The organism is Xanthomonas sp. CFBP 8151, from assembly GCF_011761885.1.
GTDB classification, from domain to species: domain Bacteria; phylum Pseudomonadota; class Gammaproteobacteria; order Xanthomonadales; family Xanthomonadaceae; genus Xanthomonas; species Xanthomonas arboricola_B.
In genome coordinates, this window is sequence record NZ_JAASQZ010000002.1 from 230,687 (window position 1) to 288,357 (window position 57,671).

The following is a 57,671-nucleotide window of genomic DNA, read 5'->3' on the forward strand; positions in this document are numbered from 1 at the left end:
TGACCCTCAACGGCACCGTCAACAAGACCGGACTGCTGTTGCTGATGGCGGTGGTCACCGCCGCTTTTGCCTGGTCGCAGTCGATCGGGGCCGACGGCGTTCCCTTGCCTGCCGCGCGCCTCTACATGATTGCCGGCGCGATCGGTGGGCTGGTGTTTGCGCTGGCGACCAGCTTCAAGCCGACCTGGGCTCCGGTCACCGCGCCGCTGTACGCGCTGGTGGAAGGCTTTTTCCTGGGCTCGATCTCGGCGGTCTACGAAGCGCGCTTCAATGGCATCGTGTTCCAGGCGGTACTGCTGACCTTCGGCACCATGTTCGCTTTGCTGTTCGCCTATCGCAGCGGCATGATCAAGGCCACCGAGAACTTCAAGCTGGGCGTGGTGGCGGCCACCGGCGGCATCGCGCTGGTATATCTGGCGACCATCGTGCTGGGCTTGTTCGGCGTGCGCATTCCCTTCATCCACGACTCGGGCCTGATCGGGATCGGCTTCAGTCTGTTCGTGGTGGTGGTGGCGGCACTGAACCTGGTGCTGGACTTCGACTTCATCGAAAGCGGTGTGGAACAGGGCGCTCCCAAGCACATGGAGTGGTACGGCGCGTTCGGCCTGATGGTGACGCTGGTGTGGCTGTACATCGAATTCCTGCGCTTGCTGTCGAAGCTGCAGTCGCGTAATTGAGCCGGGAATCGAGAGTCGGGATTGGGGAGTCGTAAAAGCGGTTCCCTCCAGCATCCGGATTGCGAGCAAAAGAACGGGCGCCTGGGCGCCCTTTCTTTTTGCTGTCGCCGTGTCGCTCAGAGGCGGCTGGCGATCGCCTTGGCGAAGCCCATGGTGTTGCCGGTGCCGCCCAGGTCGGGGGTCAGCGCGTCCTTGGCTTCCAGCGTGGCCACGATCGCTTCGCGCAGGCGCTCTGCGTTCTGCGGCTGGCCGATGTGGTCCAGCATCTGCGCGGCACCGAGCAGCAGCGCGCACGGGTTGGCCTTGCCCTGCCCTGCGATGTCCGGCGCCGAGCCGTGCACGGCCTCGAAGATCGCCGCGTCCACACCGATATTGGCGCCCGGGGCCAGGCCCAGGCCGCCAACCAGACCGGCGCACAGGTCGGAGATGATGTCGCCGAACAGGTTGGTGGTCACGATGATGTCGAACTGCTCCGGACGCATCACCAGTTGCATGCAGGTGTTGTCGACGATCATTTCCTGGAATTCGATTTCCGGGTACTGCGTGGCCACATCGCGTGCCACCTTCAGGAACAGGCCCGAGGTCGACTTGATGATGTTGGCCTTGTGCACCGCGGTGACCTTCTTGCGGCCGGTGGCGCGCGCCAGGTCGAAGGCGTAGCGCACGATGCGCTCGGAGCCCTTGCGGGTGACGCGGGCGCCGGAGAACGCGGTCTCGCCGTCCTCGGACACGGTCTGGCCTTCGCTCAGGTAGGCGCCTTCGGTGTTCTCACGCACCGTGATCAGGTCCACGCCATCGGCGAAACGCGACTTGGTGTTGGGGAACGACTTGGCCGGACGCACGTTGGCGTACAGGTCGAACTTGCGACGCATGGCGACGTTGATCGAGCTGAAGCCCTCGCCGACCGGGGTGGTCAGCGGGCTTTTCAGGGCCACCTTGTTCTTGGTGATCGAGGCCAGGGTGGACTCGGGCAGCAGATCGCCGTGCTTCTCCAGCGCGACCAGGCCAGCGTCGGCGTACTCGTAGGTCAGGCCAGCCTGCAGCGCGTCGAGCACGAACAGCGTGGCATCCATGATCTCCGGGCCGATACCGTCGCCGCGGATGACCGTGATTGTCTGCGTCATAACGTTGGGTTTCCGAACTTGAAGGGGGGAGCGCCAGCCGCAGTACCCGGCAGAGCGGCGCAAGGAGGTTTCACAGGCAATTATGCCCGATGCCGGTGAAGGCGCCCAAACCGACCTTGGTCTAAGAGGCTACAGCTGCGCACGACGGCCATTCGGTGCAGCGAACGGCGGCAGAAACGGGCGCGCGTACCGGCGCATGCGGGCATAACTTCAGTGCAGACGTCCTGAAAGCACCGGCCTCTAGCCAGCGGCCGGTGCCGAAATCGGACCGCCCAAGGCAACGCCGCCAACAAAAGGCGGCACGCCCACCCCGCCCGCCGTTACGAATCCCGAATCACCACTCCCCACTCCCGCCCCAATCACCCATGCGCGTGCTGCTCAGGTGCCGGCGCGCCGCCCTCGAGCTGGTCGAGGAAGTCGACCGCGCGGCGCAGATGCGGGATGACGATGGAGCCGCCAACCACCAGGCTGACCGAGAAGGTTTCGAAGAATTCCTCGCGCGTCACGCCGGCGTCCTTGCACTGGGCGACGTGGTAGCTGATGCAGTCGTCGCAGCGCAGCACCATCGAGGCAACCAGACCGAGCAGTTCCTTGGTCTTCACGTCGAGCGCGCCGGCCTGGTAGGTCTGGGTGTCCAACGCGAAGAACCGGCGCACCACCTGGTTCGGCTCGGCCAGGATGCGCTGGTTCATGCGCTGGCGAAATTCGGTGAACTCGCGCAGCCGGTCGTCGCTGCCGTTGCCGGTCTCGCTCATGCCTGGCCGCCTGTAGCGCCGGCCAGCAGCGGTTCGAGCTTGCCGGCACGGTGCATCGCCATCATGTCGTCGTAGCCGCCCACATGGACGTCGCCGACGAAGATCTGCGGCACGCTGGTGCGCTTGGCCAGCGCGACCATCTTGTTGCGCTCGGCCGGGTCCAGGTCGATGCGCACCTCGGTCCAGGTCCGGCCCTTGCTCTTGAGGAAGTTCTTGGCCGCCACGCAGTACGGGCAGATCGCGGAGGAATACAGGGTGATCTGCGGGCCGCTGGCCGCATCCTGCACGTCGGTGTCTTGGCTCACGGGAAACTCCGTGGTTGGTCTGAGGTCTGACAATGGTACCGGGCGACTGGAATTTCCATGTCGTCACCGCAACACTGTGGATTAACCGATGATTCACGCCATCGCGCCGTGCTGCCCGCATGCTCCGCGCACCACCTGGGAGTTCCACTTGCGCCTGCTACCGCTCGCCACCGCCCTCACGCTGGCCGTTGCCATGGGGGTGGCACCCGCGCAGGAAAACCGCCTGCCCGACATCGGCTCGTCAGCCGGCGAGCTGCTGACACCGGCGCGCCAGGCCGAGTACGGCAAGATGATGCTGGCCGAGTTGCGCAATTACGACTACGTGCTGGACGACCCGCTGATCACCGACTGGCTGCAGACCATGGGCACCCGGCTGGGTGCCAACAGCGACCAGCCGCAGCAGCCGTTTACGTTTTTCATGCTGCGCGACCGCCAGATCAATGCCTTCGCCACGCTGGGCGGGTATATCGCGGTCAATGCCGGGCTGGTGTTGACCGCCGAGCGCGAAGACGAGGTGGCCGCGGTGCTGTCGCACGAAATCGCCCACGTCACCCAGCAGCATGTGCTGCGCGGGGTGGAACGGGCGCAGCGCGACCAGATCCCGATCCTGCTCGGCATGCTGGCAGCGGTGATCGCCGCGCAACAGGCCGGCGGCAATTCCAGGGGCGATGCCACCATGGCCGGCATCACCAGCGCGATGGGGCTGATGCAGCAGCGCCAGATCGACTACACCCGCTCCAATGAATCCGAGGCCGACCGGCTGGGCATCCGCACGCTGGTGCGCAGTGGCTACGACGTGGATGCGATGGCCGGCTTCTTCGAGCGCATGTCGGTGGCGATGCGCGCCAACGAGGGCGGCTACAGCGCGCCGGACTTTCTGCAGACCCACCCGGTCACGGTCACCCGGATCAGCGAGGCCAAGGCGCGCGCAGAGCAGATGAAGAAGAACACCGTGGTGCTGACCACCTCGGTGCCGGGCGACACGCGCCAGGAACGGGTGGACCCTGCCGACCCGTCGCTGTCCGAACCGTTGAGCCGCAACGGCAACGCGCTGCTGCCGTATGCGCTGCGACTACCGGTGGATGCGCTGAGCCGCGGCGGCGACCAGCAGAACTTCGACTGGGCCAAAGAGCGCCTGCGCGTGCTCAGCGCGGCCACGCCGGATGCGGCCATCCGCGAATACGAGACCTTGCGCCGCAGTGCCAAGCACGGCCTGACCGATGCCCAGCGCTACGGGCTGGCGCTGGCGCGCCTGCGCAACAGCGGCGGCCGGCCGGGCGAGCCGGTGGCCGAACTGACCAGCCTGCTGGAAGCGCACCCGGACAACCTGTGGCTGACGCTGGGGCTGAGCGAGGCGCAGGCGCGGGTGGGCCAGCGCGAGGTGGCCAATGCGCGTTTCGACGCGCTGCTCAAGCAACTGCCGAACAACCGCGCGGTGGCGCTGACCTATGCCGGCGCACTCAACGAGCAGGCCGGCAAGGAGTCCGGCCAGCGCGCACGCCAGGTACTGGAGCCGTTACTGCATCGCAGTAGCGAAGACCCCTTGTTGCAACAGACCTACGCCCGCGCCTGCGAGCTGTCCGGCGACCATCTGCGCGCCAGCGAGGCGTACGCCGAATCTGCGTACTTGAATGGACGCCCGGAACAGGCGCTGATCCAGCTGGAAGCGTTGAAGAAGAAAGATCTCGACTATGTGACACGGGCGCGGGTGGATGCACGCATCGCGGCGATCACCCCGACCGTGCTGGAGCTACGCCGGCAAGGCATCCGCGACCCGGATCTGTCGACGCGCTAGCGCATGTGACGGTCGGCGCAGTGGTCATTTCAGCGTACGTCAAAGCGTTCAACACTGTACGGGTGACTGGCACAGGCCGCTTTGGTCGCGGTCGCAGCCGTCGCGGATGTCACATTGGAGTCACAAAACCGTAGTCTACTGGCGATCAACCAAAGCCAGACGGTAAGCCCCGCGTGCAAAAACGCATTCTGATCGTCGACGACGAACCCGCGATTCGCGACATGGTGGCATTCGCGCTGCGCAAAGGGGAGTTCGAACCCATCCACGCCGGCGATGCCCGCGAGGCGCAGACTGCCATCGCCGACCGCGTGCCGGACCTGATCCTGCTGGACTGGATGTTGCCAGGCACCAGCGGGCTGGACCTGGCGCGGCGCTGGCGCAAGGAACAGCTGACCCGCGAGATTCCGATCATCATGCTGACCGCGCGCGGCGAAGAGAACGACCGCGTCGGTGGCCTGGAAGCCGGGGTCGACGATTACGTGGTCAAGCCGTTCTCGGCGCGTGAGTTGCTGGCGCGCATCCGTGCGGTGATGCGCCGCACCCGCGAGGACGACGAAGACGGCAGCGTGGCCGTGGGACGCCTGCGCATCGACGGCGCTGCGCACCGGGTGTTTGCCGGCGACGCGCCGGTGCCGATCGGCCCGACCGAATACCGCCTGCTGCACTTTTTCATGACACATCCCGAACGCGTGTATACGCGCACCCAGCTGCTGGATCATGTCTGGGGCGGCAGCGTGTATGTGGAGGAGCGCACCATCGACGTGCACATCCGCCGCCTGCGCAAGACGCTGGAGCCGTTCGGTCTGGAAAACATGGTGCAGACCGTGCGTGGCTCGGGCTACCGTTTCTCTTCGGCAACTTAGTGGTTGCCGCACGGCCGGTCGCCCATAGGGCCGGCCGGTTCGCACGCCTACCTGACGCTCCGTGGTAACGCCTTCCATGCCTCGACATATCCGTTCCGCCTGGCTCAAGACGCTCGGCACTCTCGCGCTGTTGCTGGGCGCTGCCGTGCTGGTCGGCATGCTGATCGGGCATGTGTGGATGGCGTTGACGCTGACCGCGCTGGGGGCGCTGGCCTGGCATTACTGGCGGCTGCGTCAGGTGCTGCGGCGCCTGACCGCGCGCCAGCGCGCCGAGCCGGCCGCCGGGATCGGTGCATGGAACGAACTGGATCGCCTGCTCTATCGCAGCCAGGCCGAAATGCGTGGGCGCAAGCGTCGCCTGATCGAGATGCTGCGCACCTACCGCGCCGCCGCACAGGCGCTACCGGACGCGGTGGTGGTAGTGGATCGCAACAGCCAGCGCGTACAGTGGTTCAACCGGGCCGCAGGCGGGCTGCTGGGCCTGCATCATCCTGGCGACATGGGCGTGTCGGTGGTGGAGCGGTTGCAGCCGTTGCCGTTGGCGCACTGGCTGGCGGCCGGTCGGAATGCCGAACCCATGCTCGACGCCGCCTCGCCTGTGGATCCGGATCTGCGCCTGAATCTGCGCCTGATCCCCTACTCCGACGACTACTGGCTGCTGGTGGCGCGCGATGTCAGCAAGCTGCTGCGGCTGGAGCAGGTACGCCGCGACTTCGTGGCCAACGTCTCCCACGAACTGCGTACGCCACTGACGGTGGTGCACGGCTATCTGGACATGCTCGACCCGGAAGACTTTCCCGATTCCGGCCCGATGCTCGCCGAGATGCGCAAGCAATCGCAGCGCATGGCCCAGCTGGTCGAAGACCTGCTGACGCTGTCGAGGCTGGAATCGCAGGAAGAACTCGGCGAGGAACACGTGGCGATGGCGCCGATGCTGTCGACGCTGCGCCGCGAGGCCGAAGCGCACAGCCAGGGCCGCCACACCGTGGAAGTGTTCGACGAGGCCGGCGTGGACCTGCTCGGCTCCAACAAGGAACTGCATAGCGCCTTTTCCAACCTGGTCACCAACGCGGTGCGCTACACCCCCGGCGGCGGCACGGTGACGATCCGCTTCGTGCGCGAGGGCGATGGCGCGGCCCTGGCGGTGCGCGACACCGGCTACGGCATTCCCGCCTCGCATCTGCCGCGCATCACCGAGCGCTTCTATCGCGTGTCCAGCAGCCGCTCGCGCGAGAGCGGCGGCACCGGGCTGGGGTTGTCGATCGTCAAGCACATCCTGGGACTGCACCAGGCGCGTCTGGAAATCGAAAGCGAGGTCGGACGCGGTAGCGAATTCTCATGCCATTTTGTCGCTGCGCGCATCGTGCAGCGCGATCAGTCCCTGCCACTGTCACGTTCGGCGTGATATGTAAGGGGTGCGCGCCGCACTGCGGTGCGATGCGCGCGCGCACGACGCGCTGCATTGCCTGCGCTGCACCTGGCGCGCTGCCATGCCGCACACCATCTCCGTCTTGATGACCGACTCCAATGGGCCACGCCAAAGAACTGCACGACGTCACACCTTCCGAGGATATCGCCACCGATCCGTTGCGCGATCCGGCGCTGTACATCAACCGGGAACTGTCGCAGCTGGACTTCAATTTCCGGGTGCTGGCGCAGGCACTGGACGAGCAGGTGCCATTGCTGGAACGGCTGCGGTTCCTGTGCATTTCCTGCACCAACCTGGATGAATTCTTCGAGATCCGCGCGGCCACCGTGCGGCATGCGCAGGAGTTCGGCCTGCCGCCGGCGCCGGATGGCCTGAGCCCGACCGCCATCCTCAACGCGGTGCACGACCGCGCCGCCAAGCTGGTCGAACAGCAGTACCACGCATGGAATGAAGTGCTGCGCCCGGCGATGGAAGATGCCGGCGTGGCGGTGCTCAGCCGCACGGCGTGGACCTCACGTCAGAAACGCTGGCTGCGGGCGTACTTCCGCAACGAGATCATGCCGGTGCTGTCGCCGCTGGGCCTGGACCCGGCGCATCCGTTTCCGAAGATCCTCAACAAGACCTTGAACATCGTGGTGGTGCTGGAGGGCCAGGACGCATTCGGCCGTGCCGGTCATCTGGCCATCGTGCGTGCGCCGCGTTCGTTGCCGCGTATCATCCAGCTGCCGGCGAGCCTGTCGCCGGAGGGTACGCAAGGCTTCGTGTTCCTCTCCTCGGTGCTGTCCGAGTTCGTCGACGAACTGTTCCCCGGCATGCAGGTCAAGGGCTCGTATCAGTTCCGCGTCACCCGCAATTCCGAGCTGGTGGTGGACGAGGAAGAAGTGGAGAACCTGGCGCTGGCCTTGCGCGATGAACTGGTCACCCGCGGCTATCGCCCGGCAGTGCGTCTGGAGATCGCGCACGACTGCCCGGCGCCGATCATGCGCACCCTGCTGCAAAACTTCGGCCTGAACGAAAACGCGGTGTATCGCATCGTCGGGCCGGTCAACCTGAGCCGCGTCACCCAGGTCTACGATCTGGTGCAGCGCCCGGAGCTGAAGTATCCGTTGTTCAACCCGCGCACGCTGCGCGACAACGACGGCATCTTCGAGATCGTCAACAAGGGCGATGTGCTGTTGCATCATCCCTTCGATGCGTTCACTGCGGTGCTGGACGTGATCCGTCAGGCCGCGGTCGACCCGAACGTGCTGGCGATCAAGCAGACGCTGTACCGCACCGGCAAGGACTCGCTGATCGTCGATGCGCTGATCCTGGCCGCGCGCAACGGCAAGGACGTCACCGTGGTGGTGGAGTTGCGCGCGCGCTTCGACGAGGAGGCCAACCTGGGCCTGGCCGACAAGCTGCAGGAAGCCGGCGTGCAGGTGGTGTACGGCGTGGTCGGCTTCAAGACGCACGCCAAGATGCTGCTGATCGTGCGCCGCGAGGGACGCAAGCTCAAGCGCTACGTGCATCTGGGTACGGGCAACTACCACAGCGGCACCGCACGCCTGTACACCGACATCAGCCTGATCACCGCGGATGTGGAAATCGGCAACGACGTGCACATGCTGTTCCAGCAATTGTCCGGGCTCGCCCCGCGCATGAAACTAGAACAGTTGCTGCAGTCGCCCTTTACCCTACACGCCGGTGTATTGAAGCGGATCGAGCGCGAAACGCGGCTGGCCCGCAACGGCCGCCCGGGCCGCATCATCGCCAAGATGAATGCCCTCAACGAGCCGCAAGTCGTGCGTGCGCTGTATACCGCCTCGCAGGCCGGTGTGCAGATCGACCTGATCGTGCGCGGCGCCTGCACGCTGCGGCCGGGCGTGCCCGGCGTATCCGACACTATCCGCGTGCGCTCGATCGTGGGGCGTTTTCTGGAACATAGCCGCGTCTACTGGTTCGGCAACGATGGCGCGGCAGAGTTGTACTGCGCCAGCGCCGATTGGCTGGAACGCAACCTGCTGCGGCGCGTTGAAACCTGCTTCCCGATCCTGGACCCGGATCTGGCCAAGCGCGTTTACCGCGAAGTGCTGCAGAACTACCTGGACGACAACGTCAACGCCTGGGAGCTGGATGCCGACGGCGTCTATCACAAGCGCGTACCCGGCCCCGGGAAGCCGGCGCATTCGGCGCAGATGACCTTGCTCGAGCGGATCTGAAAGCGGCGTGGGCGCGGCCCCTCACGGGGCCAACGGCCCATCGGCTACCATGCGCCCATGCCAATGCCCTCCCCCACGGTCCCGCCCCTGCGCGATGGCGATTTCCTCGCCGCCATCGACTTAGGATCCAACAGCTTCCACATGGTCATTGCGCGCTACCTGATGGGTCAGCTGCGCGTGGTCGATCGCCTGCGCGAAACCGTGCGCATGGCCGACGGCCTGGATGGCAAGGGTGGCATCTCCAATGAAGCGCGCCAGCGTGCGCTCGAATGCCTGGCGCGCTTCGGCCAGCGCATCCGGGACGTGCCGTCGTTGCGCGTGCGCGCACTGGCCACCAACACGGTGCGTCAGCTGCGCTCGCCGCAGGCGTTTCTGATGCCGGCCGAAACCGCGCTCGGGCATGCGATCGAGGTGGTCAGCGGACGCGAGGAAGCGCGCCTGATCTATCTTGGCGTGGCACATGCGCAACCGCCCAAACCCGACCAACGCCGGTTGGTGATCGACATCGGCGGCGGCTCGACCGAGTTCATCATCGGCCGTGGGTTCCAGACCCTGGAACGCGAATCTCTGCAGGCCGGCTGCATCGCCAGCACGCGACGCTTTTTCCCCGGCGGCAAGCTGTCGAAGAAGAAATGGAAGGATGCGCTGACCGAGATCGGCGCCGAGTTCCAGCAGTTCGCCAATCAGTACAAGGCACTGGGCTGGCATGAGGCAATCGGTTCGTCCGGCACGCACAAGGCCATCGGCGAGATCTGTGCGGCGATGAAGCTCACTAAGGGCGCGATCACTGCCGAGGCGTTGCCGGCGCTGCGCGAGGAACTGCTCAAGGCCAAGCGCATCGAAGACATCCAGCTACCTGGCCTGGCCGCCGAACGGCGGCCGATCATCGCCGGCGGCATTCTGGTGCTGGAAGCGGCGTTCCAGGCCCTGGGGCTGGAGAAGCTGATGGTCAGCAAGGCGGCGATGCGCGAAGGCATCCTCTACGACATGCTCGGCCGCGGCGGCGAGAACGACCCGCGCGACAGCTCGGTGGCCTCGCTGGTGCAGCGCTACGGTATCGACGAAGTGCAGGCGCAGCGCGTGGAAGCCACTGCCTGCCGCCTGTTCGATCAGGTCTGCGAATCCTGGCAACTGGATGGCGACGATGCGCAGGTGCTGCGCCGCGCTGCCCGCCTGCACGAGCTGGGCCTGATCATCGCGCACAGTCAGTATCACGTGCACGGCAGCTACATCCTGGAGCATTCGGATATCGCAGGTTTCTCGCGGCAGGAGCAGCAGGTGCTGGCATCGCTGGTGCGCACGCACCGGCGCAATGTGCCCAAGACCGCGTTCGAGGCGCTGCCCGATCGCCTGCTGCTGCCAACCCGACGCAAGGCCGCACTGCTGCGGCTGGCGGTGCTGCTGCATCGCGCGCATGAGTCCGACCCGATTCCGACCCTGGAACTCACCGCCGATGACGCACGCCTGTCATTGATCCTGTCGCAAAACTGGATCGACTCGCGCCCGCTGCTGCGCGCCGACCTGATCGGCGAAGTCGAAAGCATGGCCGGGCTGGGAATCGCGTTCAAACCGTTTGTGACCTGAGGCCTGCGGCCTCAGACAAGAATCGGGAATCGGGAATAGTCAACCACGGGGCTCTGAGAATTTTCTGACTGGTGTAGATTGCGCTGGACGGGTGCAGCACGCTGCCTTTGCGATTCCCCATTTCCCATTCCCTGCTCCACTGTCACCGCCGCGACTTGTGCGCGCAACATCCATGCCATCGCCCTCCCGGAAGCTAGCGAAAACCGGAGAACGGGCATGCGCTACGCGATCGTTACCGAAACCTATCCGCCTGAAGTCAACGGTGTAGCGCTGACCGTGCACGGGCTGGAAACCGGCCTGCGCGCACGCGGACACCAAGTGGACGTGGTGCGTCCACGGCAGAGCAGCGATACCGACGCGGCCATGGCACTACTGGTGCGCGGCGCATCGCTGCCGCGCTACCCGGGACTGAAGTTCGGGTTGCCGGCAACGCAACGTCTCCTCCGTCATTGGGCAGGCTCGCAACCGGATGCGGTCTATGTGGCCACGGAAGGCCCCTTGGGCTGGTCGGCGATGCGTGCGGCACGCCGGCTGGGCATTCCAGTCGCCACCGGCTTCCATACGCGCTTTGACGAGTACCTGCCCGACTACGGTGCCGCCTGGCTGCAGGGCACTGCGTTGCGCTGGATGCGCCGCTTCCACAATCAGGCCGAAGCCACCCTGGTGCCTACCCGCGAGCTGCAGCAGTTTCTGCGTGACGGCGGTTTCGAGCGGGTGCAATTGCTGGCGCGCGCGGTGGACAGCCAGCAGTTCGATCCGGCTCGACGCGATCCGGCCTTGCGTGCCGACTGGGGCATCGAAGGCGAAGGCTTCGCCGCGATCTACGTCGGACGCATCGCCAACGAAAAAAATCTGCCGCTGGCAATTCGCGCCTTCCGCAAGCTGCAGCAGATCCGCCCGAAGGCACGCTTCGCCTGGGTGGGCGATGGCCCGGCACGCGAAAAGATCGCGCACGAGAATCCGGATTTCATCTTCTGCGGCATCCAGCGCGGCGAGGCGCTGGCGCGCCACTTCGCCAGCGGCGATCTGTTTCTGTTCCCCAGCCGCAGCGAGACCTTCGGCAACGTGACCCTGGAGGCGATGGCCAGCGGTGTGGCCACCGTGGCCTTCGACTACGGCGCCGCACGCGAGTATCTGCGCAGCGGCCACAGCGGTGCGGCAGTGGACAACGACGAGGCGTTCGTCCAGGCCGCCGTCGCACTCACCGACGACGATGCGATGCGCCAGCGCCTGGGTGCGGCGGCCGCGCAGGCAATGAAGAAACTGCATCCGGACAATGTGGTCTCCGACTTCGAGGCCTTGCTGATGGGCATCACTGCGGCACGGGGGCGTTATGTCGGCAACGCGGCTTGAACTTCTGCGCGGTCGCGAAGCGCGCTGGTGCCGGCGCGCCAACCACTGGTGCCGCCGCCACCCGGTGCGGCGCGCGTTCGCCACCATCAGCCGGCTCGGCGACGGCATGTTCTGGTACGGCCTGATGGGCTTGCTGGTGCTGCTCGACGGCATGGACGGCGTGCGTGCATCTGCGCACATGGCCGCCACCGGCGTGCTGGCGTTGACCTTGTACAAAGCGCTCAAGCGCTGGACGCGGCGGCCACGCCCGTATGCGGCCGACGTGCGCATCCGCGCCTGGGTGGCGCCGCTGGACGAGTTCAGTTTTCCGTCCGGCCACACGCTGCACGCGGTGTCCTTCAGCATCGTGGCACTGGCCTACTACCCATGGTTGGCGCCCCTGCTGGTGCCGTTTTCGGCCGGCGTGGCGCTGTCGCGCGTGGTGCTGGGCCTGCACTATCCCAGCGATGTGCTGGCTGCCACGGCGATCGGCGTGGTGCTGGCCAGTCTGTCGCTGTGGGGATTGCCGGTACTGCTTGGCTAAAGAGTGAGCGCTGCCACCGCCGAGTTACCCTGACCAGGCAGATGACCCCTCGTCACCGTAGCTGGCCGCTCGCTGCGCGATGCAACGCTCTACCGATTCCCATTCCCCGATTCCCGTCCCGCGCTCCCGCCGTACAATGGCGCAATGACGACACTGTTCATCTCCGACCTGCATCTGGATCCGGCCCGGCCGGCGATCACCGAGCTGTTTCTGGACTTCCTGCGCACGCAGGTGCCCGGTAGCGACGCGCTCTACATCCTCGGCGATCTGTTCGAAGCCTGGATCGGCGATGACACGCCATCGACCGCTGCCGATGCGGTGGCCGTGGCGCTGCATGCGGTGGCCGATAGCGGCGTGCCGGTGTACTTCATGCCGGGCAACCGCGACTTCCTGGTCGGCCAGGCGTATGCGCAACGTGCGGGCTTGCGCATCCTGCCCGACCCCACCGTGGTCGATTTGTACGAGCATCCGAGCTTGCTGATGCATGGCGATCTGCTGTGCACCGACGACACCGCCTACCAGGCGTTCCGTACGCAGACGCGCGATCCGGTCTTTCAGGCGCAGTTCCTGGCGCAACCGCTGGCTGCGCGGGTGGCCTTCGCGCAACAGGCACGCGCTGTCAGCCAGGCGCGTCATGCAGAACTCAAGCAGGGCGACCAATCGCGCTTCGAGACCGTCACCGATGTCACCCCGGCCGAGGTGGAAACCACCTTCGTGCGGTATGGCCTGGACCGCCTGGTCCATGGCCACACCCATCGCCCTGCGATCCACACCCTTCAGGCCGGTGGCCAGACTTGCACACGCATCGTGCTGGGCGACTGGTACGAACAAGGCTCGGTATTGCATGTGGATGCCGACGGCGTGTCGCTGGAGCAGTTGCCGCTTTAACGTGGCTGTCAGCAGCTAGCGAGCGGCGCCCGCCGGGCACAGGCTGCTCGCTCGGAACCAGTCTGCGGGCGACAGACGCGATGGGCATCGGCCGCGCCGTCTGCAGGTGAGCGCTGTGGTTTCGAGATCAGGCCTGCGCACGCTCGGTGTGCTGCTTACCCGTGCTGGAATGCAGCTGGACGCGCTGTCGGCACGCCTGATCGCGCCAGCCTGCTGAAACGCAACCGCACCGTCCCTGCGGCATCCAGAAGTGTCACTGCGTGCTGCGCGCATGCTCGGCGTAGTCGACAAAGTCGGCGTTGACCACGTCGTACCAGAACACCGTGCCATCGGCCTGCACGCGGAAACGATCGCGCACCGGGCTGGTCTGCGGGTCGCCGGGACACTCGTTGCCATGCCGCTCGTGCACCGCGAACTCGAATGCATCCGGCGTCGGCGCAGCGTCGTCTTCGGCGATGATGCTGATGCAGTTGTCCGGATAGAAATGGTCGCCCTGCAAGCGGGTTTCCAGCACGTGCAGCGCGCGAGCCCGGGCATCGTTGCCGGTCGTCGCTGCCGGTGCGGACACGGCCGGTTTGGGTACCGAAGGGGCTGGGTCGGCAGGTTGCTGTTTGCAACCGGCGACCGCCAGCGCGGCCAGGCACAGCGCCGCATAACGCAGGGACTTGGACATGGATGCTCCGCTCCGCAGGACACGCCGGCGGCTGCCGGCAATGCCTCTAGTCTGCGCGATCACGGCGCCTGCGTGTAGCGGCAATGGCCCGGCACCTGCGGTGCCGGGCCGACAGCGGAACGATCAACTTGGTACTCAGCGGAAGCCGGCGATGGTGGCCTTGGTGTTGACCAGCACGCGCTGATTGTCGGCGGTGCTGGCATTGCCCATGGGCACGCCGTTGTAGCTGATGTTGGGGTTGGACCAGTAGTTCAGGCGCGGGCAGCTGCTGCTGCAGTCGTAGGCCATGATGGTGCGCCAGCTGTTGCCGTAGCGATAACCGTGCCCGTAGGCATACGGCGAGGTGCTCGGGTCGTTGGTGGCGTCGTGCCGGGCGCTCTGCAGATGGCCGATTTCATGCGCGAAGCTGTAGTAGCCGGTGGCGCAGTCCCAGTACACCGAGGCAAACGCGGTCGCCGCGGTGGAGCCGATGCCCGATGCCAGGCCGCAGTAACTGCTGTTGTCCAACACGATCACGCCCACATCGGCGGTGTAGGTGTTGCGACTGGTGTGGATGCTGTCCATGTAACCGTCGTTGGTCACGCGGAAGCGCTGCAGATCGGTGGTGAAATTGCCGGTTTCGCTGTAGCTGGTGGTCTCGTAGCGCGCCAGCTGCAAGGTGATGCCGACGTTGCTGTTGACGTAGCCCTGGTTGGCCTCGGCCACTGCCAGTTGCACCAGCGACTGCATGTTGCCGCCGTATGCGGTCACTGCCTGATTGGTGGCGACCACCAGCACACGGATAGTCGCCGGGCTGCCCGACGACGCGGCGGCCGCGGTGACGCGCCCGTCGCTGGGCATGTCGATCTTCGGCAGCAGGCTGTATTCGGCCGGGTGCTCCTGCGGCAGGCGGCTTTCTTCCACCTGCACCAGCACATGGCGGCCATCGGCGAGCGGGCGTAGCCGATACAGCTTGCCGGCGTAACGAATGGTGCCGGTGACGGTGTCGCCGCTGCGCACCAGGATGGCCGAGTTCAGCGGATCCACACCCGACAGCGTGCGTGCACGGGTGCCGGCGCGCGGGCCGAGGTTGCCGTACCACACGCTGTCGCCGCCTTCCAGGGCATCGACCTTGGCCTGGGTGGCGGTGATGGTCTGGCCGTCCAGCTGCAGTTCCAGCAGCTTCTCCGAAGCGGTGACGGCTTCGGCGTCGAGCTGGACCACCTGCGCGTTGGCGGTGGACGGTGCGCTGAGCAGGCGCTGCAACGAGGGTTCGGCGGCTGCGGTGGCGCTCGCGCTGCGGCTCAGCGCAGGGCCGGATTGATACAGCGGCTTGCCGGCAGCGGCGGCCGAACCGGCCAGACACATGGCGATCAGACCCACCGTGGTGCACATCGACTTGGACTTCATCGTCTCTCTCTCCTTAGACATGGAAGCAACGGATGTGAAACACCGGGCCCCTGCCCCCGGGACGTCATTAAGGCGCGCCTGGCCGTACCGATTGCAAGTCGTTACAAAAGAAAATTACAGTTCTGTGATGTCGGCCGTGAATGGATACGATTTCGGCAGCTGTGCCGGAGGACCCAGCGCACAGTCCGGTGAGCGAAGGCGCGTTGCCGCGCAGGTGGCCTGTCACGTGTTGTCGGCATCCGAGCGCGGGCACGACGTCATCACGACGGGCAGCGATGCACGTCGATCCAGCGCGCTGCGATCGCTCCGCCACGCACTGAGCTCATCGCTCACGCGCGACGCTGCGAATGTGCATCACCCAGCGTGGCGTCGGTACTGGCCGATTCGATCTGCACGCAAGCGGCGAGCGACAGATCGCGCACTGCGGCCCGCCCATGCACCCATCACCGGCCGCTCAGCCGGCCTGCTCCACCAGATCGGCCAGTTCGTCCTCATCGAAACCGGCAAGCAGCCGCGCCTGCAGATTGAACGGCCCATGCAGGTAACCACCGGCGTATTCGTGCAGCAGTGCCTTGAAGCGCGCGCGCGGCTCGATGCCGGCCTGCGCGCAATACCAGCGGTACCAGCGCGAGCCGGCGGCCACATGCGCCACCTCTTCGCGCAGGATGGTGTCCAGCACCTCGGCCGTGGCGGTATCGCCGAGCGAGCGCAGCTTGACGATCATCGCCGGTGTCACATCCAGGCCACGCGCTTCCAGCACGCGCGGCACCAGCGCCATGCGTGCCAGGCCATCGTGCGCGGTCTTCTCGCACATTTCCCACAGGCCGTTGTGCGCGGCGAAGTCGCCGTAGTCGTGGTCGTGCGCGTGCAATCGTGCGTGCAGCAGCATGAAATGGCGCGATTCGTCGTCGGCCACGCCAACCCAGTCGGCATAGAACGCCGCCGGCAGCCCACGGAAGCGATACACCGCATCCCAGGCCAGATCGATGGCGTTGAGCTCGATATGCGCGATGGCGTGGATAAAGGCGGCGCGGCCTTCCGGGTTGCCCAGCCCACGCCGCGGCACCTGCCGCGGATGCACCAGCACCGGCCTTGCAGGTCGGCCAGGCATGCGGATCGGCTCCGGGGGCGCCGCCTGCGGCGGTGGCAACGGCAACGCGCCGGCACGGAACGCGGCTGCATGTCGCTGCGTCAACGCGACCTTCTCCAGCGGATCGGCCGCTTGCAGGCAGGCGTATGCGGCTTGCAGAAGATCCATCGTGTCCATCACTCCATCGTTGCGGTAGCCGCTAAATCGACAACTGGCGCTTCGATCTGCAGCGGCGATCAAGACCACCACGCAGCCGTCGCAGGTGCGGTCTGGGACCAACCGGCGGCTGGCGCCACTATCGAACCAGTGCAGCGCACCCGCTTGTCGATCGGCGGCACCCAAATCGCGCGATCGCCACGCAGGTACTCCTGCGTGGCACAGCGGGCTCTAGGCCACGTCTTGGTAGCGCCGAGCTGTAGCGCTACCGCATACCCTCACGCGCGGCGACGCTTCTTGGCATCGTCCGAGCGCAATTGCTGGATGCGTTCGAAATAGCCCGGTTCGATGCCGGTGATGTACTCGCCGTTGAAGCACGAGGAATCGAACTGCCGGATGTCCGGGTTGCCTTCGCGCACGGCCACTTCCAGGTCTTCCAGATCCTGGTAGATCAGCCAGTCGCAGCCCAAAAATTCCTGGATTTCCAGCTCGCTGCGGCCATGGGCGATGAGTTCTTCGGCCGCCGGCATGTCGATGCCGTAGATATTGGGATAACGCACCGGCGGCGCGGCCGAGGCCAGATACACCTTGCGCGCGCCGGCATCGCGCGCCATCTGCACGATCTGCCGGCTGGTGGTGCCGCGCACGATCGAATCGTCGACCAGCAGCACCACGCGGTTGCGGAATTCCAGGTGGATCGGATTGAGCTTGCGCCGCACCGACTTCTGACGCTCGCCCTGCCCCGGCATGATGAAGGTCCGGCCCACGTAGCGATTCTTGACGAAGCCCTCGCGGTACTTCACCCCGAGCACGTTGGACATCTCCAGCGCTACATCGCGCGAGGTGTCCGGGATCGGAATGATGGTGTCGATATCATGGTCCGGGCGCAGCCGCAGGATCTTCTCGCCCAGTTTCAGGCCCATGCGCATGCGCGCCTTGTGCACCGAAATGTTGTCGATCATCGAATCGGGACGCGCAAAGTACACGTACTCGAAGATGCACGGCGCGTTCATGGTCGGCGCGGCGCAGACTTCCGAAAACAGCTCGCCACGCGCGGTGATCACCATCGCCTCGCCGGGACGCACGTCGCGCACGCGCTGGTAGCCGAGGATGTCCAGCGCGGCCGATTCGGAGGAGACGATGTACTCGGTGCCTTCGGCGTGCTCGCGCTTGCCCAGCACCAGCGGACGTATGCCGTGCGGGTCGCGGAAGGCCACCAGGCCCAGGCCCAGCACCACGCTGACCACCGCATAGCCGCCCTTGCAGCGGCGGTGCACGCCGGCCACCGCGCGGATCGCCGCCTCGGGGGTGAGCATGCGCTGCGCGTCCAGCTCGTAGGCGAACACGTTCAGCAGCACTTCGCTGTCCGAATCGGTGTTGATGTTGCGTCGGTCCGCCTCGAACACCTGCTGGCGCAAGGCCTCGGTGTTGATCAGGTTGCCGTTGTGCGCCAGCGCGATGCCGTAGGGCGAGTTGACGTAGAACGGCTGCGCCTCGTCCATGCCTTCCGAGCCGGCGGTCGGATAGCGGCAATGCGCGATGCCGACACGGCCTTCCAGCACCGCCATCTTTTTTTCGTCGAAGACATCGCGCACCAGCCCGTTGGCCTTTTGCACGCGCAGGCGCGTGCCGTCTGCGGTGGCGATACCTGCGGCGTCCTGCCCACGATGCTGCAGGACGGTCAGGCCGTCATACAGCTGCCCGGCGACGTTCTGGTTGCCGACAATACCGACGATGCCACACATGGTGCGCGTTCTCCGCTACGGCTTGCGCCGTTACTGTGAAGGGGGCCGTGCCTGGCCTTGGGACTCGACCCGGGCTGGGTCGCTTTCTCCGCCGCGAACCTGCGCCGGATCGATATTGGCCGGCATCGCCTGCGCCGGATCGCGTCCGTCGCTGGCGGCTTTACCGGGTTGCCCGAGCGCACGCGTGATGGTGTCGCTCAGACCGGACCCGGACAGCGCCTTGCCCAGGTCCGTATTATCGCCTGCCGAGGGCAACTTCCCCAACTCCGTTGGCAAGTTGCCAAGTTCCATCGATGGCATGTCCATCGACGGCATCCGCCAGGCCGGCAGTTGCGCCCGCATCCAGCTCGCGCCCGGCGACAGCATCGGCATCAGCATCGACTGGCGCCAGGAAGCCTCGCGCGGCAGCGGCGTGAAGCTCATCAGCAGCACCAGCACACTGGCCAGAAAGCCGCCGCGCACCAGGCCCAGGCCGAACCCGAGCATGCGGTCCATCCCGCCCAGACGCACCGCGTCCACGCCAGCGCGGATCACCATGCCGGTCACCGCCACGGTGATCAGCACGCCGACGAACACCATCGCGTAGCCGCCAAACGATTCGGTGGCCGACGGGTGCTTGCCGTCGGCAATCCAGCCCGCGGCCGGGCCGCCGAACTGGAACGTCGCCCAGCCTGCCAGCAACCACGACAGCGTGCCGACCACGATCGCGACAAACCCGCGCAGCAAGCCCAACAGGGCCGACACCAGGATGATGACGCCCAGCACCATGTCGATCATTGCCCACTTCTCCGCGCGGCAGTCGTGCCGCTGGTCCAACCTGGCTTGGTGTTCATTGCGCTCCCCTCCATGGGCGTGAGGCGATCAGGAAATCCGCTCGCCGCTGGCGATACCACGCAAGCGGCGATCAGGCGTGCAGCGGACCGGCCGCACTGCGCGCAGCGTACCGACCGTCATGCCGATCTCCAGCATGCACCGCGCCCGCCCGATGACGGCGCGGTGGTTTACGGATGCGGACGCACCATGCCGGAAATGCCGACCTTGGCCGCCACCTGCGCACGCAACTGTTCGGCATCGCTGCGGTTGGCTACCGGGCCGACACGCACGCGGTTGAGCGCGCCCTTGTCGGTACGCACCTGCTCGACAAAGGCGCTGAAGCCGGCGGCGCGCACGCGGTCGCGCAAGGCGTCGGCGTCTTCGGCACGACCGAAGGCGCCCAACTGCACCGCAAAGCCGACCGAACTGGCCGCAGGGGCGGCCGGCGCGGCAGGTGCCGCGACGGCTGGCTTGGCCGGCTCGGGCTTGGCAGGCTCCGTTTTCGCCGCCTCCGGCTTGGCCGGTGCAGGCGTGGGCGCTTCGGCCGGCTTGGGCGTGGCGGCCACCGGTTTGGCCGGCTCCGGTGGCAGGCTCTCGGTCCTGGTCGGGGCGGCGGTGCTGGCGGCGGCCACGCTGCTGTTGGGCTTGGCGGCCGGCGCCGGCGCCGGTGTGCTGGCTGCAGGCGCTGGCGCGGCGGCGTTGGCATCCAGCGTCACCACCTGGGCGTTGACGTCGCTGCGCACCTTCACTGCCTGCAGGCGCGCCGATTCGGCCTGCGCCTGGTCGACATACGGCCCCACGCGCACGCGCCAGGCCGGGCGGCCGTTGATCTGGGTCTTTTCGCTGAAACCGGGCAGCTGCGCCTGCTTGAGCCGCGCCAGCACCGCGTCGGCGTCGGCGCTGGTGGCGTAGGCGCCGAAGTTGACCGCGTAGTTGCCGGCCGCCACCTCAGGCGCCGACGGCGCGCTGGACGGGTTGGCCAGGTCGGCCGCATCCGGGTTGTCCTGCACCGCAGCCGGCGCCGGGGCGGCGCCGCGCATGCCCAGCGCGCCACCGGCCGGCGCATCGCCCGGGGTGACCAGCGGCAATTCGCGGGTTTCGAACTCGCCATTGGCCGGTGCGGCAGGCGCCTCCAGCGGCACATCGGCCACGCCGCTCGACGGCGCAGGGCCCTTGACCAGCATCGGCAGGAAGATCACGGCAAGCGCCACCAGGACGATGGCGCCAATCAGTCGCTGTTTCAGAGCAGTATCCACGTAAAGAGACGAGAGGCGGCGTGGCGGGATGCCGCGGCGATTATAAGGCCGCAGCCGGGCTACCGACCCGGGTGGACTGAACGAAGTGCGTTTAGTGCGTCGGCAACAGTCTGAAACGAGCCGAACACCAGCACCCGATCGCCCGGTGAGGCCTGCGCCAGCACCGCGCGCAGTGCGCCCGCCACATCGCCATGGCAGGCCGCCTGCGCTGCGGCACTGCCCTGCAGACGGGCCTGCAGGGCCTGCGCCGACTGCCCACGTGCGCCATCCAGCCCGGCCAGGGTCCAATGGTCGACCTGCGCGGCCACCGCCTCCACCACGCCCAGCACATCCTTGTCCGCCAGTGCGGCGTAGATCGCATGGGTGCTGCCGGTGTGCGCCTGCGCGCCGAGTGCATCGGCCAGCGCGCGCGCGGCCTGCGGGTTGTGGCCGACATCCAGCAGCACCTGCACGCCATCGATGTCGCTGCGCTGCAGGCGCCCGGCCACCCGTGCATTGGCAATGCCCTGCGCCCAGGCGGCCTCGGGCAGGTCCGCCGGCAGGGCCTGCAGCGCGGCGATCGCCGCCGCGGCGTTGGCCAGTTGCACCGGCGCCTGCAAGGCCGGCATCGGCAGCTCCAAGGTCACCGCGACATCGCGCCAGCGCCACTGCGGCGCGTCCGAGTGCTGCGCCTCGATCGGCTCGAAGAAATAATCGCTGCCGGCGCGGATCGCATTGGCGCCCACCTGGTAGGCCCGCCGCAACACGCTCGACGGTGGGTCAATTTCGCCCAGCACCACCGGCTTCCAGGCGCGGATGATGCCGGCCTTCTCGGTGCCGATCGCCTCGCGGTCCTCGCCCAGCCAATCGGTGTGGTCGATGTCCACGGTGGTGATCACCGCCACATCCGAATCAATGAGGTTGACCGCATCCAGGCGCCCGCCCAAGCCGATTTCCAGCACCGCCAGATCCAGCCCGGAGCGCTGCAGCAGCCACAGCGCCGCCAGCGTGCCATATTCGAAATACGTCAGTGCGGTCTGGCCACGCGCCGCCTCGACGGCGGCAAAGGCGTCCACCAGTTGCGCGTCGCCGGCCTCGTTGCCGTCGATGCGCACGCGCTCGTTGTAGCGCAGCAGATGTGGCGAGGTGTAGCTGCCCACCTTCCAGCCGGCGGCCTGCGCGATCGCCTCGATAAAGGCCACGGTGGAGCCTTTGCCATTAGTGCCGCCTACGACAATGACATGCCTGGCTGGCGCTTCAATCTGCAACCGCGCAGCGACCTCGCGCACGCGCTCCAGGCCCATGGCGATGTTCTGCGGATGCTGCTGCTCGATGTAGGCGAGCCAGTCGGAGAGGGAGTCGGTCGCGTTCACGGTCAGGGCTATGCGAGAAGAACCGCATTATCGCCGTTTGCCGGCGTGCAGCGCACATCACCAGGCATGCCTGAAGATCGCGCGCCATCACGTGAATCGACAGGGTGCGCGCGCCTCAGCGAGCAACTGGGGAGCGCTGTCGCCCGCATTCAAGGGACATCGGAAATGGATGCAATGCGCATGCCCAACACCGAGCGTTGACCGCGCAACAGCACCGAGACACGCTGCTCGGGATGACGCCGATACAGCGATTCGTCGATGCACAGATGGCCCGGGAAACGATGCGCGAGCGGCCCGCCACTCAAGCGGTATTTGCACGCCCGCGCGTTGGGCATGGAGGTGGTCTGCATGACATGCGTTTGTTCGAAATCGACGCCGACGATGCGGGTGTAGACCCAGGGCCCGCCTCTGGCCAGCACCAGCCAGCACAGCAATCCCAAGAGCGGCGGCGCCAGGCAGATCGCCAGCATGGTGTTGAACAGCTGCTTGCCGACGACCGCCTTCCACCCGCCGATGCGATAGGCCGGCGCGACGATCAACACCGTCAATCCGCTTCCCGCCAGCAACATCGGCGCTATCCAGGCCCGACCGGACAGGAAAGGTGCGGGAATGAAGTCGGAGAACGCGCCCAGCGCCAACAGGCCGGACACACTGCCCAACGCAGCGTACCGAAACGCCTTGGGCCACTTGGCAATCGTGCCGATATGACGGACCACAGCCTCATCCAGCGTCCGTGCCGAGCATTGCCTTACAGCGCCCGATGCTTGGCTTCACCGAAGAACGGCGTGTGGTGCGCGCAGTCGTTGAGCCGCACCACTTCCAGGTGATCCACGTCCTCGCCTTCGAGCAGGTTGAGCGTGGTCGGCGCCTGCCGGAAGGTCCACAGCCGGGACAGCGGCAGGCCCAGGATCTTGCACAGGATCACGCGGTTGACCGCATCGTGCGCGACCACCAGCAAGGTGTCGTCGGCGCCCAGGCCTTCGGCCGCGCGCGCCAGGCCGCGCCAGCTGCGATCCAGCACCTGCCGCAGGGATTCGCCGCCGGGCATCAGCACGGTATCGGGCTCGTCGCGCCAGGCGCGCAGACGTGCCGGATCCTTGTCGTTGATCTCGCTGGCCAGCAGGCCTTCCCATTCGCCGTGGGCGATTTCCTGCAGGTCCGCATCGGTCTGCAGCAGGCGTTCGCGGTCGTTGCCCAGCGCCAGCCTGGCGGTGGCCTGCGCACGCGACAGCGGCGACGCCACCGCGCGGGTGATCTGCAACGACTGCAGCCGCGCGCCGAGCGCGGCGGCCTGGCCTTCGCCGACCGGCGACAGCGGGATATCGATCTGGCCCTGGTAACGGCCTTCGGCGTTCCACGGCGTCTCGCCGTGACGGGCAAGCAGGATGCGCATGCGCGAGAGATTCCTTGGGGGAAGGGGCCGGCTCGCCGCAGCGAAACGGGAGCGCATGATAACCCCTCCCGCTGCGGTGCCGGCTGCCCGCGTCAGCGCACCCGGAAGTTCCTGCAACAGCTGCGCCGGAGCGACTTCCGTCATGACCCAGCGCAAATACCGGCTATCCGAGGCGCTCATGCGCGTCATCGCAGGATCGAAGACCCAGCTGCTGCTTACCGACTCCCAGCTGCCGTCGAAGGCCAGGCCGACCCGCCTGCCCTGCGCGTCCATCACTGGCCGGCGCCGGCTCAGGCGCGCCCGAATGCCGGATCGCTGCGGCTGGGCCTGCCTGTCTCCAGATGCCCGGCCAGGCGGCGGCGGAATGCGGCTCCCGGTTGTTCCAGCACCACGTCGTACCAGTGATCACTGGCAGCAAGCGCCAGACGCACGGTCTGACGTTGACCTGCGGCCAGATGCAACGACCGCACGGCCGGATCTGCGTAGTCCAGCGCGCGCAGCTGCAGGGTGCACGGCTGCTGCCCGGCGTTGCCAATTTCAAGCACCAGCACGTCGCCATCCTGCCGCGCCTCCAACCACGGCGCTGCCGATTGCGTCCCGGCTGCAGCGAGGTCGCCAGCGAATTCGCGCAGGAAGCCATTGGGTCCATGCACGCTCAACGCATAGGCGCCGTCATGCGCAGCGCCGGCCGGCACATCGTCGAGCCGGGTGCCGGGCAACACGGTGTAGTACCACGGGCCGCCGCTGGCAGCGCTGGTGTAGACATTGAACGCGGCCGCCGCGGCGCCGCTGTTGACGAACTGCAGCTGCACGCCGCTTTCGTCCTGCACGCGCGCATGCACGTGCAAGGCATACGGCAGCGCGCGTGCCGGACGTTGTCCCGGCTCCTGTCGCGGCATGCTGGGCCGGGCCGGCGGCACCGGTAGCGGCTTGCTGCGCACCGCAGCGGTGCGCGCGCGGTAGTCGTCGACCGACGGCAATGCGCTCAGTGCCGAATCGTCCGGCTTGCGGAAATCGAACACGCTGGTCAGATCGCCACTGACGGCGCGACGCCACGGGCTGATGTTGGGTTCGGCCACACCGAAGCGACGTTCCAGCAAGCGCAGCACCGAGGTGTGATCGAACACCTGCGAATTGACCCAGCCACCGCGCGTCCAGGGCGAGATCACCAGCATCGGCACGCGGATGCCCAAGCCCATCGGCACGCCCTCGTAGACCTCCCCGCGCGTATCGACATTGCTGCGCCCCATGCGCGCGTCCAGGGCCGGCAGCGCTGCGGGCACGTGATCGAAGAAGCCGTCGTTCTCGTCGTAGTTGATGATCAACGCGGTCTTCGCCCACACCTGCGGATTGGCGGTGAGCGCGTCGATCAAGCGCGCCACCAGCGATTCGCCGTAGGCCGGCGGCGCTTCCGGATGTTCGCAGTACGCGGTGGGCGGCACGATCCAGGACACCTGCGGCAAGCGATCGGCCTGCACATCGGCGGCGATTGCGGCGATCAGATGCTCGGCCTGCGTGGTGGCGGCATTGTCTGCAGTGGACCCGGGCACGCAGGCACGTGCGCGTCGATAACGTTCGTCGCTAGGGTGCAGATCGCGGTAGTGCGAAAAATACGCCAGCGAGTTGCAGCCGAAGTTGTCGTACTCCTGGTACACGCGCCAGTCCACGCCTGCGGCCTGCAGGCGTTGCGCATAGGTGGTCCAGTCCATCGCGGCATAGCCGGGCTTGTCGCGCGCCATGTCGGCGGTCCAGTTGCCATCGTCGGCATTGGTCACCGCCTGCGCGCCGAGATTGCCCACGCTCGGGCCGCTGGTGCCGGTGAACAGGTACATGCGATTGGGATTGGTCGGCCCGTGCAGCGAACAGAAGTAAGCATCGCAAATGGTGAACGCATCGGCCAGCGCGTGGTAGTACGGGATGTCGTGACGCTGGAAATACCCCATCGTCAATTCGCCCTTGTACGGCACCCAGGCGTCGTACTCGGCCCAGCGTGCCGGGTCCTGCCCGTGGCCGGCTTTCCACGAATGATCCAGGCTCTTGATCAACGGCGCGCAGGTGTCTTGCGAATTAAAAGCGAACGGCAGCAGGCGACGCCCGTCTGCGGCCGGCTGGCTCCATACCGGGTGACCGTCGCGCAGCTGCAACGGACGCGGATCACCGAAGCCACGCACGCCGCGCAGCACACCGAAGTAATGATCGAAGGAGCGGTTTTCCTGCATCAGGATCACCACGTGTTCGATGTCGCGCAGCGTGCCGGTGCGCGAGTTGGCCGGCAGCGCGAGTGCGCGGCCGATCGAGGACGGCAAGACGCCGGCGGCAGTGAGCGCGGCGACGCGCTTGAGGAAATCGCGGCGCGAGGGGGAGGACGTCATGGCTATGGGACCTGCAGGAAATACGTGTACATCGCCGCGCAGCGCGGCTGGGTACCACACGTATAGCGGGCAAGCACGACAGTTTTGCGACAGCCCCCGTCATCAATGTTTCATACGTCGTTGACACCCTGCGTCGCGAAACGCCGGTCCTGCACCGTGCGTTGCCCTCAGCCGTGCTCGAACAGGATTCCCCCATGACTTCCGCTCGCCGTTTCCATGTCACTCCGCTGGCGCTTGCCCTGGCCGCGCTGCTTCCCGTCATCGCCTCTGCCGCCACACCGGCGGCCGACCCGGTTGCCGGTGCAGACGCGCCGGTAGCCGATGCCCCGGTCACCGCGGCCGATGCCGCCACCAATGCCACCCAGCTGGATGCGATCAACGTGGTGTCGCAAGGCAGCACCCGCCAGGTCCAGCGCATCAGCCGGCAGGACATCGAGCAGCTGACACCGGGCAGCAGCGCCTTCAAGGCGGTGGAAAAACTGCCGGGCGTGCAGTTCCAGTCGGCCGATCCGTTCGGCACCTACGAGTGGTCCACGCAGGTGACCCTGCATGGCTTCGATCAGAGCCGCCTGGGTTACACGCTTGATGGCATTCCGCTCGGCAACATGAGCTACGGCGTCACCAACGGCCTGCATATCACCCGCGCCATCATTTCGGAAAACCTCGGCTCGGTGGAAATCGCGCAAGGCGCCGGCGCGCTCGGCACTGCATCCAACACCAATCTCGGCGGCACCATGCAGTTCTACTCGGCCGACCCGCAGACCACGCCCGGCCTGCGCCTGGTGCAGACGGTCGGCAGCGATGCCACGCGCCGCACCTTCGTGCGCGGCGACACCGGCGATCGCAACGGCCTGTCGGCGTACCTGTCTTATGCCAATGCCAGTACCGACAAATGGAAAGGCTTCGGCGACCAGCAGTCCGAGCAGGCCAACCTCAAGACCGTCTACCAGTGGGGCGACGGCAACCGTCTGAGCCTGTTCGTGGATACCTCGCGGCGCAAGGAGTACGACTACATGGACCTGTCGTTGACCAGCCAGCGCGCGCTGGGCTGGGACTACGACTATCTGCAGCCGGATTGGGCCACGGCGGTACAGATGGCGCGTGCGTATCAGAACACCGGTGCCACCAGCGGCGTGGCCAACGGCTATCCGCAATCGCTGGCCGGGCTGCCCGACGATTACAGCTGGCTCGATGCCAGCTACTACGCCGGCGGCGGCCTGCGCCGCGACAACCTTGCCGGGCTGTCGGGCACGTTCGTGTTCGGCGGCGCCACCCTGGATGCCACCGGCTACTACCACGGCAATCGTGGCGAAGGTCAGTGGGTAACGCCGTATGTACCGACGTCTGCGCAGGTTCCGCTGTCCATGCGCACCACCGACTACGGCCTGGATCGTTATGGCGGGACCAGCGCACTGAAATGGTCGTGGGGCAACCACGATCTGGAAGCGGGCCTGTGGGCGGAAAACGCACGTACCACGCAGCAGCGCAACTACTTTGCGCTCGGCAACGAGGGCTACACCTCGCTGTACGACGTGTACGAAGTGCAGACCCCGTTCCGTCGCGATTTCCTGCAGCGCTATACCACCCAGACCCGCATGCTGTACCTGCAGGACACCGTGCGCCTGCTCGACGATCGACTGACCCTCAACTACGGCGCAAAGGCGCTCAGCACCACCACGCGCGCACAATCGCTGGTGCCGACCACCGCACTGGCGCAGGGCCGTATCCGTGCCGAGGACAACTTCCTGCCGCAGGTCGGCGTGAACTACAAGCTGGACGAGCGCCAGGACCTGTACGCCTCCTACAGCAAGAACATCGCCGCCTTCGGCTTCACTCCGTTCGGCACCTCGCAGGCCGCCTTCGATCGCAGCCGTTCCACGCTGGAACCGGAAGAATCACAGACCGTGCAGGTGGGTTACCGCGTGCAGGATGCGCAGTTCCAGCTCTCGGCCGACGCCTACTTCACCAAGTTCTCCAACCGCTTGTTGACCACTTCGCCGTGCACCGCGGTGCAGACCTGCGCGGCGATCCTGAGCAATGTCGGCGCCGTGCATAGCGCGGGTGCCGACCTGGCCTTGATGTGGCGCCCGCTGGAAGGCCTGAGCTGGTTGAACTCATTGTCGTGGAACCGCTCGCGTTATCAAGACGATTACCTCAACAACGGCGTGGTCGCCACCTCCGGCAAGGACGTGGTCGGCATCCCCGCGTTGATGTTCTCCTCCAGCGCCAGCTACCAGCTCGGCAAACTGCGCCTGGATCTGGACGGCAAGTACGTCGACAAGCGCTACATCACCTTCCTGAACGATTCGCAGGTGCCCTCGTACTGGCTGTTCAATGCGGGCGCGCGTTACGACTTCGGTCGCGTGGGCGGGGTGGCCGACGTGGCGCTGGCGCTCAACATCACCAACCTCACCGACAAGCGCTATTTCGCCAGCACCGGCACCAACGGCTACGTCGCCTCCGATCCGGATGGCTACAACCAGACCATGGTGGTCGGCGCACCGCGGCAGACCTTCATGAGTCTGGATGTGAAGTTCTGAGTCGCTGGCGCCCTTTGCCTCTCCCCGGGACGGGAAGGCACGGCTTGCGCGCCACCGGCACGCGCCTTAGAGCGCCCCGCTGCCAGAGCGGGCAGGGGCGCGGAGCGGGGGTTTTGAGGGTGAGGGTGACGCCGACGATTCACCCTGGCGACGCGTGGCGACGCGCTTGCCGTCGCAGGCGGTGACAGATCTCGAGGCGCCCTTCATCCGGCGCTTTGCGCCACCTTCGCCTCGTGAAGAGGCCAATGTCCCGGAGGGAGAAGGAAGATCAAAGCCCCTCTCCCTTCGGGAGAGGGGTTGGGGTGAGGGTACGGTGCGAAGCTCTTGTGTATTCCAACCGCACGAGGCGTCGCTCGCCCCCGCATCCGGCGTTGCGCGCCATCTTCTTCCGATGGGAGACGGGCGGCACCGGCCCTAACCCGCCATGATCCGTGTCGGCCAACACCGCCATTCCCGCACCGCCGCATGGCACCGACCTCGCGCCGCATATAATCGGCGCCTTACTTTCACTCAGCAGGTCCCGCCAGATGGCGCAGACGATGAAGGCGCTGGTCAAGCGCGAAGCGAACAAGGGCATCTGGCTGGAACAGGTCGCCGTCCCCAGCCCCGGCCCCAACGAGGTGCTGATCAAGCTGGAAAAGACCGCAATCTGCGGCACCGATCTGCATATCTACCTGTGGGACGAATGGAGCCAGCGCACCATCAAGCCCGGCCTGACCATCGGCCATGAGTTCGTCGGCCGCGTGGCCGAGCTCGGTTCGGCGGTGACCGGCTACCAGGTCGGCCAGCGCGTGTCGGCCGAAGGCCACATCGTCTGCGGGCATTGCCGCAACTGCCGCGGCGGCCGCCCGCACCTGTGCCCGAACACGGTCGGCATCGGCGTCAACGTCAACGGCGCCTTCGCCGAATACATGGTGATGCCGGCCAGCAACCTGTGGCCGATCCCCGACCAGATTCCCTCCGAACTGGCCGCGTTCTTCGACCCTTACGGCAACGCTGCGCATTGCGCGCTGGAATTCGACGTGATCGGCGAGGACGTGCTGATCACCGGCGCCGGCCCGATCGGCATCATTGCAGCTGGCATCTGCAAGCACATCGGTGCGCGCAATGTGGTGGTTACCGACGTCAACGACTTCCGCCTCAAGCTGGCGGCCGACATGGGCGCCACGCGCGTGGTCAACGTATCCAAGACCTCGCTCAAGGAAGTGATGGCCGACCTGCACATGGAAGGCTTCGACGTGGGCCTGGAAATGAGCGGCAATCCGCGCGCCTTCAATGACATGCTCGACTGCATGTACCACGGCGGCAAGATCGCCATGCTCGGCATCATGCCGCGCGGCGCCGGTTGCGACTGGGACAAGATCATCTTCAAGGGCCTCACCGTGCAAGGCATCTACGGCCGCAAGATGTACGAGACCTGGTACAAGATGACGCAACTGGTGCTATCGGGCTTCCCGCTGCACAAGGTGCTGACCCATCAATTGCCGATCGACGACTTCCAGAAGGGTTTCGACCTGATGGAAGAAGGCAAGGCCGGCAAGGTCGTGTTGAGCTGGAACTGATCGGCCAATGCGTTTCAACACAAAAGGCGCCGCAAGGCGCCTCTTGTGTGTCCATCTTCAGAGCGCAGCTGACGCAACAGGCAAAGCTCACTGGTCGAGCGCGGGCGCACTTGCCGCACTCGGGACACGCCGTGAATCCGTTCCTGGAGGCTTCGTGGCGGCATCCATGGCGCCAAGGGTCCCGCAACCGGCAAGGACACCGACCGAGAGTTGGTGGGTTGCTGCTTGAAAGCTTGTCCGTCGATCCGCTTGCATTAGAAACACGACTGGACGCGGCGTTATCCGAGCAGCGGACGTTGTGCCTGCTCGCACCATACACACCGACCATCTCGACGGGCCCTTGTCCGCCTACCGTCGCGGGGCCATACGCGGCATGGATGCCGCGTAAGAGCCTACATGGACGTACTTGCGCTCGCTGATGTCGTAATAGCCCACGCTCAAGCCCCTGCGGACCGAAGGCCTTGCCACCATTCACGCCGAAGTCGTTGTAGTCATATCTATCTCACTCAACGAGAAGGTATAGACGCCAGCTCCGCACGGGATTTGCTAAGGCCAAGCGCATCGCTGCCAATCCGAATCATCAATCCCAGCCTCAATCAGGCCGGGAACACGCCAAAATGCCGCGCGGCCAGCAACAACTGCTGCCCGGGCTGAAAGCTCCCCGCCGATGCCGGCAGCTCCACTTCTATTTCATTACCAGCCGGCTCCAGCGTTGCGCGCAGACGCAGACGCGCACCGCTGCGCTGCGACCAGGCCACCGTGGCCGGCCATCCAGCGTCGTCCGGCACCAGATCTTCCGGCCGCACGTAGACCTCTACCGGGCCGGCCGCCAGCGCGGTGTCGGCTGCCGGCAAGGCATGCCCGGCGACCTGGATCTGGCCTTGCGCCAACACACCGGGAATGCGGTTCACCGCACCCACGAACGAATACACGAACGGCGAGGCCGGCTTGTCGTAGATCATCGCCGGCGTATCGAGCTGCTCGATACGGCCACGGTTGAGGATCGCCACCCGGTCGGCCAGCTCCAGCGCCTCTTCCTGGTCGTGGGTGACGAATACCGTGGTCAGGCCGGTCCGTTCGTGCAGCTCGCGTAGCCAGCGGCGCAGGTCGCGGCGCACCTGCGCATCCAGCGCACCGAACGGCTCGTCCAGCAGCAGCACGCGCGGCTCGATCGCCAGCGCGCGCGCCAGCGCCACGCGCTGCCGCTGACCGCCGGACAGCTGGGTGGGATAGCGCTGCTCCAGACCCTGCAACTGCACCAACGCAAGCAGCTCCTCTACACGTGCGCGGATACGCGCTTCGGCCCAGCGCTCGGGACCGCGTCGCACCCGCAGGCCGAAGGCGATGTTCTCGAACACGTCCATATGCTTGAACAGCGCGTAGTGCTGAAACACGAAGCCGACCCGGCGCGACTGCACGCTCATGCGGGTGGCGTCTTCGTCGCCGAACAGCACCTGCCCGCCATCGGCATGCTCCAGCCCGGCCATGATCCGCAGCAAGGTGGTCTTGCCCGAACCGGACGGCCCCAGCAAGGCCAGCAACTCGCCCTGACGCACGTCCAGGGTGATGTCGTCCAACGCGGTGAACGTATCGAACTGCTTGCGCAGGCGGTGGATGCGGATGCCCATGTTCACCTCAATGTCGGTGGTTGGCGGCAAGCGAATCGCCATGCCGCCATTCCAGATACGTCTTCAGCGCCAGCGTCAGCAGCGCAGTCAGCGCCAGCAACGAGGCACACGCGAACGCGGCGCTGTAGGCGTATTCGTTGTAGAGAATTTCCACGTGCAAGGGCAGCGTGTTGGTACGCCCGCGGATATGCCCGGACACCACCGACACTGCACCAAACTCGCCCATCGCACGCGCCGCGCACAGCAACACGCCGTACAGCAGGCCCCAGCGGATGTTCGGCAGGGTCACCCGCCAGAACATCTGCCAGCCGTTGGCGCCCAGGCTCAATGCGGCCAGTTCTTCATCGCTGCCCTGCTGTTCCATCAACGGCATCAACTCGCGCGCGATGAACGGGAACGTGACGAAAGTCGTCGCCAGCACGATGCCGGGCAACGCAAACACGATGCGCGGCAGCTGGATCAGCATCTCGCCAAAAAACGGCAACTGCAGCCGCCAGCCTTCGTCGATCAACGGCCATGCCCAGCCACTGCGGCCGAAGATCAGCACGAAGATCAGACCCGCCACCACCGGCGATACCGAGAACGGCAGGTCGATCAGGCTGATCAGCAAGCGTTTGCCGGGAAATCGATGCTTGCTGACGGCCCACGCCGCCGCCACGCCGAACACCAGATTCAGCGGCAGCACGATGGCAGTGACGATCAGGGTCAGCTTGATCGCCGACAACGCGTCCGGGTCGACGATCGCGCGCAGGAAGGTGTCCCAGCCACCGCGCAGCGCCTCGGCGAACACCAGCACCAACGGCAGCAACAAAAACGCCAGCAGAAACAGCAGCGCCCCCGCAATCATCAACCACTGCACCCAACGCGGCTCGTTGGTGGCCGACTCGGTGATGCGGCGCGCCTGTTCGGTCATCTGGCGGGTGTGCAACATGGCGGGCAGCGGCGAAACAGCATCGTTCATGCAGTCCTCCGTTGATAACGCAGCAGGCGTGCCTGCAGCGTATTGACCACCAGCAGGATCACGAACGACAGCAGCAGCATCGCCGCGGCAATCGCGGTGGCACCGGCGTAGTCGAACTCTTCCAGCCGGATGGTGATCAGCAGCGGCGCGATCTCGGTGGAATTGGGCAGGTTGCCGGCAATGAAGATCACCGAACCGTACTCGCCAACACCACGCGCGAAGGCCAGCGCAAATCCGGTCAGCACCGCCGGCCACAGTCCCGGCAGCACCACCCGCCACACGGTCTGCCAACGCGACGCGCCCAGCGTGGCGGCGGCCGCTTCCAGCTCGCGTTCGCTCTCGGCCAGCACCGGCTGCACCACCCGCACCACGAACGGCAACCCCACGAACACCAGCGCCAGCACGATGCCCAACTGGGTGTAGGCGACCTTGATGCCGATCGCCTCCAGCCAACGCCCGACCCAGCCGTTGCCGCCGTACAACGCGGTCAGCGCGATGCCGGCCACCGCAGTCGGCAACGCGAACGGCAGATCGATTACCGCATCGAACAGGCGCTTGCCCGGGAAGCTGTAGCGCACGAACACCCATGCCACCCCGGTGCCCATCACCGCATTGAAGGCGCCGGCCGCAAATGCGGTGCCGAAGCTCACCCGCAGCGCCGACAGCACGCGCGGCTCGCTCCATACCCGCCACAGGCCATCCCAGCCCAATCCGCTGGTCTTGATGAAGACGCCCAGCAGCGGGATCAGCACGACCAATCCCAGCCAGGTCAGCGTGATTCCAAGACTCAAGCCCAGCCCCGGCATCACGCGTCGGCGCGGTGACGGCGCTGGGTGGGGTGCAACCGACATCGGCATTGCCTACTTTTTTGCCTGGATCTGATCGAATACGCCGCCGTCGGCGAAGTGTTCCTGCTGCGCCTTGTCCCATGACCCGAACGCATCCTGGATGGTCACCAGCTTGATGTCCGGGAACCTTGCCAGGTCGGCAGGGTCGGCAAATTCCGGATGACGCGGGCGATAGAAATGCTTGGCCGCCAGCTTCTGCCCCTGCGGCGCGTACAGATAGCGCAGATAGGCCTCGGCCACCTCGCGGGTGCCGTGCTTGTCGACGTTCTTGTCGACCAGCGCCACCGACGGCTCGGCCAGGATCGACAGCTTGGGCACCACGATTTCGAACTTGTCCTTGCCCAGCTCTTCGCGTGCCAGCAGCGCCTCGTTTTCCCAGGCCAGCAACACATCGCCGATGCCACGTTGCACGAACGTGGTGGTGGCGCCGCGCGCACCGGTATCCAGCACCGGCACGTTGCGGAACAGCGCCTGCATGTAGCGCATGATGCGCTCGCGGTCGCCCTTGAAGATGTGGTCGGCATAGGCCCAGGCGGCCAGGTAATTCCAGCGCGCGCCACCGGAGGTCTTGGGGTTGGGCGTCACCACCGCCACGCCGGAGCGCAGCAGGTCCGGCCAATCGTGGATGTTCTTCGGGTTGCCCTTGCGCACCAGGAACACGATCGTCGAGGTGTAAGGCGCGCTGTTGTCGGGCAGGCGCTTTTCCCAGTCGCTGTCGATCAGCTTGGCTTTTTCGGCGATCGCATCGACGTCGTAGGCCAGCGCCAGCGTGACCACATCGGCCTCGATGCCGTCGATCACCGCACGTGCCTGTTTGCCGGAGCCGCCGTGCGAGGTCTCCACCGTGACGGTGTCCTGCGGATGCTGCTGCTTCCACTGCGCGGCAAACGCGTTGTTGTAGTCGCGGTAGAACTCGCGGGTGGGATCGTAACTGACATTGAGCAGGCCGATGTCGCGCGCGCCTGCCGGGCCGGCCAGGACCAGCAGGCTGCACAACACAGTCGCCATAAGACGGAAGCGGGGGTGGGTCACAGCAATCTCCAGACCGTTGGGGCGCAGCTGAACAGCAAGCATGCCATGCTGCGCAGCGGCACGCAGGCGGTGAAATGACATCAAGGCCGCACCTTATGCCGATTTTGCATGACGTAGTGGTATGCCACCGTGATCGTTAAAATCATGCGTCTCCTGCCACTGCGACCGCCATGACCAACGCTCCCGCTGCGCTGACTGCCCATTACGCCGCCGAACTGGAAACCATCCAGGCCCAGGGCCTGTTCAAGTCCGAGCGCATCATCACTGGCCCGCAGTCGGCCCGGATCACCCTGGCCGATGGCCGCAGCGTGCTCAACTTCTGCGCCAACAACTATCTGGGCCTGGCCGACCACCCAGACATCATCCAGGCCGCCAAAGACGCGCTGGACACGCACGGCTTCGGCATGGCCTCGGTGCGCTTCATCTGCGGCACCCAGGACCTGCACAAGCAGCTAGAGCGCACTATTGCCGACTTCTTCGGCACCGAGGACACCATCCTCTACGCTGCCTGTTTCGATGCCAACGGCGGCCTGTTCGAACCGCTGCTCGGCGAAGCGGACGCGATCATTTCCGACGCGCTCAACCACGCCTCGATCATCGACGGCGTTCGCCTGTGCAAGGCCAAGCGCTTCCGCTACGCCAACTGCGACATGGCCGACCTGGAAGCGCAGCTGCAGGCCGCTGATGCGGCCGGCTGCAAGACCAAGCTGATCACCAGCGACGGCGTGTTCTCGATGGACGGCTTCATCGCCCCGCTGGACGAGATCACCGCCCTCGCCCGCAAATACAATGCGCTGGTGCATATCGACGAATGCCATGCCACCGGCTTTCTCGGCGCCACCGGCCGCGGCTCGGCCGAGGTCAAGGGCGTGCTGGACCGGATCGACATCATCACCGGCACGCTGGGCAAGGCGATGGGCGGCGCACTGGGCGGTTTCACCACCGCCAAGCGCGAAGTCATCGAACTGCTGCGCCAGCGCTCGCGTCCCTACCTGTTTTCCAACTCGCTGCCGCCGCACGTGGTGGCCGCCGGCATCAAGGCCTTCCAGATACTGGAAGCCGCCGGCGAGCTGCGTACGCACCTGGTCGACAACACCCGCTACTTCCGCGAGCGCATGACCGCCGCCGGCTTCGACCTCAAGCCCGGCGTGCATCCGATCAGCCCGGTGATGCTCTACGACGCGCCGCTGGCGCAAAAATTCGCCGAGCGGCTGCTGGAAGAAGGCATCTACGCGATCGGCTTCTTCTTCCCGGTGGTGCCCAAGGGCCAGGCGCGCATCCGTACCCAGATCAGCGCCGCGCACACCCGCGAGCAGCTGGATCAGGCGATCGACGCGTTCATCAAGATCGGGCGCGAACTCGACGTGATCCAGCACTGATGCGCACGGCGCTGCGCCAACGGCTGCTGCTGGCGGCGCAGACCGACACCCAGGCGCAGCTGTTGGACGGCAACTGGGAAACCCGCTGCCTGCATTGCCGTCGGCGCCTGCGCCTGCGCGCCGATGGCGAGCCGCACGGGCATACCACGCTGGAACACGTGGTCCCGCAGGCCTGGTTCAGCCGTCGCGCGGCGACGGCCCTGTGCGCGCTGGTCGGCGACGATGCGAATGCGGCGCGCAATCTCGCCCTGGCCTGTGCCGGCTGCAATCACGCCAAGGGTCGGCACCACGATGCCAACGGTGCCGGCGACGCCCGCGCCGTCGAGGTGGTCAGCGCCTTGCTCAGCGCGCGCCTGGCGCGCTGGCGGGAGCCACCGTCAGCGCACTGACTTCCTCTGGGCTGAGCATCCGCCACGTCCCCTTGCCCAGCTCGCCCATCGCCAGCGACCCGATCGCCACCCGCACCAGCCGCAGCACACCGATCTCCACCGCGGCCAACAAGCGGCGAATCTGTCGATTGCGGCCTTCGTCCAGCACGATCTCCAGCCACGCATTGCGCTCGCCTTCGCGCAGCACGTCGACCCGCTTGGCGCGCAGCAGCACGCCCTCGCCCTCCGGATCGGGGTCGACCATGCCGGCCTGCAGCTGCGCCAGTTGCGCAGCGCTCGGGCGGCAATTGATCTGCACGTGATAGGTCTTGTCCGGCCCGGTCGCCGGGTCGCTCACTGCCGCCGCCCATTGCGGGTCGTTGCTGAAGAGCAGCAGGCCTTCGCTGGCCTTGTCCAAGCGCCCGACCGGGGCGATCCACGGCAAGCCGGCGCCATCGAAGCAGCGATACACCGTGTCCCTGCCCTGCTCGTCGCGTGCGGTGGTGACCACGCCGCGCGGCTTGTTGAGCATCAGGTAGCACCGCGCCGGCCCGGCCAACGGCTGCCCATCGACACGGATGGCCGATTGCTGATCGGCACGGATCGGATATTCGGGATCGTGCACCACACGTGCCGCCACGCTGACCCGCCCGTCGGCGATCCAGCGCGCCGCTTCGGTACGCGAACACAAACCCAGTTTGGACAGCACGCGCGCCAGCCCATGGCGTGGCGCGGTGGTTGCCACGGTCGTAGCGGAGACGCGCGACGGGCCCGCCGGACCACGCGTGCGCTGCCGGGACGTCGCCGGCGTAGGCCGCCGGGTCATGCCGTCCCGACCGCGCCGCTTACTTGTTTTCGACCGACTTGGCGTCGGCCGCAGGCGTTGCAGTTGCCGCAGCAGCCGGCGCCGGCGCCGGACGCGCCTTGACCACACGCACGCCACGCGCCTTCATCCAGGCGTCGAATTCTTCGGCGGTCATGCGCTTGCCGTTCTGGCTCATGTCAAAGCGCCACGGGGTGTTGTCGAATGCGGTGGTGGCCTTGTAGGCAGCCGGATCATTAGGATTGACGGTGCCACCGGGCGGAATAACCTTGGCCAGATCCTGGCAGCCTTCTACGCGCAGACGCAGCAACACGCGGTCCACCGACTGCTCAGTGGTGTAGGGCTGTGCCAGCACGCCGGTGGGCATGCCCAGCTGCACGCTACGGGTGTAGAACTCGGCGGCTGCCGGCGCAATGACGGTAGCGGGCAACGGCAGTGGCTGGGACACCGTGCTGCCGGCGCAGTTCGGAGCGGCGTAGGCGGCGGGAATCAAGGCGAGACAGAGCAATCCTGCCGTGGCGGTACGCAGCATCGGGTTCTTCCAGTTAGGAGTGTGGTGTTGACGCGGCGAGTGTAGGCAGCGATGAACGCCGTTTCAACCGGTACCGTGCCTGGATGGCAACGCGGACAGGATTTGCACCGCCCAGGCGCAGGTTTTCCGGTTCCCACAAAGACAAAACCCGGCGCAAGGCCGGGTTTTGTATGCAACAGCTAGCGGTCCAATTAGTTCTGGACGTTCAGCTCGGTACGACGGTTCTTCGCACGGCCTTCCGGATTGTCGGAGCCATCCGGGTTGGCGTTCGGAGCAATCGGACGGCTCTCGCCGTAGCCGATCGGGCCGACCAGACGCGACGCATCGACGCCGTTCTTGGTCAGGTAGTCGTACACGGTAGTCGCACGACGCTCGGACAGCTTCTGGTTGTACGCGTCGGTACCCTTCGAGTCGGTGTGACCAGCAACCTCGACCTTCAGGTCGGGGTAACGCTTCAGGATCTCGGTCGCTTCGCTCAGGATCGAGACAGCGTCCGGACGCAGGGTCGACTTGTTGAAGTCGAAGTTCACGCCCTTCAGATCGATCGACACAGGCACCGGGCAACCGTCCGGACCGATGGTCTGGCCAGGCTGCGAAGCCGGGCACTTGTCGTCGCAGTTGTTGACGCCGTCACCGTCGTCATCCAGATCTGCACAGCTCGGAGCAACCGGAGCCGGAGCCGGCGGCGGAGCGGTCGACGGAGCCGGTCCCAACGGGATCACGACGCCGACCGAAGCCAGCACGTCGCCGAACCAGTCTTCCTGCGGAGCAGCAACGCTCTGGTCGTTGAAGTCAGCGCGGTAGGCCAACTCCGCACGCACGGCGACGCGCTTGTCGAAGGTGGTCTGCAGACCGACACCAGCCTTGGCGGCAAAGTTGCCGTCCTTCTGCTGACCCGGCGACACCGGGTTCGGAGTGGCGTCGAACTCTTCTTCCGAACGCTGGTAGCCCAGACCGAACAGCAGGTAGGGGTTCCAGCCGCGGCCTTCCTGGATGAAGTGGCGACGCAGGTCGAACGAGATGCCGTACTGGCTCCAGTTCTGATCCTGGTTGGCATCGAAATTCGGGTTCTGATAGTTCAGCTCGCCGTCGATCGACCAGTTCGGGCTGACGAACTTGCCCAGACCCAGGGTGACGAACGGGGCATCATTGGTCAGACGATCGCTGTCCTGGAAGTTGAAGCCAGCGCTACCGGTCAGGTACCAACGGTCATCGAACTCCTGCGCGGAAGCAGCCTGGGCAACCGCCAGACCACCGAGCAACGCGGCAGTGAGAATTTTCTTGTTCATGTGTATACAGCTCCTTCTTTGGGAGATAAAACCGATAGAGGCGTTGTTCTTGGTAAAGATGCTCGTCACATCCAGAGCCATCGGGGCGCAGATTAAGCCGGCCTTAGTGAAGATCGCGTTAACGGTCATATAACATGTGAAAGCAATCACCAAGGCCGACGTTCCCTTTCAATACTACGTATACAGTTTCATGAAGGAAAGGACCGGGCACGCAGTTTGCACATTTCGCCTGCATGAACCGCAGCCCAATTAAGTCAGTTGAATACGGTGACGGCTCTACCCCGCCGGTGGGCTGCGCGGTGAAGCGAAAACCACATTGGTGAACGCCAAGCCCTGTCCGAGCTGAATTATGGAGGAGGTGGTTGCAGCGCGCCTGCTCCACAACGCACCCTGAACCTCCCACATGGAGCGACCCGATGAAAGCTGTCGTCATCACCCGTCATCTTCCAATCGACGATCCCGCCGCGTTGCTTGACATGGAACTTCCGGCCCCGTCGGCCCCTTCCGGGTACGACTTATTGGTGCGTGTCGAGGCGATCTCGGTCAATCCGGTTGACACCAAGGTGCGCGCTCCCAAGCCGCAACCGCTGGATGCGCCGAAGATCCTGGGCTATGACGCGGCCGGAGTCGTCGAAGCGGTAGGTCCCGATGTCACCGCGTTCGCGGTTGGCGATGAGGTGTATTACGCGGGCGATATCGGACGACCTGGCAGCAATGCGCAATATCAGTTGGTCGATGCGCGCATCGCCGGCTGCAAGCCCACCTCGCTCAGCTTCGCCCAGGCAGCGGCCCTGCCGCTGACCACGTTGACCGCGTGGGAGCTGCTGTTCCATCGCATGCCGTTCTCTTTCGACGGCGCACGCAATCGCGGCAGGCACGTACTGATCATCGGTGGCGCGGGCGGCGTGGGTTCGATCGCCATCCAGCTGGCGCGGCATGCCGGCTTCAGCGTGATCGCCACGGCCTCGCGGCCGGAAACGATCGAATGGGTGCGGCAGATGGGCGCCCAGCATGTCATCGACCATCACCAGCCGTTGCATCCGCAGTTGCGGGCCCTGGGGATGCAGAACGTGGACGTAGCGCTCAACCTGGCCGACACCGACCGCTACTGGGAGCAGTTGGGAGAGATCCTGGCACCGCAGGGGCATGTCGGCTTGATCGTGGAGCCGCGTGGCCCGCTGTCGATCGGCGATCCCTATAAATCCAAATGCATCGGCATCCATTGGGAACTGATGTTTACCCGCGCCCGCTACGCAACCGAGGACATGGTCGAGCAGCACCGCATTCTCAACCGCGCCGCCAGCCTGATCGATGCGGGCGAGTTGCGCACCACGCATACCGAGACACTGTCGCCCATCGATGCGCAGCAATTGCGCGAGGCACATCGACGCCTGGAAAGCGGCAGCACGATCGGCAAGCTGGTACTGGCGGGGTGGTGATGGGCGTTACCGCTTGGGTTCGGCTGCTGCATGGGGCACAGGCCTGTTGGCCCGCACATACGCCACTGATCAGGGCGTCGGCAAGCGCCGGATCGAGCGTCAGCCATCCAGAAGCTCCCGATCGGCGTCTTCTTGGCGCGGTTGGTCGGGCTTAGTCAGGTGTGGAGCGCCTTAGCTGGTGCGCGGCCCGGTGCGCAAGCCAGCCGCCCTGACCTCCCCGGCCCCACGCTGCCGATAGCAGCAGCGCGGCGTCAAGACTTGCCGTCACGCCCGTTTGCCTGCATCGTGCGCACTCCGTACGCCAGCGTATCTTGCCATGTCGCCCGCCACCGGCCCGTCTGTCTCGTCCTATCCGCACCTGTTCGCACCGCTCGATCTGGGCTTCACGCAACTGCGCAACCGCGTCCTGATGGGCTCGATGCACACCGGTCTGGAAGACCGTGCGCGCGATTTCCCCAAATTGGCCGTGTATTTCGCCGAGCGCGCTGCCGGCGGGGTCGGCTTGATCGTCACCGGCGGTTTTTCGCCGAACGTGGTGGGTTGGCTCAAGCCGTTCGGCGGCAAGCTGTCGTGGCCGTGGGAAGTGCGCCCGCATCGTCAGGTCACCCAGGCGGTACACGCCCACGGCGCCAAGATCTGCCTGCAGCTACTGCATGCCGGGCGCTACGCCTATCATCCGCTGTCGGTGGCGCCGTCCAGACTCAAGGCGCCGATCAATCCGTTCACCCCACGCGCGCTATCGGCACGTGCGGTGGACCGGCAGATCGCCGCCTACGCGCGTGCGGCGCGGCTGGCGCGCGACGCCGGCTACGACGGGGTGGAGGTGATGGGATCGGAAGGCTATCTGATCAACGAATTCACCGCTGCGCGCACCAACCAGCGCAGCGATGCCTGGGGTGGCGATGCGGCCAAGCGCATGCGCTTTGCGGCGGAGATCGTGCGACGCATCCGTGAGGCCTGCGGGCCGGACTTCATCATCATCTACCGGCTGTCGCTGGTGGACCTGGTCGAAGACGGCAACCAGTGGCAGGACATCCTGACGCAGGCGCAGGCAATCGAGGCGGCTGGCGCGACCATCATCAATTCCGGCATCGGCTGGCACGAGGCACGCATCCCGACCATCGCCACCTCGGTACCGCGCGCGGCATTTGCCGGTGTGACCGCCAAGCTCAAGCCGCACCTGCGCATTCCGGTGGTGGCCACCAACCGCATCAACATGCCCGAAGTGGCCGAACGCATCCTGGCCGACGGCGCGGCCGACATGGTGTCGCTGGCGCGCCCGCTGCTGGCCGACCCGCAGTGGGCCAACAAGGCCCGCACCGGCCAGTCGCACGCCATCAACACCTGCATCGCCTGCAATCAAGCCTGCCTGGACCATGTGTTCGACAACAAGCTGGCGAGCTGCCTGGTCAACCCACGCGCAGCGCACGAAACCGAACTGATCTATGCACCGACTGCCAACCCCAGGCGCATTGCGGTGGTCGGTGCCGGCCCGGCCGGCCTGGCGTGCGCGACGGTGGCCGCCGAGCGCGGTCATCGCGTCACCTTGTTCGATGCAGGCGATGCAATCGGCGGGCAATTCAACGTCGCCAGGCGCATCCCGGGCAAGGAGGAATTCAACGAGACGCTGCGCTACTTCGGTCACCGCATCGACGCGACCGGGGTGCAGCTGCGCCTGAATACCCATGTAGAAGCGGCAGACCTGAAAGACTTCGACGAGATCGTGCTGGCCACCGGCATCGAGCCGCGCAAGGTGGACTTCCCCGGCGCCGATCACCCGATGGTCGTGAGTTATCTGGACGTGGTGCTAGGCCGCCATGTCGCCGCCGACAGGGTCGCGATCATCGGGGCCGGCGGGATCGGCTTCGATGTCGGCGAATTTCTCGTGCACACAGGGCCATCGCCGTCGCTGGACCCTGCACGCTGGATGGCCGAATGGGGCGTGGACCCCAGCTTCGAGACAGCTGGCGCATTGGCCAGACCGCAGCCCGAGGGCCCAGCCCGTCAGGTCTGGCTGCTGCAGCGCAGCCCCGGCAAACCCGGCGCGCGCCTGGGCAAGACCACCGGCTGGATCCACCGCGCCACGCTCAAGGCCAAGGGCGTCAAGATGCTTGGCGGTGTGGAATACCTGGGCGTGGACGACGCCGGGCTGCGGATCCGCGTGGAAGGTACGGAACAGCTGCTCGATGTCGGCACGGTGGTGATCTGCGCCGGCCAGGAACCGCGCCGCGACTTGCTTGCCGCGCTGCAGGCAGCCGGCCAACAACCGCATCTGATCGGCGGTGCGGATGTCGCTGCCGAACTGGATGCCAAGCGTGCGATCAATCAGGCGTGCCGATTGGCGGCCAGGTTGTGACGCGCGTTGCCGCGAAGCGCTGAAAGCCACAGCAGCCTGCTCGCGACACCGGCACGAACCCGTGTGCGAGTGTCGTGGCGCCTGACTCACTCAACGTCAACGCTAGTAATGGCGTTAGTGAGCGATGACCGATCCATCCGTCCGATGCCGGCGCGAGTTTGTAGGCCGAGATCCGAGTGGCCAGATCGGTGCGAATCCAGACGCTGCCATCGATCGCGCCGGTGACAATGCGAATGCCGCTGGTCTGCATGTCTGCATGTCTGCATGTCTGCATGTCTGCATGTCTGCATGTCTGCATGTCTGCATGAAATCATCTCGCACCGTATCGAACTTGATGCGTGCGATTCAACACGCCTGATACGTTCGAACATGCACAGCGTAAATGAGCAAAAGTGCAGCAGGCGTGCGATGCAGTCGTCACTCGGTCAATGCAGATGCGCCACTGATACCGTCGAAAAAATCGTGCCGATAGTTCTGGCGACTTCGGCTGCATATCTTCGTGCGGACATTACAGCCATCTGAAACGCCATTGAGTCATTGCTGCGGGGTGTGCACGCAGGCTTTGGCGAGCGACTTGATGATGCAGTGCGAGAGCAAACAGCCTTGTGGCGCTTTTTGCCTACCTCCATCAATTTTGCGTCGGTCAATTCGGCGGCCTCCTTTAGTGCGTGCAACCCCGGATTCTGCGATGCGCAAGCAAGCGCGCAATGCGCGATCCCAGTAGCAGCAGACACCGGGCACTGACAGTGCCTTCATGCACCTGTGTGTGCATCTCGATGTTTAGGCACTACTGCAAGACACCATCGCACAAGCACATTCATCGGTGACGATGACGTGTAATGTAGACTTGAGATGGTGCCGCATCTGTAGCCCAGCGCAACGCATGACGTCTCGCTGACAACTACGCAAACGCATACCGTTGCATGCACCCTGCGCCAAGATGTCTTGCGACATCCGCTGTCGCCACCGCGATGCGACGCATTCAACGAAGGGGCGCGTTGTGTAAGCGAGCAAAGCCGTAGATGCCCCAAGCGATCACACACGTCAACCTGCCTATTCAGCCGCGATTCTGTGATCGACGCCTACCTTGCGCCAACTTTTTGACCCGCCGCATCTGGTGGGCACCTCCGGTAGATCTTCTTTCGCCGGAGACCGGGCGACCCGTGGCAGGTCGCCTCCCCATGACGCCAAGCCCTCTGCACTGGTGCATCCACATTGGATGCCCTGCGGATCGGCCCATACGGAGCAAGGAGTTATATGAAACTGGTTTGGATACTTTGGCTGTCGCAGTTGTTGCCGCAGCCGGCTGCAGATTCGTTGTGCTTGAGCACCACCGTGTACCTGGAAGCGCGTGATCAGACCTTGCGCGGCCAGCAAGCCGTCGCCGAAGTTGCGTTGCGTCGGCTGGATAGCGGTTTGTGGGGCGATTCGATGTGCCAGGTAGTCACCGCGCGCAAGCAGTTCGCGCCCACCATCGTGGCTCCGGGAACGCAACTGAAAAACGACGATGCCTGGAACAAGGCGCTGGATGTGGCGATGGCTGCAGAGCGCAACTGGGCACTGCCGGTCGGGCAACGCAAGGAAATCGTGCCGGGCGCCAGTCACTTTGCCGCAAGCGCGATCGCAAGCCCAAGCTGGCGCAACGCGTACCAGGTGGCCACCATCGGCGACCACACGTTCTATCGCGTACAGAAGCTGCGCCCGCGCACCGCATCCTGACGCTGCCCACGCACTCACGCGTTGCCGCTAAGCTTGCGTCTTCGTTCCTGTGCGGAAATTCTCATGAAGCTGTACACCAAGCCGGGCGCGTGTTCGCTGGCGGATCACATCGTGCTGCGCTGGTCGGGGCTGCCCTTCGATCTGCAGGTGGTCGACGCCGCCACGATGAAGTCCCCCGAGTATCTGCGCCTCAACCCGGCCGGCGCCGTGCCGCTGCTGGTCGTCGACGACTGGGCACTGACCCAGAACGCCGCCATCCTCAACTACATCGCCGACATAGCACCGCTCACCGGCCTGTCCGGCGATGGCACCGCGCGCAGCCGTGCGGAGATCAATCGCTGGATCGCCTTCGCCAACGCCGATGTGCATCCGGCCTTCAAGCCGATCTTCGGCAGCACCGCCTATCTGCAGGACGACGCACTGATCGCGCGCAGCCATGACGACGCACGCAGCAAGTTGCGCACCTTTTACGAACGTGTCGACACGCATCTGCAGGGGCGCAACTGGCTGGCAAGCGATACCCACACCGGCGCCGATGCGTATCTGTTCGTGACGCTGCGATGGGCGCAGAAGGTGGGCGTGGACCTGAGCGGCCTGAGCGCGGTGGGTGCGTTCGTGCAGCGCATGCTGGACGATGCGGATGTGCAGGCCGCATTGAAGGCCGAAGGCCTGGCCTGAGTGCATCGCACCAGCCGATCGGTGCGGCGGCCACACGTCTCGCACCGGTTTTGCAACATCGATGGACATGCCTGTGTCCTTTCCGCGCCGCAGCCACCGCGTCTCGCGCACTGCATCGCATAAGCGCACATAAAAAACGCCGGGCACTGCCCGGCGTTTTTGCTACAGCAGCAAGGCCAAAAACTCAGCCCAGCAGATGCGACACGCCGCTGCGCTCTTCTTCCAGCTCGGCCAGGGTCTTGTCGATGTACTTCTGGCTGAAGTCGTCGATCGGCAGATCCTTGACCAGGGTGTACTCGCCGTTGGCGGTGGTCACCGGGAAGCCGAAGATCACGCCTTCCGGAATGCCGTAGGAGCCGTCGGACGGCACGCCCATCGTCACCCACTTGCCGTTGCTGCCCAGCACCCAGTCACGCACGTGATCGATGGCGGCATTGGCGGCCGACGCAGCCGAGGACAGGCCGCGCGCTTCGATGATCGCCGCGCCGCGCTTGCCCACGGTCGGGATGAAGGTGGACGCGTTCCATTCCTGGTCATTGATCGCATCGCCGATGGACGCACCATCGGCGGTGGCGAAACGGTAGTCCGGGTACATGGTCGGGCTGTGGTTGCCCCACACCACCAGCTTCTCGATGCCGCCGACCGGCTTGCCGAGCTTCTGCGACAGCTGGCTGAGCGCGCGGTTGTGGTCCAGACGCAGCATGGCGGTGAAGTTCTTCGGGTTCAGATCCGGCGCCGACTTCATCGCAATGTAGGCATTGGTGTTGGCCGGGTTGCCGACCACCAGCACCTTGACGTCACGCTTGGCGACCTTGTTCAGCGCCGCGCCCTGCGCGGTGAAGATCTTGGCGTTCTCCAGCAGCAGGTCCTTGCGCTCCATGCCCGGGCCGCGCGGACGCGCACCGACCAGCAGGGCGACGTCGATGTCCTTGAACGCCACTTCGGCGTCGTCGGTGCCGACCACGCCGGCCAACAACGGGAATGCGCAGTCTTCCAGCTCCATGATCACGCCCTTGAGCGCGGCCTGGGCCTTTTCATTGGACAGTTCCAGCAATTGCAGGATCACCGGCTGATCCTTGCCCAGCATTTCGCCGGAGGCGATGCGGAACAGCAGGGCATAGCCGATCTGGCCGGCAGCGCCGGTCACGGCAACACGAACAGGTGCTTTCATGGGGAGTTTCCTCTGCTAAAAAACGTGGGTGGAGGTGAACGCTGGCGTGGCGCAGGGCCTGGCGGCGCGCAGTGACAGACGAACGGCCGCACAGGGCGGCCGTTCGGGGAACGACATCAGGCGGCGAGGATCTTGTTCCACTCCGCGACGCGGTCGGCCTTGGCGGCCAGCACGGCGTCGGTATCGCCTTCGATCGTCACCTTGTTGATCACGTCGCCCTGGGCGACGGCATCGACCACGTCCAGGCCCTGGGTGACCTTGCCGAACACGGTGTGCTTGCCGTCCAGCCACGGGGTGGCGGTGTGGGTGATGAAGAACTGGCTGCCGTTGGTGTTGGGGCCGGCATTGGCCATGGACAGCACGCCGCGGTCGTGACCGACGCCGTTGTTGGCTTCATCCTCGAAACGGTAGCCGGGGCCGCCGCGGCCGGAGCCTTCCGGGCAACCGCCCTGGATCATGAAGTCGGCGATGACGCGGTGGAAGCTCAGGCCATCGTAGAAGCCGCGCTGGACCAGGTTGACGAAGTTGGCGACGGTCAGCGGGGCCTTGTCGGCGAACAGCTCGACCGCGATCGGGCCGCGGGTGGTGTCGAAATGGGCAATCAGGGACATGGAAATCCTTGCAGGTTTCAGGGTGTATGACAGCCCATTAGGATACACCCGGCCGTGCAGGCGACCGTGCAGGTTGGACCATCGTCGGGGGTGCCGGATCAAGCTGAATGGGCGTTTTGGACCGCCCGGCGGCCGAACGCAACGGCACGGCAACGAAACCGCTATAATGTCGGGCTTACCTCATCTCAAGACTGGCGCCAGACAGGGGCCCTTTCCGCATGTCTATCGAAAAACTCCGCAATATCGCCATCGTCGCGCACGTCGACCATGGCAAGACCACCCTCGTCGACTGCCTGCTGAAGCAGTCCGGCACCCTGTCCGAGCGCACCGTGCTGGCTGAGCGCGTGATGGACAGCAACGACCAGGAAAAGGAGCGTGGCATCACGATCCTGGCCAAGAACACGGCCATCACCTGGAACGGCAACCGCATCAACATCGTCGACACCCCCGGACACGCCGACTTCGGTGGCGAAGTCGAGCGCGTGCTGTCGATGGTGGACTCGGTGCTGATCCTGGTCGACGCGATGGACGGCCCGATGCCGCAGACCCGCTTCGTGACCCAGAAGGCGTTCGCGATGGGCTTCAAGCCGATCGTGGTGGTCAACAAGATCGACCGTCCCGGCGCACGCCCGGACTGGGTCATCGACCAGGTGTTCGACCTGTTCGACAAGCTCGGCGCCACCGACGAGCAGCTGGACTTCCCGATCGTCTACACCTCCGCCCTGAACGGCTACGCCAGCCTGGATTCGAGCGTGCGCGACGGCGACATGACCGCGCTGTACGAAGCGATCATGCAGCACGTGTCGGCACCGGACGTGGATCCGGACGGCCCGTTCCAGATGCGCATCAGCCAGCTGGACTACAACAACTTCGTCGGCGTGATCGGCATCGGCCGCATCCAGCGCGGCGTGCTGAAGAAGAACATGCCGGTCAGCGTGATCGACCGCGAAGGCAAGAAGCGCCAGGGCAAGGTGCTGCAGGTGCTGGGCTTTTTGGGCCTGGAGCGCATCGAGCAGGACACCGCCGAGGCCGGCGACATCGTGGCCATCTCCGGCGTGGCCGAGCTGACCATTTCCGACACCGTGTGCGCACTCGACGCCCCGGAAGCGCTGCCGGCACTCACCGTGGACGAGCCCACCATCTCGATGACCTTCCAGGTCAACAACTCGCCGTTCGCCGGCAACAAGGACCTGTCCGGCGGCAAGTTCCTGACCAGCCGCCAGCTGCGCGACCGTCTGGACCGCGAGAAGGTGCACAACGTGGCACTGAAGGTCGAGGAAGGCTCCGACGCCGACAAGTTCCTGGTTTCCGGCCGTGGCGAACTGCATCTGTCGGTGCTGATCGAGAACATGCGTCGTGAAGGCTACGAGCTGGCCGTGTCGCGTCCGGAAGTGATCATCAAGGAGATCGACGGCAAGCAGATGGAGCCGATCGAACAGCTTGTGGTGGACATCGAAGAACAGCACCAGGGCGGTGTGATGGAAAAGCTGGGCACCCGCAAGGGCCAGCTGAAGAACATGGAGCCGGACGGCAAGGGCCGCGTGCGCCTTGACTACATGATCCCGGCGCGTGGCCTGATCGGCTTCCAGAACGAGTTCCGCACCCTGACCCAGGGCTCGGGTCTGCTGTTCCACGTGTTTGACCATTACGGCCCGAAGGAACAGGGCGCCATCGCCAAGCGCCAGAACGGCGTGATGATCGCCAATGCGCCAGGCGCCACCCCGGCCTATGCGCTGGGGCCGCTGGAAGAGCGTGGCCGCCTGTTCGCTGCCGAAGGCGACAACGTGTACGAAGGTCAGCTGGTCGGTATCCACTCCAAGGACAACGATCTGACCGTCAATGCGATCAAGACCAAGCCGCTGACCAACATGCGCGCCTCGGGCAAGGACGATGCGATCAAGCTGACGCCGGCGATCAAGTACACGCTGGAGCAGGCGCTGGACTTCATCGAGGACGACGAGCTGGTGGAAGTCACCCCGAAGGAAATCCGCCTGCGCAAGAAGTTCCTCACCGAAAGCGACCGCAAACGCGCTGGCCGTTCCGGCTAAGCACGGGCAATCCATCTCCGTGAGCAACACGCCCTACAGCCCGGATCCGCGTGCGCATCCGGGGCTGCATGTGATCGCCTTGCTAGAGGCGGTCAAGGGGACGCTCGCGCTGTTGGCGGCAACGGGCCTGGAAATTCTGGGCCCGCTCCCGCTGCAGAACGCGGTCAGCACGCTGATCCGCCGCTTCAATCTGGACCCCGAGCACGGCGCCCTGCCGTCGTTGCTCAAGACTATCAGTCCCGACGCCGTCCATCTGGCCGCTGCCGCAATGCTGGCCTACGGCCTGCTGCACGTGGTGGAAGCCTGGGGTCTGTGGCGTGCCAAGGCCTGGGCGTCGCTGTTGGGCTGCCTGTCGGCGGCCATCTACCTGCCTTTCGATATCTACGCCATCGTTCGCCATCCCGGCTGGACCGCCTGGGGCGTGCTGGCGATCAATCTGATCGTGGTCGGCGTGCTGGCACGCGATCTGATCAGGCGCCGGCATCGCTGACGCACCCTGCCCGCCTGCGGGCAGCTCATACACGTTGTCACCCCGACGCAGGGCCGTTAGCCTGCCAACAGTCCTCCGGGGAAGACCGCCAATGCGATCCACCACCTTGTCCTTCGCGCTGCTGCTTGCGCTGTGCGGCTGTGCGCATGCCGATAGCCTGACCCCGGCCAGTGCCACCGCAGCCACTGCCAGGCAAGACGATCTGATCGATGCCGACATCATCGGCCTGCAGGCACGCATGGCTGCCGGCAAGACCAGTAGTTTGGATCTGACCCGCGCGTACCTGCAGCGCGTCGCGACCATCGATCGCGCCGGCCCTACCCTCAATTCAGTGATCGAACTCAACCCGCAAGCCGAAGCCGACGCGCGTGCATTGGACGCCGAACGCCTCGCCGGCCACGTGCGCGGGCCCCTGCATGGCATTCCGGTGTTGCTCAAGGACAACATCGATGCGCTGCCGATGGCCAACAGCGCCGGCTCGCTGGCCCTGGCCGATTTCAGGCCCGGCCGCGACGCGTTCTTGGTGCAGCGCTTGCGCGCCGCCGGCGTGGTGATCCTGGGCAAGACCAACCTGAGCGAATGGGCCAACTTCCGTTCCACCAAGTCCAGCTCCGGCTGGAGCGCACGCGGCGGGCTGACCCGCAATCCGTACGCGCTGGATCGCAATCCCTGCGGCTCCAGTGCCGGCACCGGCGCGGCGATCGCCGCCAGCCTGGCCACGGTCGGCATCGGCACCGAAACCGACGGCAGCATCACCTGCCCGGCCTCGGTGAACGGTTTGGTCGGGCTCAAGCCGACCGTGGGCCTGGTCAGCCGCGACGGCATCATTCCAATCTCTGCCAGCCAGGACACCGCCGGCCCGATGACGCGCAGCGTCGCCGATGCGGCCGCCGTGCTGCAGGCGATCGCCGTGCCAGACCCGCAGGATCCGGCTGCGCGCACTGCGCCAGCGTCCCCACCAAACTACTTGGCGCACCTCAAGCCCGACGGCCTGCGTAGGGCGCGCCTGGGCCTGCTGCGCAATCCCTTGCGCGAAGATCCAGCCATCGCCGCCACGCTGGAGCGCGCCGTGCAGACCCTGCGCGCCGCCGGCGCCACCGTCATCGAAACCAGCCTGGCCACCGATGGTCAGTGGGACGCTGCAGAGCAAACGGTCTTGTTGGTCGAGTTCAAGGCCGGCCTGAACGCGTATCTGCGCAGCCACACCGCTCCGGTGTCGAGTCTGGAGCAGTTGATCGCCTTCAATCGCAGCCACGCGCAACGCGAGATGCCCTACTTCGGGCAGGAGCTGTTCGAGCAGGCGCAGGCTGCGGCCGGACTGGACGATGCCGGGTATCTCACGGCCCGCGCCACTGCCAAACGGCTGGCGGGGCCGGAAGGCATCGACGCCGCGCTGCAGGCCAATCGGCTGGACGCGCTGATCGTGCCGACCACCGGTGCTGCCTGGGTCACCGACCTGGTCAAGGGCGATACCTTTCCCGGAGCCGGCTACGGTGCGGCCGCGGTGGCCGGTTATCCCAGCCTGAGCGTGCCGATGGGACAGACCCAGGGCCTGCCGCTGGGCTTGTTGTTCATGGGCAGCGCCTGGAGCGAGCCGCGCCTGATCGCACTGGCCTACGCCTACGAACAACGCAGCAAGGCGCGTATTGCGCCCCGCTATGTGCCGACTGTGCCCAGCGCACCGACGGCCGCGCCTGCAGCTACACCGTAGTTGCAGGCTCGCCGTCTTCAGCACCGGGCGAGCGCACGCTCTCCTGGGCTATCGGCGCGGCAGCGCGCAGGGGCGGCTTTTCCTGCGCGGCGATTTCGGCGCGGATCCTGGGCAGTGCGTAAGGGTGCTCTCGGGTCAGGAAGTCGATCATGCGCTCGCGGCTGATGCAGCGCAGATCGAACGCATCGCCGGAATTGCGCGCACTCACCAGCAGGCGCACCTGGATCGTACTCTCGCTGGTCTCTGTCACCTGGGTCACGCATACCCGTCCGTCCCAGAGCGGCTCACTCTTGCAGATGCGCTCCAGCTCGGCGCGCACCGCCGCGATCGGGGTACGGTAATCCAGCCACAAAAACGCGGTACCGAGCAGATCGGCGCTGCTGCGTGTCCAGTTCTGGAACGGGTGCTCGATCCACCAGGTCAACGGCACCACCATGCGCCGCTCGTCCCAGATCCGCACCACCACATACGAGCTGCCGATCTCCTCGATGCGGCCCCATTCGCCCTCCACGATCACCACATCATCCAGCCGGATCGGCTGGGTCAGGGCAATCTGCAGACCGGCAATCAGGTTGCCGAACACCGGCTTGGCCGCGATACCGGCCACCAGGCCGATGATGCCGGCCGATGCCAGCAGCGTCTTGCCGATCTGGCGCACCTGCGGGAAGGTCAGCAGCACCACCGAGATGCCGAGCAGGATCACCGCGCCCATCACCACCCGGCTCAGCACGCGTGTCTGGGTCTGGATGCGCCTTGCGGTGAGGTTGTCGGAGACTTCGATGGGGTTGCTGCGCAGGATCGCCATCTCGCCGGCGGACACTGCACGTACCAACAGCCAGGTCACGCAGCCGACGATGCCGACGTGCAGCAGATGCTGCACCGCTACCAGCCCGTTGCCGGAGAGCGGGGTCGCCTCGGTGGCGATGCCCAGAAACAGCAGCGGCAGGATGAAGGCGGCCGGCAGCGTGACCACGCGGATGATGCGAGCACGGCGATAGTCGCGGCCCTGCATGCGGCGAAACAGCCACAGCATCAACGACCAGGTGACGATGCCCGCCAGCAGCGCGGCACCAAGCGGGATTGCGTATTCGCGGATGACGTTCCAATCGGCAGTCAAACCGTTCCTCCTGTGGGGGGAAAGAGGGATGGCTGCAGCATCATGCCGCACGCGGCATGAGCATCACGTCATGCGCACGGTGACATCACGCGCCCAGCGGCTGCGACGCCACCTGCTGTTGCTTGCGCACGATCGCCATTGCGATTTCCAGCGACTGCTCGTAGTTCAAACGCGGATCCACGCTGGAACGGTAGGCTCGCTCCAGATCGCGCTCGGTCAGCTCGCGCGCACCACCGGTACATTCGGTGACGTCTTCGCCGGTCAGTTCCAGATGTACCCCGCCCAGCCGCGTCCCGGCTGCGGCATGCAGATCGAACGACAACTCGACCTCGCTGCGGATATTGTCGAAACGCCGTGTTTTATAGCCATTTCCTGTGCTTTCGGTATTGCCGTGCATCGCATCGCATACCCATAACACCCGACGCCCATCGCGCTTGACCGCCTCCAGCAGCGGCGGCAACCTCTCGGCGATCTGCGCCGCACCCATGCGATGGATGAAGCTCAGGCGGCCGGGTTCGTCTTCCGGGTTGAGCACGTCGATCAGACGCAACAGCTGATCCGGCTGCACCGATGGCCCTACCTTGATCGCGATCGGGTTACGCACGCCACGCAGGTATTCCACATGCGCGCCATCCAGCGCGGCAGTACGCATGCCGATCCACGGGTAATGCGTGCTCAGGTTGAACCAGCCCCACTGGCGCGGCACCTGCCGGGTCAGGCCTTCCTCGTACGGCAGCAACAGCGCCTCGTGCGAAGTGTAGAAGTCGATGCGGTTGAGGTTGTAGACCTCCGCGCCGGACAGGGTCTCCATGAAGCGCACCGCATCGCCGATCGATGCCACCATCTTCTGGTAGTCCGCCGCCAGCGGCGAATACCCTACCCAGTCCAGATTCCAGTATTCGGGATGGTGCAGGTCGGCAAAGCCGCCGTCGATCAGGGCGCGTACGAAATTCATCGTCATCGCCGAGCGCGAGTGCGCGGTGATCATGCGCTGCGGATCCGGCACGCGCGCCGCTTCGGTGAAGGCCGGCGCGTTGATCACATCGCCGCGGTAGCTCGGCAAGGTCACCCCGTCGCGGGTTTCGGTGTCGGCCGAACGTGGCTTGGCGTACTGCCCGGCAAAGCGCCCTACCCGCACTACCGGCAGGTGCAGGCCGTGCACCAGCACCAGGCTCATTTGCAGCAGCACTTTCAGGCGATTGGAGATCGTGCCCGATTCGCAATCGCTGAAATTCTCGGCGCAGTCGCCGCCCTGCAGCAGGAAGCGCTTGCCTTCCTGCGCCTCTGCCAGCTGGCGCTTGAGCGCGAAGATTTCCCAGGAGGTCACCAGCGGTGGCAACTGCCGCAACTCGCCCAGCGTGTGTTCCAGCGCAACGGCGTCCGGGTAGACCGGCATCTGCAACGCCGGACGCTGCCGCCAGCTCTGCGGCGACCAGTGGTCTGCCTGGTTGACGGACGAATGAGGGGAAGCGGACATCGTGAACTCCAGAAATCTCGGGCGCCGGCCAGCGCCGGAACGAAACGATCAGAACAATTTACGCGGACCACGCTGCTTGAAGCCGGCATACAGCGCCCATAGCGCCAGGCCCACGAACCACAGCATGCTCCACATCGGCATGCTCAGGCCCAGAAAGCGCCAATCGATATTGCCGCAGTCGCCGGTGCCGGTCAGCACGGTGCGGAACACTTCGAACGGCCCCATCGTCTCGCTCAAAAAGCTCAACGGCGGTCCGCACGAAGACATCATGTCCTTGGGCCGGATCTGCACCCAGACATGCCGCGCCGCGATGCCCATGCCGACGCCGGCAGCAATGAAGCTCAGCACGCCATAGAGCTTGCGCGTGCCCGCTGCGCGCGGCCCATGCAACGCGCCCAGCAGAAACAACACCGCCAGTGCCGCAAAGGCGATCCGCTGGAAGATGCATAGCGGGCAAGGCTCAAGCCCAAGATGCAGCTGCACGTAGATCGCATAGGCAAGCAGTCCTGCGCATGCAAGAAAGCCCAGCAGAAACTGCGCCCGGAAACCCCAACGAAATGGATTCATCGCTACCGCTTGCCTAGGATCGAATGCCCGATTATCAGCCATCGCTGCCGTGGTGACCACGGAGGCCTGCATCGGGCAGGTCGCACGTCACCACGTCCTGTACAGCCATGCATGCCGAAAGTCACGCGTCACCTTGTAAATGGGCGGACGCCGCCCGGTCGCGACCATCCTTGCGGCGACTTTTCGACCTTCCTCGGTTCCTGCACGTCCGTGCACTGTACTTCTGCAAGCGCGAGCCGAGATCGACCGGCACTGTTCCGGACCGCAATGAAAAAGCCCGGCGCTAGCCGGGCTTTTTGAGAATCTTTGCGAAGAGCGAACCGATTACTCGGCCACTTCCTCGGCGACGACCGGACGGTCGACCAGCTCGACATACGCCATCGGCGCATTGTCACCGGCACGGAAGCCAGCCTTCAGGATGCGCAGGTAACCGCCGGGACGGGTCGCGTAACGCGGGCCCAGCTCGACGAACAGCTTGCCCACTGCTTCCTTGTCGCGCAGACGCGCAAACGCCAGACGACGATTGGCAACGCCATCGACCTTGCCGATGGTGATCAGCGGCTCGGCGACGCGACGCAGTTCCTTGGCCTTCGGCAAGGTGGTCTTGATCAGCTCGTGCTTGAACAGCGAAGCGGCCATATTGCGGAACATGGCTTCGCGGTGCGCGCTGGTGCGGTTGAATTTACGACCGGATTTCTGGTGACGCATGAGTGTGATTTCCTAAGAAATGTTGAGACTGCTTGAGAGACGTTGTCGCCATCCTGGCGCTGTTGAATGGACTGCGGTTGGTCCGAGCCGGCCGTCCTTTGACCGGATGTCACCGCGGGCTTCGGCCCGTCGATGTAAAAAAACAGCATGGGCGCCCGAAGACGCCCATGCGGTGATGCATTAACCAAGCATGCCGTGCTGGGCGACACCGGCCGGCGGCCAGTTCTCCAGCTTCATGCCCAGTGCAAGGCCGCGCTGTGCCAGCACTTCCTTGATTTCGGTCAGCGACTTCTTGCCAAGATTCGGGGTCTTGAGCAGCTCCACTTCGGTTTTCTGGATCAGATCGCCGATGTAGTAAATGCTCTCAGCCTTGAGGCAGTTGGCCGAACGCACGGTCAGCTCAAGGTCGTCGATCGGGCGCAGCAGCACCGGATCCACGCCGCTGGCAGCCGGCTTGGCTGCACCGCGATCGCGGTGGGTGAAATCGCCGAACACCGACAGCTGATCGCTGAGGATGTCGGCGGCGGTGCGCACGGCTTCCTCGGCATCGATCGTGCCGTTGGTCTCGATATCGATCACCAGCTTGTCGAGGTCGGTGCGCTGTTCAACACGCGCAGCTTCCACGGCATAGGCGACGCGACGCACCGGCGAGAACGACGCATCCAGCATCAGACGACCGATGGTGCGGGTCTCTTCGTCCGGACGACGACGCGCGGCGGCCGGCTGATAGCCGAAACCACGCTCGATCTTCAGGCGCATGTTCAGCGCCGTGTCCTTGGTCAGGTGGCAGATCACGTGGTCGCCGTTGATGATCTCGACGTTGTGATCGGTCCTAATGTCGGCCGCAGTGACCGTGCCCGGACCCTGCTTGGACAACGACAGCGTCGCGCTGTCGCCACTATGCATACGAATCGCCACGTCTTTCAGGTTGAGCAGGACGTCAAGCACGTCTTCCTGCAGCCCTTCGACCGTGGTGTACTCGTGCAGCACGCCGTCGATCTCGACCTCGGTGATCGCAAAACCCGGGATCGACGACAACAGCACACGACGCAGGGCATTGCCCAGCGTGTGTCCGTAACCGCGCTCCAAGGGCTCGATCACGACCTTTGCGCGATTGTCGGTAAGACGTTCGATCTGCGGACCACGGGGGCGCAGAACCTGGTTGGCGGTAACCGTCATGTTGCGGGGTCTCCTGCGAACCTCCGGCGGTGCCGGAGGCTCTCCAATGTGAATTACTTCGAATACAACTCGACGATCAGCGCTTCGTTGATATCCGAAGGCAGGTCAGCGCGATCCGGCACGGCCTTGAACACGCCGCTGAACTTCTTCGAATCGACTTCGACCCACGACGGCGTCATGTCGTGCTGCTCAGCCACGGTCAGGGCTTCCTGCACGCGGAGCTGCTTCTGTGCCTTTTCCGACAGCGTGATCGCATCGCCAGCCTTGATCTGGTACGAAGCCAGATTCACCGACTTGCCATTGACCAGCACGCCACGGTGCGACACCAGCTGGCGCGCGGCCGGACGGGTGACGGCAAAGCCCATGCGGTAGCAGACGTTGTCCAGACGGGTTTCCAGCAACTGCAGCAGGTTCTCGCCGGTGTTGCCCTTCTTGGTCGAGGCCTTCTTGTAGTAGTTGCGGAACTGGCGTTCCAGCAGACCGTAGATGCGCTTGACCTTCTGCTTTTCACGCAGCTGGGTAGCGTAGTCGGAGAGCTTGCCTTTGCGAGCCGCGCCGTGTTGGCCGGGCTTCTGCTCAAGCTTGCACTTGGAGTCCAGCGCGCGCGCCGGGCTCTTGAGGGAAAGGTCGGCGCCTTCGCGGCGGGCGAGCTTACAGGTAGGACCGATATAACGAGCCATTTCTTATCGCTCCCTTTAGACGCGACGCTTCTTCGGCGGACGGCACCCGTTGTGCGGGATTGGCGTCACGTCGATGATGTTGGTGATCTTGTAGCCCACGTTGTTCAACGAACGCACGGCCGACTCACGGCCCGGACCCGGACCCTTGATACGCACTTCCAGCGACTTCACGCCGTAGTCGAGCGCAGCGCGGCCAGCCTTTTCGGCGGCAACCTGAGCAGCGAACGGGGTCGACTTGCGCGAACCACGGAAACCGGCGCCGCCGGACGTGGCCCACGACAGCGCATTGCCCTGGCGATCGGTGATGGTGACGATGGTGTTGTTGAACGAAGCGTGGACGTGAGCGACGCCGTCAGTGATGACGCGCTTGATCTTCTTCTTCGTTTTCTTTTCTGCTGGCTTTGCCATGATCTATCCCTTACTTCCTGATCGCCTTGCGCGGACCCTTACGGGTGCGGGCGTTGGTACGGGTGCGCTGACCACGCAGCGGGAGACCACGGCGATGACGCAGACCGCGATAGCAGCCCAGGTCCATCAGTCGCTTGATCGCGATACCGATTTCGCGGCGCAGGTCGCCTTCGACGACATACTTGCCGACCTCGGCGCGCAGGCGCTCGATTTCGGGTTCGGACAGATCACGAATCTTCGTGGTCGAGGTAACGCCTGCGGATTCGCAGAGCTTCTTCGAACGGGTACGGCCGATGCCGTAGATGCTTTGCAACCCGACCCAGACGTGCTTCTGGGCTGGCAGGTTGACGCCTGCAATACGCGCCATGACGCGATTCTCCAACTGAGTGATGGCCCGACAGCGCCCAGGCGCCATCCGGCAGGATGGATCAAAAGTGAACTCGGAATTGTAGCAAGGCCTCGGATTGCTTTGAAGCCCGTGGAACCAAAAGTTCCATGGACCCGGCGTGGGGAGTGTGCCCTCGCTCCGGCGCCGGACGATGTTGACCCAGAAAACCTCTCCGAATCGCCTGTACTACTCCCGCACAGGACCACCTCGTCACACCCGCGCGCGA

Annotated in this window: 51 protein-coding genes and 1 pseudogene (1 of these 52 cut by a window edge); 20 read left to right on the forward strand and 32 right to left on the reverse strand. The window is 65.4% G+C overall.

Translation table 11 applies throughout. The features are described 5' to 3' along the window. Positions 1-677, forward strand: the 3' portion of a protein-coding gene (locus FHT08_RS08815; RefSeq protein ID WP_104604358.1) for a Bax inhibitor-1/YccA family protein. Its footprint begins 85 nt before the window's first position; the window shows 677 of its 762 coding nt (coding positions 86-762); its start codon lies off the left edge, out of view; the stop codon is at positions 675-677. Positions 678-793: 116 nt separating this feature from the next. On the opposite strand, the gene FHT08_RS08820 is transcribed toward FHT08_RS08815, so the two are convergent. The 3 genes from FHT08_RS08820 to grxC form a co-directional block, all read right to left on the reverse strand. Then, on the reverse strand, positions 794-1,801 hold the full coding sequence (locus tag FHT08_RS08820) for an isocitrate dehydrogenase (RefSeq protein WP_104538379.1): 1,008 nt from the start codon (positions 1,799-1,801) through the stop codon (positions 794-796). A gap of 359 nt (positions 1,802-2,160) precedes the next feature. Beyond that, positions 2,161-2,556 (reverse strand): carboxymuconolactone decarboxylase family protein, encoded by a 396-nt coding sequence (locus FHT08_RS08825; RefSeq protein WP_166774904.1) that lies wholly within the window; start codon positions 2,554-2,556, stop codon positions 2,161-2,163. Next, the gene (grxC, locus tag FHT08_RS08830) at positions 2,553-2,861 is read right to left on the reverse strand and encodes a glutaredoxin 3 (RefSeq protein WP_166774905.1); all 309 of its coding nucleotides are present in this window, start codon (positions 2,859-2,861) and stop codon (positions 2,553-2,555) included. Before grxC ends, FHT08_RS08825 begins: the two co-directional genes overlap by 4 nt. 88 nt (positions 2,862-2,949) lie before the next feature. On the opposite strand from grxC, the gene FHT08_RS08835 reads away from it, so the two are divergent. The 8 genes from FHT08_RS08835 (at position 2,950) to lpxH (ending at position 13,497) form a co-directional block, all read left to right on the forward strand. Further along, a complete protein-coding gene (locus FHT08_RS08835; RefSeq protein WP_208408949.1) occupies positions 2,950-4,656 on the forward strand; it encodes a M48 family metalloprotease in 1,707 nt (568 codons plus the stop codon). A 173-nt stretch (positions 4,657-4,829) separates the two neighbouring features. Further along, complete coding sequence (gene phoB / locus FHT08_RS08840) at positions 4,830-5,519, forward strand: phosphate regulon transcriptional regulator PhoB (RefSeq protein WP_002806631.1); 690 nt, start codon at positions 4,830-4,832, stop codon at positions 5,517-5,519. Positions 5,520-5,595: 76 nt separating this feature from the next. Then, positions 5,596-6,924 (forward strand): phosphate regulon sensor histidine kinase PhoR, encoded by a 1,329-nt coding sequence (gene phoR / locus FHT08_RS08845; protein ID WP_166774906.1) that lies wholly within the window; start codon positions 5,596-5,598, stop codon positions 6,922-6,924. A 122-nt stretch (positions 6,925-7,046) separates the two neighbouring features. Beyond that, complete coding sequence (gene ppk1, locus FHT08_RS08850) at positions 7,047-9,149, forward strand: polyphosphate kinase 1 (protein ID WP_166774907.1); 2,103 nt, start codon at positions 7,047-7,049, stop codon at positions 9,147-9,149. A 63-nt stretch (positions 9,150-9,212) separates the two neighbouring features. Then, positions 9,213-10,733 carry an exopolyphosphatase gene (gene ppx / locus FHT08_RS08855; protein WP_181141205.1) on the forward strand — a complete coding sequence of 507 codons (1,521 nt, stop codon included), beginning with the start codon at positions 9,213-9,215 and terminating at the stop codon, positions 10,731-10,733. A gap of 216 nt (positions 10,734-10,949) precedes the next feature. After that, positions 10,950-12,086 (forward strand): glycosyltransferase family 1 protein, encoded by a 1,137-nt coding sequence (locus tag FHT08_RS08860; RefSeq protein ID WP_166774908.1) that lies wholly within the window; start codon positions 10,950-10,952, stop codon positions 12,084-12,086. Continuing rightward, complete coding sequence (locus tag FHT08_RS08865) at positions 12,067-12,609, forward strand: phosphatase PAP2 family protein (RefSeq protein ID WP_104538386.1); 543 nt, start codon at positions 12,067-12,069, stop codon at positions 12,607-12,609. Before FHT08_RS08860 ends, FHT08_RS08865 begins: the two co-directional genes overlap by 20 nt. Positions 12,610-12,753: 144 nt before the next feature. After that, positions 12,754-13,497, forward strand: a complete 744-nt coding sequence (lpxH, locus tag FHT08_RS08870; RefSeq protein ID WP_166774909.1) for a UDP-2,3-diacylglucosamine diphosphatase — start codon at positions 12,754-12,756, stop codon at positions 13,495-13,497. Between the two features lie 253 nt (positions 13,498-13,750). On the opposite strand, the gene FHT08_RS08875 is transcribed toward lpxH, so the two are convergent. The 11 genes and pseudogenes from FHT08_RS08875 to FHT08_RS08925 form a co-directional block, all read right to left on the reverse strand. Beyond that, on the reverse strand, positions 13,751-14,170 hold the full coding sequence (locus FHT08_RS08875) for a hypothetical protein (protein ID WP_166774910.1): 420 nt from the start codon (positions 14,168-14,170) through the stop codon (positions 13,751-13,753). Between the two features lie 135 nt (positions 14,171-14,305). Beyond that, complete coding sequence (locus tag FHT08_RS08880; RefSeq protein ID WP_104538389.1) at positions 14,306-15,559, reverse strand: zinc-dependent metalloprotease; 1,254 nt, start codon at positions 15,557-15,559, stop codon at positions 14,306-14,308. A 454-nt stretch (positions 15,560-16,013) separates the two neighbouring features. Further along, positions 16,014-16,826, reverse strand: a complete 813-nt coding sequence (locus FHT08_RS08885) for a ferritin-like domain-containing protein (protein ID WP_208408950.1) — start codon at positions 16,824-16,826, stop codon at positions 16,014-16,016. Positions 16,827-17,083: 257 nt separating this feature from the next. Next, positions 17,084-18,550, reverse strand: coding sequence for an amidophosphoribosyltransferase (gene purF, locus FHT08_RS08890; RefSeq protein WP_104538390.1), 1,467 nt, complete (start codon positions 18,548-18,550; stop codon positions 17,084-17,086). Positions 18,551-18,580: 30 nt separating this feature from the next. Then, a complete protein-coding gene (locus FHT08_RS08895; RefSeq protein ID WP_104538391.1) occupies positions 18,581-19,327 on the reverse strand; it encodes a CvpA family protein in 747 nt (248 codons plus the stop codon). Between the two features lie 224 nt (positions 19,328-19,551). Then, positions 19,552-20,619 (reverse strand): SPOR domain-containing protein, encoded by a 1,068-nt coding sequence (locus tag FHT08_RS08900; RefSeq protein WP_166774912.1) that lies wholly within the window; start codon positions 20,617-20,619, stop codon positions 19,552-19,554. A 59-nt stretch (positions 20,620-20,678) separates the two neighbouring features. Further along, the gene (folC, locus tag FHT08_RS08905; RefSeq protein ID WP_104538393.1) at positions 20,679-21,971 is read right to left on the reverse strand and encodes a bifunctional tetrahydrofolate synthase/dihydrofolate synthase; all 1,293 of its coding nucleotides are present in this window, start codon (positions 21,969-21,971) and stop codon (positions 20,679-20,681) included. A gap of 149 nt (positions 21,972-22,120) precedes the next feature. After that, a complete protein-coding gene (locus FHT08_RS08910; protein ID WP_343204142.1) occupies positions 22,121-22,687 on the reverse strand; it encodes a hypothetical protein in 567 nt (188 codons plus the stop codon). Positions 22,688-22,719: 32 nt separating this feature from the next. Then, positions 22,720-23,364: a histidine phosphatase family protein gene (locus tag FHT08_RS08915; RefSeq protein ID WP_166774913.1), complete on the reverse strand. Its 645-nt coding sequence runs from the start codon at positions 23,362-23,364 to the stop codon at positions 22,720-22,722. Positions 23,365-23,469: 105 nt separating this feature from the next. Further along, positions 23,470-23,643: pseudogene (locus FHT08_RS08920) on the reverse strand (S46 family peptidase); the annotation flags it as partial. Positions 23,644-23,654: 11 nt separating this feature from the next. Then, positions 23,655-25,736: a phospholipase C, phosphocholine-specific gene (locus tag FHT08_RS08925; protein ID WP_104538395.1), complete on the reverse strand. Its 2,082-nt coding sequence runs from the start codon at positions 25,734-25,736 to the stop codon at positions 23,655-23,657. A gap of 194 nt (positions 25,737-25,930) precedes the next feature. Between FHT08_RS08925 and FHT08_RS08930 the strand changes: the two genes are divergently transcribed. Further along, positions 25,931-28,276: a TonB-dependent receptor gene (locus FHT08_RS08930; RefSeq protein ID WP_104538396.1), complete on the forward strand. Its 2,346-nt coding sequence runs from the start codon at positions 25,931-25,933 to the stop codon at positions 28,274-28,276. A 527-nt stretch (positions 28,277-28,803) separates the two neighbouring features. Continuing rightward, positions 28,804-29,838, forward strand: a complete 1,035-nt coding sequence (tdh, locus tag FHT08_RS08935; RefSeq protein ID WP_172641694.1) for an L-threonine 3-dehydrogenase — start codon at positions 28,804-28,806, stop codon at positions 29,836-29,838. A gap of 596 nt (positions 29,839-30,434) precedes the next feature. On the opposite strand, the gene FHT08_RS08940 is transcribed toward tdh, so the two are convergent. The 4 genes from FHT08_RS08940 to FHT08_RS08955 are packed head-to-tail and all read right to left on the reverse strand — an operon-like array spanning position 30,435 to position 34,388. Next, a complete protein-coding gene (locus FHT08_RS08940; protein WP_166775441.1) occupies positions 30,435-31,466 on the reverse strand; it encodes a sulfate/molybdate ABC transporter ATP-binding protein in 1,032 nt (343 codons plus the stop codon). Between the two features lie 7 nt (positions 31,467-31,473). Then, positions 31,474-32,427 carry a sulfate ABC transporter permease subunit CysW gene (cysW, locus tag FHT08_RS08945; RefSeq protein ID WP_104604322.1) on the reverse strand — a complete coding sequence of 318 codons (954 nt, stop codon included), beginning with the start codon at positions 32,425-32,427 and terminating at the stop codon, positions 31,474-31,476. Next, a complete protein-coding gene (cysT, locus tag FHT08_RS08950) occupies positions 32,424-33,284 on the reverse strand; it encodes a sulfate ABC transporter permease subunit CysT (RefSeq protein WP_166774914.1) in 861 nt (286 codons plus the stop codon). The genes cysW and cysT overlap by 4 nt, the downstream gene beginning before the upstream one ends. Positions 33,285-33,287: 3 nt before the next feature. After that, a complete protein-coding gene (locus FHT08_RS08955) occupies positions 33,288-34,388 on the reverse strand; it encodes a sulfate ABC transporter substrate-binding protein (RefSeq protein WP_104538400.1) in 1,101 nt (366 codons plus the stop codon). 89 nt (positions 34,389-34,477) lie between these two features. On the opposite strand from FHT08_RS08955, the gene kbl reads away from it, so the two are divergent. Both kbl and FHT08_RS08965 read left to right on the forward strand, forming a co-directional pair. After that, positions 34,478-35,686: a glycine C-acetyltransferase gene (gene kbl, locus FHT08_RS08960; protein WP_166774915.1), complete on the forward strand. Its 1,209-nt coding sequence runs from the start codon at positions 34,478-34,480 to the stop codon at positions 35,684-35,686. Then, entirely contained in the window at positions 35,686-36,075 is a 390-nt protein-coding gene (locus FHT08_RS08965) for an HNH endonuclease (RefSeq protein ID WP_166774916.1), read from the forward strand. Before kbl ends, FHT08_RS08965 begins: the two co-directional genes overlap by 1 nt. Here the strand turns inward: FHT08_RS08965 and FHT08_RS08970 are convergent. The 3 genes from FHT08_RS08970 to FHT08_RS08980 form a co-directional block, all read right to left on the reverse strand. Beyond that, positions 36,029-36,880 (reverse strand): pseudouridine synthase, encoded by an 852-nt coding sequence (locus FHT08_RS08970; protein ID WP_166774917.1) that lies wholly within the window; start codon positions 36,878-36,880, stop codon positions 36,029-36,031. The two genes, FHT08_RS08965 and FHT08_RS08970, sit on opposite strands and share 47 nt — an antisense overlap. A gap of 19 nt (positions 36,881-36,899) precedes the next feature. Continuing rightward, entirely contained in the window at positions 36,900-37,409 is a 510-nt protein-coding gene (locus tag FHT08_RS08975; RefSeq protein WP_166774918.1) for a hypothetical protein, read from the reverse strand. Positions 37,410-37,600: 191 nt separating this feature from the next. Then, positions 37,601-38,698, reverse strand: coding sequence for an OmpA family protein (locus FHT08_RS08980; RefSeq protein WP_104532906.1), 1,098 nt, complete (start codon positions 38,696-38,698; stop codon positions 37,601-37,603). A gap of 416 nt (positions 38,699-39,114) precedes the next feature. Here FHT08_RS08980 and FHT08_RS08985 point away from each other — a divergent pair, with 416 nt between their 5' ends. Further along, entirely contained in the window at positions 39,115-40,137 is a 1,023-nt protein-coding gene (locus FHT08_RS08985; RefSeq protein ID WP_104538404.1) for a zinc-binding alcohol dehydrogenase family protein, read from the forward strand. A 316-nt stretch (positions 40,138-40,453) separates the two neighbouring features. After that, entirely contained in the window at positions 40,454-42,493 is a 2,040-nt protein-coding gene (locus FHT08_RS08990; RefSeq protein ID WP_166774919.1) for an NADPH-dependent 2,4-dienoyl-CoA reductase, read from the forward strand. Here the strand turns inward: FHT08_RS08990 and FHT08_RS08995 are convergent. Further along, positions 42,459-42,743 carry a hypothetical protein gene (locus FHT08_RS08995; protein WP_166774920.1) on the reverse strand — a complete coding sequence of 95 codons (285 nt, stop codon included), beginning with the start codon at positions 42,741-42,743 and terminating at the stop codon, positions 42,459-42,461. The two genes, FHT08_RS08990 and FHT08_RS08995, sit on opposite strands and share 35 nt — an antisense overlap. Before the next feature lie 1,007 nt (positions 42,744-43,750). On the opposite strand from FHT08_RS08995, the gene FHT08_RS09000 reads away from it, so the two are divergent. Both FHT08_RS09000 and FHT08_RS09005 read left to right on the forward strand, forming a co-directional pair. Beyond that, positions 43,751-44,212, forward strand: coding sequence for a cell wall hydrolase (locus FHT08_RS09000; RefSeq protein WP_104538406.1), 462 nt, complete (start codon positions 43,751-43,753; stop codon positions 44,210-44,212). A 63-nt stretch (positions 44,213-44,275) separates the two neighbouring features. Then, complete coding sequence (locus FHT08_RS09005) at positions 44,276-44,890, forward strand: glutathione S-transferase N-terminal domain-containing protein (protein WP_166774921.1); 615 nt, start codon at positions 44,276-44,278, stop codon at positions 44,888-44,890. 184 nt (positions 44,891-45,074) lie between these two features. On the opposite strand, the gene FHT08_RS09010 is transcribed toward FHT08_RS09005, so the two are convergent. Both FHT08_RS09010 and FHT08_RS09015 read right to left on the reverse strand, forming a co-directional pair. Next, positions 45,075-46,061, reverse strand: coding sequence for a malate dehydrogenase (locus FHT08_RS09010; protein WP_024938556.1), 987 nt, complete (start codon positions 46,059-46,061; stop codon positions 45,075-45,077). Positions 46,062-46,177: 116 nt separating this feature from the next. Beyond that, positions 46,178-46,672: a peptidylprolyl isomerase gene (locus tag FHT08_RS09015; protein WP_104538409.1), complete on the reverse strand. Its 495-nt coding sequence runs from the start codon at positions 46,670-46,672 to the stop codon at positions 46,178-46,180. Between the two features lie 218 nt (positions 46,673-46,890). Between FHT08_RS09015 and typA the strand changes: the two genes are divergently transcribed. The 3 genes from typA to FHT08_RS09030 all read left to right on the forward strand — a co-directional run bounded on the left by typA (position 46,891) and on the right by FHT08_RS09030 (position 50,921). Next, positions 46,891-48,720 carry a translational GTPase TypA gene (typA, locus tag FHT08_RS09020; RefSeq protein ID WP_104538410.1) on the forward strand — a complete coding sequence of 610 codons (1,830 nt, stop codon included), beginning with the start codon at positions 46,891-46,893 and terminating at the stop codon, positions 48,718-48,720. A 70-nt stretch (positions 48,721-48,790) separates the two neighbouring features. Further along, on the forward strand, positions 48,791-49,210 hold the full coding sequence (locus FHT08_RS09025) for a DUF2127 domain-containing protein (RefSeq protein WP_181126412.1): 420 nt from the start codon (positions 48,791-48,793) through the stop codon (positions 49,208-49,210). Positions 49,211-49,316: 106 nt separating this feature from the next. After that, positions 49,317-50,921: an amidase gene (locus FHT08_RS09030; RefSeq protein ID WP_208409010.1), complete on the forward strand. Its 1,605-nt coding sequence runs from the start codon at positions 49,317-49,319 to the stop codon at positions 50,919-50,921. Here the strand turns inward: FHT08_RS09030 and FHT08_RS09035 are convergent. The 8 genes from FHT08_RS09035 to rpsM form a co-directional block, all read right to left on the reverse strand. Then, positions 50,911-52,038, reverse strand: a complete 1,128-nt coding sequence (locus FHT08_RS09035) for a mechanosensitive ion channel family protein (protein WP_166774923.1) — start codon at positions 52,036-52,038, stop codon at positions 50,911-50,913. The two genes, FHT08_RS09030 and FHT08_RS09035, sit on opposite strands and share 11 nt — an antisense overlap. 85 nt (positions 52,039-52,123) lie before the next feature. Further along, a complete protein-coding gene (locus tag FHT08_RS09040) occupies positions 52,124-53,515 on the reverse strand; it encodes a 3-deoxy-7-phosphoheptulonate synthase class II (RefSeq protein ID WP_104604302.1) in 1,392 nt (463 codons plus the stop codon). A gap of 48 nt (positions 53,516-53,563) precedes the next feature. Beyond that, the gene (locus FHT08_RS09045) at positions 53,564-54,082 is read right to left on the reverse strand and encodes a disulfide bond formation protein B (protein ID WP_039523787.1); all 519 of its coding nucleotides are present in this window, start codon (positions 54,080-54,082) and stop codon (positions 53,564-53,566) included. Between the two features lie 324 nt (positions 54,083-54,406). Then, positions 54,407-54,790 carry a 50S ribosomal protein L17 gene (rplQ, locus tag FHT08_RS09050; protein ID WP_003486665.1) on the reverse strand — a complete coding sequence of 128 codons (384 nt, stop codon included), beginning with the start codon at positions 54,788-54,790 and terminating at the stop codon, positions 54,407-54,409. A gap of 180 nt (positions 54,791-54,970) precedes the next feature. Continuing rightward, positions 54,971-55,969 carry a DNA-directed RNA polymerase subunit alpha gene (rpoA, locus tag FHT08_RS09055; RefSeq protein ID WP_002811635.1) on the reverse strand — a complete coding sequence of 333 codons (999 nt, stop codon included), beginning with the start codon at positions 55,967-55,969 and terminating at the stop codon, positions 54,971-54,973. A 53-nt stretch (positions 55,970-56,022) separates the two neighbouring features. Further along, positions 56,023-56,649, reverse strand: a complete 627-nt coding sequence (gene rpsD, locus FHT08_RS09060) for a 30S ribosomal protein S4 (RefSeq protein ID WP_002811641.1) — start codon at positions 56,647-56,649, stop codon at positions 56,023-56,025. A gap of 15 nt (positions 56,650-56,664) precedes the next feature. Beyond that, positions 56,665-57,057, reverse strand: a complete 393-nt coding sequence (gene rpsK, locus FHT08_RS09065; protein WP_003486671.1) for a 30S ribosomal protein S11 — start codon at positions 57,055-57,057, stop codon at positions 56,665-56,667. A 10-nt stretch (positions 57,058-57,067) separates the two neighbouring features. Next, complete coding sequence (gene rpsM / locus FHT08_RS09070) at positions 57,068-57,424, reverse strand: 30S ribosomal protein S13 (protein ID WP_003486672.1); 357 nt, start codon at positions 57,422-57,424, stop codon at positions 57,068-57,070. Positions 57,425-57,671: the final 247 nt, after the last annotated feature.

Coding starts and splice junctions, on each gene's coding strand:
- FHT08_RS08820 (WP_104538379.1), bottom strand. CDS start 1,801: ATGACGCAGACAATCACGGTCATCCGCGGCGACGGTATCGGCCCGGAG.
- FHT08_RS08825 (WP_166774904.1), bottom strand. CDS start 2,556: ATGAGCGAGACCGGCAACGGCAGCGACGACCGGCTGCGCGAGTTCACC.
- FHT08_RS08835 (WP_208408949.1), top strand. CDS start 2,950: ATGATTCACGCCATCGCGCCGTGCTGCCCGCATGCTCCGCGCACCACC.
- phoR (WP_166774906.1), top strand. CDS start 5,596: ATGCCTCGACATATCCGTTCCGCCTGGCTCAAGACGCTCGGCACTCTC.
- ppk1 (WP_166774907.1), top strand. CDS start 7,047: ATGGGCCACGCCAAAGAACTGCACGACGTCACACCTTCCGAGGATATC.
- ppx (WP_181141205.1), top strand. CDS start 9,213: ATGCCCTCCCCCACGGTCCCGCCCCTGCGCGATGGCGATTTCCTCGCC.
- FHT08_RS08860 (WP_166774908.1), top strand. CDS start 10,950: ATGCGCTACGCGATCGTTACCGAAACCTATCCGCCTGAAGTCAACGGT.
- FHT08_RS08865 (WP_104538386.1), top strand. CDS start 12,067: ATGTCGGCAACGCGGCTTGAACTTCTGCGCGGTCGCGAAGCGCGCTGG.
- lpxH (WP_166774909.1), top strand. CDS start 12,754: ATGACGACACTGTTCATCTCCGACCTGCATCTGGATCCGGCCCGGCCG.
- FHT08_RS08875 (WP_166774910.1), bottom strand. CDS start 14,170: ATGTCCAAGTCCCTGCGTTATGCGGCGCTGTGCCTGGCCGCGCTGGCG.
- FHT08_RS08880 (WP_104538389.1), bottom strand. CDS start 15,559: ATGAAGTCCAAGTCGATGTGCACCACGGTGGGTCTGATCGCCATGTGT.
- FHT08_RS08885 (WP_208408950.1), bottom strand. CDS start 16,826: ATGGACACGATGGATCTTCTGCAAGCCGCATACGCCTGCCTGCAAGCG.
- purF (WP_104538390.1), bottom strand. CDS start 18,550: ATGTGTGGCATCGTCGGTATTGTCGGCAACCAGAACGTCGCCGGGCAG.
- FHT08_RS08895 (WP_104538391.1), bottom strand. CDS start 19,327: ATGATCGACATGGTGCTGGGCGTCATCATCCTGGTGTCGGCCCTGTTG.
- FHT08_RS08915 (WP_166774913.1), bottom strand. CDS start 23,364: ATGCGCATCCTGCTTGCCCGTCACGGCGAGACGCCGTGGAACGCCGAA.
- FHT08_RS08925 (WP_104538395.1), bottom strand. CDS start 25,736: ATGACGTCCTCCCCCTCGCGCCGCGATTTCCTCAAGCGCGTCGCCGCG.
- FHT08_RS08930 (WP_104538396.1), top strand. CDS start 25,931: ATGACTTCCGCTCGCCGTTTCCATGTCACTCCGCTGGCGCTTGCCCTG.
- tdh (WP_172641694.1), top strand. CDS start 28,804: ATGGCGCAGACGATGAAGGCGCTGGTCAAGCGCGAAGCGAACAAGGGC.
- FHT08_RS08940 (WP_166775441.1), bottom strand. CDS start 31,466: ATGGGCATCCGCATCCACCGCCTGCGCAAGCAGTTCGATACGTTCACC.
- cysW (WP_104604322.1), bottom strand. CDS start 32,427: ATGAACGATGCTGTTTCGCCGCTGCCCGCCATGTTGCACACCCGCCAG.
- cysT (WP_166774914.1), bottom strand. CDS start 33,284: ATGCCGATGTCGGTTGCACCCCACCCAGCGCCGTCACCGCGCCGACGC.
- FHT08_RS08955 (WP_104538400.1), bottom strand. CDS start 34,388: ATGTCATTTCACCGCCTGCGTGCCGCTGCGCAGCATGGCATGCTTGCT.
- kbl (WP_166774915.1), top strand. CDS start 34,478: ATGACCAACGCTCCCGCTGCGCTGACTGCCCATTACGCCGCCGAACTG.
- FHT08_RS08965 (WP_166774916.1), top strand. CDS start 35,686: ATGCGCACGGCGCTGCGCCAACGGCTGCTGCTGGCGGCGCAGACCGAC.
- FHT08_RS08970 (WP_166774917.1), bottom strand. CDS start 36,880: ATGACCCGGCGGCCTACGCCGGCGACGTCCCGGCAGCGCACGCGTGGT.
- FHT08_RS08975 (WP_166774918.1), bottom strand. CDS start 37,409: ATGCTGCGTACCGCCACGGCAGGATTGCTCTGTCTCGCCTTGATTCCC.
- FHT08_RS08980 (WP_104532906.1), bottom strand. CDS start 38,698: ATGAACAAGAAAATTCTCACTGCCGCGTTGCTCGGTGGTCTGGCGGTT.
- FHT08_RS08985 (WP_104538404.1), top strand. CDS start 39,115: ATGAAAGCTGTCGTCATCACCCGTCATCTTCCAATCGACGATCCCGCC.
- FHT08_RS08990 (WP_166774919.1), top strand. CDS start 40,454: ATGTCGCCCGCCACCGGCCCGTCTGTCTCGTCCTATCCGCACCTGTTC.
- FHT08_RS08995 (WP_166774920.1), bottom strand. CDS start 42,743: ATGCAGACCAGCGGCATTCGCATTGTCACCGGCGCGATCGATGGCAGC.
- FHT08_RS09000 (WP_104538406.1), top strand. CDS start 43,751: ATGAAACTGGTTTGGATACTTTGGCTGTCGCAGTTGTTGCCGCAGCCG.
- FHT08_RS09005 (WP_166774921.1), top strand. CDS start 44,276: ATGAAGCTGTACACCAAGCCGGGCGCGTGTTCGCTGGCGGATCACATC.
- FHT08_RS09010 (WP_024938556.1), bottom strand. CDS start 46,061: ATGAAAGCACCTGTTCGTGTTGCCGTGACCGGCGCTGCCGGCCAGATC.
- FHT08_RS09015 (WP_104538409.1), bottom strand. CDS start 46,672: ATGTCCCTGATTGCCCATTTCGACACCACCCGCGGCCCGATCGCGGTC.
- typA (WP_104538410.1), top strand. CDS start 46,891: ATGTCTATCGAAAAACTCCGCAATATCGCCATCGTCGCGCACGTCGAC.
- FHT08_RS09040 (WP_104604302.1), bottom strand. CDS start 53,515: ATGTCCGCTTCCCCTCATTCGTCCGTCAACCAGGCAGACCACTGGTCG.
- FHT08_RS09045 (WP_039523787.1), bottom strand. CDS start 54,082: ATGAATCCATTTCGTTGGGGTTTCCGGGCGCAGTTTCTGCTGGGCTTT.
- rplQ (WP_003486665.1), bottom strand. CDS start 54,790: ATGCGTCACCAGAAATCCGGTCGTAAATTCAACCGCACCAGCGCGCAC.
- rpoA (WP_002811635.1), bottom strand. CDS start 55,969: ATGACGGTTACCGCCAACCAGGTTCTGCGCCCCCGTGGTCCGCAGATC.
- rpsD (WP_002811641.1), bottom strand. CDS start 56,649: ATGGCTCGTTATATCGGTCCTACCTGTAAGCTCGCCCGCCGCGAAGGC.
- rpsK (WP_003486671.1), bottom strand. CDS start 57,057: ATGGCAAAGCCAGCAGAAAAGAAAACGAAGAAGAAGATCAAGCGCGTC.
- rpsM (WP_003486672.1), bottom strand. CDS start 57,424: ATGGCGCGTATTGCAGGCGTCAACCTGCCAGCCCAGAAGCACGTCTGG.